Raw genomic sequence first — 46,906 nt, 5'->3', positions numbered from 1 at the left:
GGGCCGCGGCTCGTACCGGACGTACGTGCGCGGTCTGACAACGCGGCGAGGTGCCGTGCCGGGCGTCGCGACCCGGTGAACCTTTCCGGCCACAGCACTAGAGTCGGGGCCTCCCGGCCTGCCGCATCGGCGGTCCGCCACGCGACGAGAGAGCGATCCCGATGACCGGCCTGCGACTGACGACGACCCTGTGGCGCCCCACCGGCCCGGAGGAGCTCGCCCTGGTCCGCGAGCTGGGGTGGCGTGCCTGGCCGCCCCGGCTGCCGGAGCAGCCGATCTTCTACCCGGTCCTCAACGAGGACTACGCGGTACGGATCGCCCGGGACTGGAACGTCAAGCACAGTGGCGTCGGCTTCGTCACCCGCTTCGAGGTGGAGTCGGAGTTCCTGAGCCGCTACCCGGTACAGCAGGCGGGCGGGCGGACCATCCTCGAGCTGTGGGTCCCGGCTCAGGAGCTGGCCGAGTTCAACTCCCACATCGTCGGCCGCATCCAGGTGACCCACGAGTTCCGCTGACCTCCTCGGCCGCGCCGGGCGCAGTCCTGGCCGCCGGGGCACCCGCCGCCCCGGCGGCCGACGCCCCGGCGACATGACTCAGCTGACGGCGACGACCGTGGCCGCCGTCATCATCACCATCGCGGCCTGCATGTCGCGGATGGCCGCGCGGACGCCTTCGGCCGCCCACTGGCCTTCGGCTATCTCCGCCATCCGGCGCTTCACCGCGCCTGGGCTGTGCTGCGGGAAGGCCAGGCGGTGCAGCTTCGCCGCGTGGAGCACGGCGATGAGGCCCGCCGTGCGCTCATCGGGCTGCACGCCTCCGAGGACGACCGCGGCCAGTCGCTCACGCAGGGCGCGCTCGACCGTGCCGTCCACCTCGGGGTAGCGCCGCTGGGGGAACACCCCCAGCACCTTGTGCACCTGCTGCGCCACCAGCTTGCGCTCGCCGAGGCGTTCCAGCACGGGACCGGCCACCTTCATGTAGTCCTTCGTCAGCCAGTCCCTCATCCGGCGCCGCCGGCCCCGCAGCCAGGGCTCGATGAGCCGGAGCCGGCCGTCCAGCAGCGGATCCCCGGTGGGCTCGGTGCTCCTGAGCTCCATGTGCTTGCCCGAGACGGACACCCGCTCCGCCAGCACCAGTTCGATCAGGATCGCCCCCGACAGAGCCGGTGCCACCGACTGACGCTGCCGTTGCGTCCCGGACTCGTCGTCCAGGGACAGCAGCATGATCTCCTCGGCCAGCGTGATGGTCAGTCCCGCATTGGTGGCCATGTTGGTCGCCCCCCATGTTCGTATGCTTTCGAACAGAGGGACGTCCGGCGGCCACCGGTAGTTCCGCCCCGGCGGCCTCAACTCCCGGGCCCGGCCTGATCGGCACGACACCCCTAATGCCGCACGACCACCCTCGGTGCGAAGTTCCCGTCGCCCAGGTCCTCGGCCAGCAGCCGCTTCGCGATCGCGTCCGCCGCGACCCGCAGTTCGGCGCTGCGCGGCCGGCCCCGGTCCTTCTCCAGCTGGTCGCCGAGCCACTGGGCCCACGCGGCCGAGATGACGTCGGCCTCCCGCTGCCCGGCCGGCGTGAGGCTGAAGAAGGATCCCTCCCGGCTGAGGAAGCCCTCCTCCACCATCCGGTCGAACACCGGGAGCAGCACCTCCGGCGGGAGCGAACGCCGGCCTGCGACCAGGCCGATGCTGGAGTAGCCGATCGTCCTCGTCATCAGCTCCACCTGCATCACCGTCCACGCGCCCGCGATGTCCAGCCGGGTGTCGGAGGATTCGACGATCGCGCGTGCCGTGTCCGCCCCCATGTTCCGTACGAGTTTGCCGACCGCCAGCTCCAGCAGCTTGGCGGAGTCCCCCGAGGCCGTGGCCGGCGAGCCGAAGCCGTCGCCCATGTCCGTGGAGCCGGCGCGGGCGGTGTCGCGCAGCTTGACCTGCTTGAGGAAGAGCGCCACGACGAAGCCGAACACCGCCACCGGCACGGTCCAGAGGAACACCGTCTGCAGGGCTTCCGCGTACGCCTCGACGACCGGGGTCGCGGCGGCCGGATCGAGCCGGTGCACGCCCTGCGGGGTCGAAACGGCCTCGGCCAGTGCCGCCGGGTCCTCCCCGGTGGCGCGTGCCGCTTCCGCGACCGCCTCCTCCAGCGACGGCCCCAGGTGGTTCGCGTAGATCGTGCCGAAGACGGCGGTCCCGAAGGCGCTGCCGAGCGTACGGAAGAAGGTGACCCCGGAGGTGGCCGTGCCGAGGTCGGCGTAGTCGACGGTGTTCTGCACGGCGATCGTCAGCACCTGCATGGACAGGCCGATGCCGACGCCGAGCACGAACATGTACAGCGATTCCAGCAGCGTGCTGGTTCCCGGCTGCATCTGCGCCAGCAGGTACAGGCCGACGCCCATGACCGCGTTGCCGACGATCGGGAAGATCCGGTACTGGCCGGTCCTGCTGACGACGTTGCCGCTGAAGACGGAGGCGAGCAGCAGGCCGAAGACCATGGGCAGGGTGCGGACGCCCGAGATCGTGGCCGAGTCGCCGTCGACGTACTGGAGGTAGGTCGGCAGGAACGTCAGCGCGCCGAGCATGGCGAAGCCGACGACGAAGCTCAGCACGGAGCACACGGCGAAGACCGGGTTCCGGAAGAGCCGCATAGGGATCATCGGTTCCGCGGCGCGCGTCTCGGCCAGGCAGAACAGGGCGAGGGCGACCGCACCGCCCGCGAACAGGCCGATGATCACGGGCGAGGTCCACGCGTACTCGTTGCCGCCCCAGCTCGTGGCCAGGATCAGGGCGCTGGAGCCGATCGCCACCAGGGTGATGCCGAGGTAGTCGATCACCGGCTTGCCCGAGGCGCGTACCGACGGGATCGTCTTCGCCGCGGCGACGACCACCAGGATGGCGATCGGGACGTTGACGTAGAAGCACCACCGCCAGGTCAGCTGGTCGGTGAAGAAGCCGCCGAGCAGTGGTCCGATCACGGTGGCGACGCCGAAGACGGCGCCGATCATGCCCTGGTACTTGCCGCGTTCGCGCAGCGGCACGACGTCGGCGATCAGTGCCATCGCGGTGACCATCAGGCCGCCGGCGCCGACGCCCTGGACCCCGCGCCACACGATCAGCAGTGTCATGTTGCCGGCCAGGCCGCAGAAGAAGGAACCGCTGATGAAGACGACGGCGGAGATCTGGAAGATCAGTTTCCGGCCGAAGAGGTCACCGAACTTGCCGACCAGGACCGTCGCCACGGTCTCGGCGAGCAGGTAGGAGGTCACCACCCAGGACATGTGGTCCCCGCCGCCCAGGTCCCCGACGATCGTCGGGAGGGCGGTCCCGACGATCGTCTGGTCGAGGGCCGCCAGGAGCACGCCCAGCATGATCGTGCCGAAGACGACGTTGCGCCGCCGCCGGTCGAGCACGGGGGGCGCGGCGGCCGCGGCGGGGGCAGTGGTCACATCTCGCACTCTCACAGCCCGGTCGTGGCCCCGCATGCGGCGCTGGGCCGTCGGGGGGACCCGCGGGGCGGCTCAGCGCAGGTACGCCAGGCCCGGATGGGCCGCGGTGTAGCCGTCCAGCAGCCGCCGGGCCACGGTCACGGAGTCGACCAGCGGGTGGAGCGCGAAGGCCTTCACGGCGTCGGCCCGGGAACCGCTCGCGGCCGCCGCCAGGACCTCGCGCTCCACCGCCTTGACGGCCGTCACCAGCCCGACCGCGTGCAGCGGAAGCTGCTCGACGCCCATCGGGTGGGCGCCGTTCGCGTCCACCAGGCAGGGCACCTCGATGACGGCCCCGGCGTCCAGGACGGAGAGCGTCGAGCCGTTGCGGACGTTGAGGATCAGCGTGGCCCGCTCGTCCCGGGCGATGGCCCGCATCAGAGCGAGGGCGACCTTCTCGTAGCCCCCGGACTCCAGATCGCTCTCGTCGCGCTCGCCCGCCCCGGCCGCCTCGCGGTTCTCGGCCATGTACGTGGCCTCGCGCTCGGCCCGCGTCCTCTCCCAGGCGGCCAGGGCCGCGCCGGCCGGCAGCCCGGCCCGGCCGGCCTCGGCGTAGAAGCCGCGCTGCTGGTCGCGCAGGAAGGCCCCGCGGGTCTGTCCGGCCTGTCCGGCCGCCTGGTACGCCCGTACGGTGTCACGGTTGAAGTAGTAGTAGTGCAGGTATTCGTTGGGGATCGCGCCGAGCGAGCGCAGCCACTCGGCGCCGAAGAGCCTGCCCTCCTCGAAGGACTCCAGCGCCTCGGCATCGGCCAGCAGCCGCGGCAGTTCGTCGCGGCCGCCGATGCGCAGCCCGCGTACCCAGCCCAGGTGGTTGAGACCCACGTAGTCGATCCACGCCTCCTCCGGCCGGGCCCCCAGCAGCCGGGCGATGCGCCGTCCGAGGCCCACGGGCGAGTCGCAGATGCCGATCACCCGGTCGCCGAGTTCCTCGGCCATCGCCTCGGTGACCAGGCCGGCCGGGTTGGTGAAGTTGATGACCCAGGCCCCGGGGGCCGTACGGGCGATCCTGCGGGCGATCTCCCGGGCGACGGGAACGGTCCGCAGTCCGTACGCGACCCCGCCCGCGCCGACCGTCTCCTGGCCCAGTACCCCCTCGGCCAGGGCGACGCGCTCGTCCGCGGCGCGCCCTTCGAGGCCGCCGACGCGGATGGCGGAGAAGACGAAGTCGGCCCCGCGCAGGGCCTCGTCGAGGTCCCGGGTGGCCGTGACGGGCGGAGCGTCGGACACTGCGGCGGCCGCGGCCCGGTCCGCGAGGACGCGGCTCATGGCGGCGAGCCGCGCGGGGTCCTCGTCGTAGAGCGTCACATGGGAGACCCGCCCCTCGGCGTGGTCGCCGAGGAGGGCGCCGTAGACGAGCGGTACCCGGAAGCCGCCTCCGCCGAGGATCGTCAGCCGCACGCCCCTACCGCCCTTCGCCCGCGCAGATACCGGTACGGATGACGGACACGGATGCCGATGTCGCCGGTGCCACGATCGAGGACACGATCGGTGGCACGGGACGTCCGGCAGCCGTCCGTCCCGACCAGTCTGCCCCGGCCGGTCCGCTCCGGTCGGTCACTCCCCCAGCGACGGCACGGCGCGCAGCCGGGCGCCCTGCTGCTGGGGAATGGCCGAGAGGCCCCGGGGCGGCCCCGTCGGCACGCCCTGCGGCCCGGACAGGATCAGGGTGATCCGGGTGAGTCCCATCTCGTCGAGCATGCGGCTGGTCTCGGCCACCATCCGGCAGCGCACCAAGCCCCACCGCGGGTCGGGGTGGCGCACGGTGCGCACCGCTCCGTCCGGTTCGGCGGCCTCGGGCCCGCGCCGGCTCAGCCAGTGGGGGACGCCGTAGCGGTAGGCGGCCTCCATGAACGGGTCACGGGCCACCTCCTGGCGGATGCTGCACAGCCCCTCGTCCTCCGGGGCCTCGGCCAGCGCGGCCGCGAACCGGGCGAGCAGGGGTACGCACCAGCCCGGTTCGTGGTCCTCCAGCACGGCCGCCGCGTCCGGGTGGAACAGCACGAAGCGCAGGAAGTTGTCGTCCGGCAGGGCCGTCGGGTGCGGCCGTACGGTCTGGAAGAGCTGGTCGAAGGCCGAATTGGTGAGGGCGACGTCCCACCGGTGGTCCACGAGGAAGCTCGGGTAGGGCACGGCCTCCATGAGGGCCGCGTAGTCGCACAGGTAGTCGCGCTGCGCCGGGTCCTCGGGGAGCCGGTTCTCGTCGGAGGCGCGCCACGTGGGCGGCGGATCGCGGTCGACCATGACGCGGAAGAGCCAGAAGCACTGCCGCTCGCTCATCTCCAGGGCTTCGGCCAGGGCGAGGAGTTTGCGGTCCGTCCATTCCTTGACGAGCCCGCGCTCCCAGTTGCCGTACGCGCGCACGCTGATGCGCAGCCGGGCGGCGAGGTCCTCCTGACTCAGCCCCAGCTCCTCGCGGCGCTGGCGCAAAATCTCCTTGCGTCGCTCCGAGCGGACGGCGCCACGCGCGGACTCCTCGCCCGCCAGGCGTTCCTCACCGGCTCGGGCGAGGCCATCGGACGGGCCCACCGCTGCAAGATGTGGCACTGAGAGCTCCCCCTCCTCCGGTCTGGATCTTCATTTCCGTGTGGCGATCCTGCTACCGACTTCATTCGAGTGTCAACTATTGTGGCAATTCCAGCCTCTTGACAGCTCATTCCCGCCACAGCTGTGGCACGTTCTAGCCCTTCCGGGCGAGAACGGCTAGATTCCAGAAGCCGACCATGTGCCGTACCGACTTCGCGCGATCTAGGAGAACCACTGGTGACAGACGGCTTCCCGGCTCCCGTCGCGGTGGCCGACGCACCCCTGGCAGCGACCATCACCCGCGTCGCCGAACTCGCGGGCAAGATGGGCCGCGAGCTGAACCAGGTCTTCGACCTGCGACGCCTCTCGGAGGCCTCGGGCGTGCCCACGGATGTGGTCAAGACCCTGCTCGACGGCAGGCCGGCCGGCGAACCCGACCTCCAGGCCCGCTTCCTGCAGCGGCTCGACCTGCTCCGGCGCACCCGCGTCAAGCCGAACGGACGCCGCTACACGCAGCAGGAGATCGCGGACGGCGCCGGCATGTCGAGGCAGCAGGCGGGGGCCCTCATCAACGGCGACCGCCGCCCCACCATGGAGCATTGCGACGCGATCCAGCGCTTCTTCGGGGTGCACGCGGGCTTCCTCACGGCCCACGACGCCGACGCCCTGACCGACGCGCTCCAGCGGACCGAGCAGCAGCTGCTCCAGGACTACGCGGGGCGCGCGCGGGAAACCGTACCGGCCGCGGCCGCATCGGCGGGCGATCCGCTGGCAAGACTCCTGCAGAACCACGGTGTACGGGGCATCGCCTGGCGCGCCGCCCAACTGCCCAGCGACAAGCACCGGGACAAGGTGACCGAATGGCTGGACATGCTCCTCGAAAGCGTCAAACCGAATGAATCCTGACCCAGTCGAAAGTCTGGGTCTGATCCTTGAGTCCTGATCCGGATCCGCGCCGACGGGGAGAACGGTGAGCATAGGCAGAGAGCAGCGGCGGTTGTGCGGGGAGCTGGTGGCCGGCATCCGGCTGACCGCACCCGTGGAGCCCGTGGACCTCTACGCTGCCCTCTGTGAGGGCATGAGCAGACACCGCGGCCGCCGGGTCGACTTCCGGATGGCTTCGTTCCCGCCCCGGACGGCCAGCGGTCTGTGGCTCGACATGGCGGACCGCGATCTCGTGGTCATCGAGGAACGCACCGCACCCGACCACCAACTGGTCATCCTGGGGCACGAGCTGTGGCACATGAAGGCCGGCCACTGCAGCCACCACGTCGACGGCGCCGCCGTCGCCGCGCGGCTGCTGTCCGACGAGGCCGACATCGGTGAGACGGTCCGCCGCGTCGCCGCGCGCACGCGCGCCGACGTCCAGGAGGAGACCGAGGCCGAGACCTTCGGCTTACTGCTGAGCAGCCGCTGCCGGAACTGGCTGGCCGGGTCGGCGAGCCATCGGCCTCCGGTCCAGCGCGACGACCTGGCCGGCCGGATCGAGGCCTCGCTGGGCTACCGGGGACTGAGGAACGACCGTTGACCGGTGAGGACTACTACATACCGGCAGCAGCGATGGCGATCTCCCTCGCCTTCAAGCTGCCGGCCCTGCGGCACAACTGGCGCGACCCGCTCCTGCGCTCGGTCGTCGCGCTGCTGACCCTGGCGGGGGCGGTGTTCGCCTTCGCCGCCCCGCCGACCATCGCGGCGGTCAACCGCTGGACCGGGATCGCCAACTTCTCGGCCCCGCTGGTGTACTGCCTGATCACCGCCTTCAGCGCCTCCTGCCTGGTCCTGATGGTCAACTGGCGGGGCGGCCCGCCGGAGCAGACCCGGCGCGTGTCGCGGCGCTGGATCCTCGGCTACAGCATCGTGATCGTGGCCCTGATCGTGCTCTTCGCCCTCGGCGAGACCCCCGAGGAACGCCTGCGGGACTTCGACACCTTCTACGCCAACACGCCCTACGTCGGCCAGATGATCGCCCTCTACCTGCTGGCGCACCACGTGGCGGCGGTGGTGATGGTGGTCCTGTGCTGGCGCTGGTCGCTGCAGGTGCGCGGCTGGCTGCGGGTCGGCCTGATGATCATCGTGGCCGGCTACATCTTCAACCTCGGGTACGACGCCACGAAGATGTCCGCCGTCGTCGCCCGCTGGCTCGGCCACGACCTCGACGGCCTGAGCACCTACGTGGCTCCCCCGCTGGCCTCGCTGGGCGCGCTGATCAGCGCGATGGGCTTCGTGGTCCCGCTCGTCTGCCAGCGGCTGTCGGACCACTGGCAGACCTGGGCGACGTACCGCCGGCTCGGCGCGCTGTGGCAGGAGGTGCAGATCTCCGCCCCCGTCGGCACGCCCTCCGTACAGATGGCGTGGTGGACGGCGGCGGAACTGCGCGTGATCCAGCGGGAGTCCGACATCCACGACGGGTTCCTGCACCTCGGCCCCTACTTCGACAAGGGCCTGCGCGACGACGCCTACGACTGCGCCGTCGCCGACGGGGCCGACGAGGAGACCGCCCGCGCGGTCGCCGACGCGGCCATGGTCGCGGCCGCCGTACGGGCCCGCTCCGCGGACCCCGAAGGCAGGATCAACGGCGAGGACGAGGAGACCCTGCCGGCCGCCTCCGACGGCCCCCGCGACCTCCTGCGCATCTCCGACGCCCTGCGCCGCTCACCGGTGGTGCAGGCGGTCCGCCGACAGGTGGCCGTCTAGGTTCACACCGACGGTGGCGGTGTCGCCGGTCAGCGGGCGGCGGTCACCGCCGTTTTCGGGAAGAGGTCCTGGAACGGGCCGGCCGAGTCAATGCCGTCCCGGCCGTACGGCGCGTCGAAGCTCCACACCATGAACAGCAGGAAGACGATCAGCGCGCTGAAGAGCCCCGCGAGGAGCAGCTCCCGGCCCGAGCGCCGGATCTGCAGCGTGAAGATCAGCCCGACGGTGACCACCCCGCCGACCAGCAGCCCGAACCACACCACGCCCGGCAGCGTCGACTCGGAGTTCTGGGTCCGCGAGTGGCGGGCCTCGTCGGCGGCCGCGATGTGGTCCAGGAGCGGCTGGTAGGCCTGGGCCTGGAGCTCGGTGGCCGGGCTCTGGTGGGTGACGGACGTACGGAGCCTGCCGAGCAGTTCGCCGCCCTCGGCCGACGCGCTCTCGCCGGAGGTCAGCAGCGGCCAGTCCACGGCGACGGTGTGGGAGACGTACGCGTCCACCTCGCCGCGGATCCGGTCGCGGACCGCGGCCGGGTAGACGTCGGAGCGCTGGGTGACCTCGTACAGGGCCTGGGCCTCCCGGCGCACGCTGTCCTCGGCGGCGCCGCGCGCCTCCCATACGCCCGCGATGGCCAGGCCCAGCACGATCGCGTAGACCACGCCCACCATCATCGTCATGTACTCGATGACGTCGGGGGTTTCGCTGGTGTCCTCGTCGGCGGCGGCCCGGCGGTGCCGGATCGCCGTGATGGCGAGGACGAGGGCGCAGACGAGCACCATGGCAATGGCCAGGACCAGCCATTCGGACACGTGGATTCTCCCGGTGTGGATCGGTGGGCGGACGGAGGTACGGCGGACGGGCGGCGGCGGACGGAGGTGCGGCGGTCAGCCGCGGCTCCTGGAGCGGGGCCGCAGGGCGGCTGCGGCGAGTACGGCCGGGGTGGTGACGACGACCATCAGCATCACGGTGGACATCCCGCCCGGGCCGCGCCGCTCGACGGCGACCGCACGGTACGGACGCACGTGGAAGGCGCTCACGGGCGCGGCGGCGGCCACGGCCCGGGGCGGGGCGGGCGCCTCGGCCGGCACCGGCCCGGCAGCCGCCCCGGGACCCGGCGCGGGCGGCGGCGGCTCGGCGGGCACAGCCGATGCCGCCGCCTCCGCCCCGGCGGAAGTCTCCGCCGGACCGGCCGCGCCCGACGGCTCCGACGGCCCGGGCAGCACCACCGCGGGCCGTCCGGGCCGGGGGGCCCACCCGGGGTGGCGCACCGTCAGCCCGGCGTCGGCGCCGGGTACGGCCACCCGCACCGAGGGCCGGCCGGAGGGCGGTACGCCGGGCCGCTTCGGCTGGCCTGCGGGCACGCACAGGTCGACGCGCGCGCCGCGGCCGGGGCCGTCGCCCGCAACGGCCACGTGGCCGTGCAGCGGACAGAGCGCCGCCACCAGACCCGCCCCGGCGAAGTACTGCCAAGCGGTCACCGCGCGTCCTCCGATTCCGCAGCAGACATGAGGGCTACGTCTGAAGAAACGATCAAGGCCCGGCTTCGACACGCGGCGGACCGGTGGAGATCCACCGCCGCGCCCGAGGCGCACGAGCCCTCCGGCGATGCGGCATGATGTCGCCATGCTGACCGAGGGGGAGAACGCCCGACTGATCGCCGGGCGTTATCGACTGGACGCCAGGCTCGGGCGCGGCGGCATGGGTGTCGTGTGGCGCGCCACGGACCAGTTGCTCGGCCGCAGCGTCGCCGTCAAGGAGATGGCGCTCGACCCGGCGCTGTCCCCGGACGAGGCCCGGCTCCAGCGGGAACGCACCCTGCGCGAGGCCCGCGCCGCCGCGCAGGTCAAGCACCCCCACATCATCGTGGTGCACGACGTCGTCGCGGACGGCGAACGGCCGTGCATCGTCATGGAACTGGTCGAGGGCGGCTCCCTCGCCGACCGGCTCGCCCGGACCGGGCCGGTGGACATCGCCGAGGCCGCCGCCATCGGCATCGCGCTGCTCGGCGCCCTGCGGACCGCGCACGCGGCCGGGGTGCTGCACCGCGACATCAAACCGGCCAACGTCCTGCTGGAGGCACCGGGCGGCCGGGCCGTCCTCACGGACTTCGGGATCGCGCAGGTCTCGGGGGCAACGACCCTGACCGCGACCGGGGCGTTCGTCGGGTCTCCCGAGTACACCGCGCCCGAACGGATGTCGGCGCAGTCGCCGGCCGGGCCCGAGTCCGACCTGTGGTCGCTGGGGGCCCTGCTGTGCGCGGCCGTCAGCGGGGTGTCCCCCTTCCGGCGGGACTCGCTCGGCGGAGTGCTGCACGCGGTGGTCTATGACGAGATCCGGCCTCCCGCCGCGTGCGGGCCGCTGCTGCCGGTGGTGCGGGGGCTGCTGGAACGCGACCCCGCCGCGCGGCTCGGCGCGGACGAGGCGGAGGAGATGCTGCGGGCCCTGGCCACGTCGGCGGGCGGCCACGCGCCGACGCGGCGCAGCGTCCCCGAGGTGCCCGACGCCCGGACGACACCGTCCCGGACGGCGCCGTCCCCTACGACACCATCCCGTACGACACCGTTCCGGACGCCGCCGCAGACCCGGACCGAACCGACCGGGGCGCCCCCGGCCAGGACGGAACCGTCCGGAACAGGACTGTCCAGAACAGAACCGTCCGGAACAGAACCCGCCCCGACCGAACCGGCCCCGACGGCGCGACCCGTGGCGCAGACGGCACCCGTGACCGCGCAGCCGGCCGGCGCCGGCGCCTCCGCACGGCGACGGCCGGGTGCCGCACTGATCGCCGGCCTGCTCGTGGCCGCGGTCGTGGGCGCGGGTGCGTCGGCTGCGGCGCTGCTGATGAACCAGGACGACCCGGCCGACCGCGCCGACCGGCCCGCGGCCACGAGCAGCCCCACGGGCGGCGCACCGGCCGCACCGTCGGCCGCTCCACCGGGCGCGCAGGTCTCCGCGCCCGCACCGGTGCCGTCGGCGCCGGGCGAGCGGACCGGTCCGTCGTCCGACGGCAAGGCCGCCCCCGCCGGCTTCCGCGTCGTCCAGGATCCGGCGGGTTTCGCCCTCGCCGTCCCCCACGGCTTCACCCGCAGGGCCGACGGCCCGCGGATCTTCTACATGTCGCCGGACGAGACCTTCCGTATCGGCATCAAGGTGTCCGCAGCCGAGCCGGGAGGGCCGCTCGCCGTGCACCAGCGCTCCCACGCCAAGGGGCCGGCGAACAACCCCGGTTACCGTGACGCCGAGGTCTCGTCAAGCACGCACAACGGCCGCGACGCCGCCCTGTGGCTGTTCACCTGGAACGGCTTCTCCGCGGCCGAAGGCCCCCGGCACACCCGTGACCTCTGCTGGGAGGAGGACGGCCGGCTCTACGACGTCTGGGTCTCCGCCCCGGTCGGCCGCACCGCCGAGTCCCGCGAACACTTCGACACCGCCGTCCGTACCTTCACCCGCGCCGCGGGCTGAGCGGCTGAGCCCGGCCGCCGCCGTACGTCCGGGCACGCCGGAAGGGGCGCGACCCCGCGGTCGCGCCCCTTCCGGTCGGTGGAACGGCGGTCCGCCGCCACGTGTCAGCTCGCCTCGGTGCCGCCGAAGCGCTCGCGGTAGGACTCCAGGTCCTCCTCGGTGACCCGGGCGAAGAGCACCGGCGGCACGGTGAACGGGGTCCCGGCCGGGACCGCGTCCAGGGCCTTGGCCTGCTCCGGGGTCACCCACACGGCGGTGTCGTCGGCGAGCGCGAACGCGGAGCGCATGGCGCGCGCCGAGGCCGGGATGAAGGGCTCGGAGACCACCGAGTAGAGGTGGATGAGGTTCATCGCGGTGCGCAGGGTGAGCGCCGCGGCCTCCAGGTCGGTCTTGACCTCCAGCCAGGGGGCCTTCTCGTCCAGGTAGGCGTTGCCCGCGGACCACAGGGCGCGCAGCGCGGCCGCCGCCTTGCGGTACTGCAGGGTGTCCATGTGGCCCTCGTACTCGGCCAGGAGTTCGGCGATCTGCTCACCGAGCTTCGCCTCGGCCTCGCCCGCGGGGCTGCCGGCCGGGACCTCGTCACCGAACTTCTTGCGGGAGAAGGTCAGGACGCGGTTGACGAAGTTGCCGAGGGTGCCGCCGAGGTCCTTGTTGACGGTGGCCGCGAAGTGCTCCCACGTGAAGGACGAGTCGTCGGACTCGGGGGCGTTGGCGATGAGGAAGTAGCGCCAGAAGTCGGCCGGGAGGATCTCCAGCGCCTGGTCGGTGAAGACGCCGCGCTTCTGCGAGGTGGAGAACTTGCCGCCGTAGTAGGTCAGCCAGTTGAAGGCCTTGACGTAGTCGACCTTCTTCCACGGCTCGCGGGTGCCCAGCTCGGTGGCGGGGAACATGACCGTGTGGAACGGGACGTTGTCCTTGGCCATGAACTGGGTGTAGCGGACGTCCTCGGCCTCGTACCACCACGCCTTGTAGTCGCGGTTCGCCGGGTCGGCGTCCGCCCACTCCTTGGTCGAGGCGATGTACTCGATCGGGGCGTCGAACCACACGTAGAAGACCTTGCCCTCGGCCGCCAGATCGGGCCAGGTGTCGGCCGGGACGGGGACGCCCCAGTCGAGGTCACGGGTGATGGCGCGGTCGTGCAGGCCCTCGGTCAGCCACTTGCGGGCGATCGAGGAGGCCAGCTGCGGCCACTCCTCCTCGTGCTCGGCGACCCAGGCCTCCACCTCGTGCTGCAGCTTGGACTGCAGGAGGAAGAGGTGCTTGGTCTCGCGGACCTCCAGATCGGTGGATCCGGAGATGGCCGAGCGCGGCTCGATCAGGTCCGTGGGGTCCAGGACGCGGGTGCAGTTCTCGCACTGGTCGCCGCGGGCCTTGTCGTAGCCGCAGTGCGGGCAGGTGCCCTCGACGTAGCGGTCCGGGAGGAAGCGGCCGTCGGCGGGCGAGTAGACCTGCCGGATCGCCCGCTCCTCGATGAAGCCGTTCTCCTGGAGGCGGCGTGCGAAGTGCTGGGTGATCTCGGCGTTCTGCGGCGAGGAGCTGCGGCCGAAGTAGTCGAAGGACAGCTCGAAGCCGTCGTAGACCGCCTTCTGGGCGTCGTGGGCCTGCGCGCAGAACTCGGCGACCGAGATACCGGCCTCCTTGGCGGCGAGCTCGGCGGGCGTGCCGTGCTCGTCGGTGGCGCAGATGTACAGGACGTCGTGGCCGCGCTGGCGGAGGTACCGGGAGTACACATCCGCCGGAAGCATCGACCCGACCATGTTGCCCAGGTGCTTGATCCCGTTGATGTACGGAAGCGCGCTGGTGATCAGGTGTCGAGCCATCCTCGGATGCTCCATTTCCTATGTGCGGTGCAACGTGACGTCACGGATTGTGAGTGCGGTCATCGTATCGAACCGCCGAAAGGCCACGCGCCGCATTTGTTCTCGGGTGGACGTAAAGCAAAAGCGAGGACAGTGACCTCTGCGTCACGGCCCTCGCGATCGGGCCCATGGTACAGCGGGGCGGCCCAGCGCCCGACCGGAGGCCCGGCCGGTGAGACGACAGCAGAGCGGGCCGGTGATACAGCCGGCGACACGCGGCACCGGCAGGCGGCATATGCATACGTGCTGGCTGGCGCCTCGCCCGATCGGGAACGATCACGGTTCGATCATCCGCGACGCATTGCTTCCCAGGTTTCTTCTCTGCGCCCCCGTAGTGCGCCCACGCTGCTTTCCTGTTCTGCGCACCAGGGGATGAGGTGGAGCCGTGAGCGATGTCGGACCGGAGGAGTCCGGTGGGGCCGTGGGACTGCCGAGCCGGCGTAGGCGGCCGACGCCGATGAGCCAGTGGGACCCGACGGCACGGCTGTCGTACTGGGCCTTCCATGCCAACCGGCGCCCCGCGTACATGCGCTTCGCGTATCTGCAGCTGGGCTCGGACGCGGCGGCCGAGGCGGCGGTCGACGCCACCTTCGACTCGATCATGGGCGACTGGCTGCGGATGCTCCACATGGACCGTCTGGACGCCTACGCGTGGACCGTCCTCAAGCACTGCCTGGTCGACCGGCAGCACCGGCTCCACCCGTGGCAGCAGGAGCCCGAGCCGACGGACATCAGCGCCTTCGAGGCGGCCCTCAAGGAGGCGCACGCCGACCAGTACGAGGTGCTGACCGACACCATCCGCTTCTACTCCGCCGTCTCCCGGCTCGCCGAGCGCCAGCGCGACGCCGTGCTCCTGCGGTACGGACTGCAGTGCACCCCGGGTGAGGCGGCCTCCGTGATGGGCGTCGACGAGGCCACGGTCCGCTCCCAGCTCGGCCAGGCCCACCGGCGCCTCGCCCGGCTGCTCGACACCTCCGCCGATCCGGCGGAACCGGCCGAACCAGCCGGGTCATGAGGCGCCGCGACCGGCTGGAGCGGCCGGACGGCGACCCGGCTCCCCGCTCCCTGGCCGAGTTCCTCGCCCGGGCCGGCGTCCGCGACCGCTACCGCCACTACGACCTCGGCGCGGCCGAGGCCCGGCTGCTGCGCGCCACACCGCACCCGGCCGTCCCGCACCGGGCCCGGCGCCGGGCGGCCCACGGCTGGAGCGACCCGGTCCGGGACCGGCCGCTCGACGCCGAACGGGCCCGGCGCGACCTCAAGGCGATCTGCCTGGCCTCCGTGTGCGCGCCGGACGCCGCCACGCACCTCGACGCCTTCACCCACCTGCGCACCGACCTGAGCGGCGCCGTCGTCTTCGGCTGCCTGCTGCACCTCGCCGGGATGCGCGAAGGCGCCCGGTTCTGGTGGCAGTTCGCCGCCGCGTCCGGCAGCGCACGGGCCGCCGCGGCCGCCTACTGCCTCTTCCTCGACCACTCTCGGCGCGGCGAGCACCACGACGCCCGGCACTGGGCGCGCGAGCTGGGCCACCGCGGCTTCCGGCCGAGCGGCCGGCGCGACCTGCGCGAGATCCGGCTGTGCACGCAGGCCGCCGTCCTGCGCTACGTCGAGCAGTGGGACGATCCCGACCTCGGGCCCGTGCCCTTGCCGAGGGCCGGGCTGTCGGGGGCGCTGGGCGCGTTCCTGCCGCCGCCGCCCGCCACGGTCGTGGCGCCGGTGGCGGCGGTCCGGCCGGCCGCCGGGCCGCTGCGCCACCCCGCGCTGACGGCCGCGGCCCGCGGAACCGTCGTACAGGGCGGTACCGGCGAGGCGCTGGCGGAGGCACGCCGCGCCCTGGCCGTCGTACGCGTGCTGGAGCGGCACCCGCTGGGGGTCCGGGCCGCCCAGCTCGCCCGGGAGTCGGGCCTCGCGGAGGCGGAGCTGCCGCCGCTCCTGGCGATGCTGTGCGAGGAGGAGTACGCGTACCGGCCGGGGGCGGGGGTGTACGGGCGCGGCCCGGCCCTGGACCGGCTCGCCGCCCCCGGCGGGCAGGGCCTGGCCGGGCAGCTCCAGCGCACCCTCGCCCTGGCCCGGGACAGTGCGGGCGCCGCGGTGTACCTCAGCCGGTACGCCGGGGGAGAGGTGCACATCACGCAGATGGCGGCCGGGCCGGCGACCCCACCGGTACGGGAGTGGGTCGACTTCCGGGACGCCGCGCACGCCAGCGCGGTCGGCAAGTGCCTGCTGACCCAGCTCGACCACGACCGCCGGGCCGACCACGTGGCCCGGCACCGGCCCGCCCGGCTCACCCCGCAGACCATCACCGACAGCCGGGCCCTGTTCACGGCGCTGGACGCGGTGGCCCCGGGCTCCCCCGTCTTCGACCTGCTCGAATACGCCCCCGGGGTGGTCTGTTCGGCCGTTCCCATCGCCACGGGCGGCGCCGCGGGGAGCCTCGCGCTGTCCCTGCCGGCGACCCATGCGCACCGGCTGCGCTCGGCCACAGGGACGCTGCGCCGCAAGGCCGTTCCGGTCCTCCTCGCGCTGCTCCTGACCGGTGCGATCCCCCCGGACCCGCCGGAGCCGGCGGCCGCCGCCGCCGAGCCCGGCTCGGCACCCGCCGGGCCGCCCGAGCCGCGGCCGGTGCGGGCCCCGGTCACCCCGGAGACCCTGCGCCACCTGCGGCGGCTCTTCCGCACCCCGCTCGCCGAGGCCGCTGCGGCGCCCCGGGGCCCGCACCTGGTCAGCGACACCACGTCCGGGGCGGCCTACCTCTTCGACGCCGCCCCGGACGGCGCCACTCCCCGCCTCTCCCTCCCCCACACCTTCACCGCGGTCACCCCGGGCAGCCTGACCCGCCCCACCGGCCTGGTGGTCCTGGGCACGTAAGAACGTCAGAAGTGGAGCCGGGCCGACACGAAGAAGAGCCCCACAGGATGTGTGGGGCTCTTGCTGGTGTCCGAGGGGGGACTTGAACCCCCACGCCCGATAAAGGGCACTAGCACCTCAAGCTAGCGCGTCTGCCATTCCGCCACCCNCGAGGGGGGACTTGAACCCCCACGCCCGATAAAGGGCACTAGCACCTCAAGCTAGCGCGTCTGCCATTCCGCCACCCGGACCGGTGGTCGGCCCCGGTTTCCCGCGGCGACATGGACAACAATAGCAAAGGATCGGCGCGGCTCCGACCACTTATCCGGGCGGCCGTGGTCCGCCACGCCGGGCTGACCTGCGGGCATGTCCGATCCGAGGGTGACGGGACGGCGCGTCTCGCCGCGGGCCGGGCTACGGATGTGGGGATCCGGGTGGACAGCGGTGGGCCAGGGGCGGTCGGATGGCCGGGCACACATCCGGGGGGAGCCGCGCATGGAAACCGAGCACCGCGTCAGCACGCTGGAGCTGTTCTTCGACCTCGTCTTCGTCTTCACCATCACGCAGTTGACGGTGCTGCTGGCGGACGACCTGACCCCGAGGGGCGCCGGGCAGGTCCTGCTCATCTTCACCGTGCTGTTCTGGATGTACGGGGGCTACGCGCACCTGACCAACCAGGTGCCGCCCGACCGCACCGTCCGCCGCGTGCTCCTGATGCTCGCCATGGGCGCCTTCATGGTGTGCGCGCTGGCCGTGCCCACCGCCTTCGGCGCGGGCGGTGTCGCCTTCGGCCTGGGCTACCTGCTGGTCGTCCTGGTGCACGGCGCGCTGTTCACGCAGGCGCACGGCCGCGGCGTGCTGTGGTTCGCGCTGCCCAACGTGCTGTGCGCACTGGCGGTGACGGCCGCCGGGTTCTTCGACGGGCTGCCGGCCTGGGGGCTGTGGCTGCTGGCGCTGCTGCTCCAGTTCGTGACGCCGATGGTCGTGCAGCGGGTCGCGGCCAGCGGGGCCGCGGCGGAGCCGGAGGTGCCCGAGCAGACGGTCGGCGACCAGCTCGGCGGGATGAACGCCGCGCACCTCGTGGAGCGGCACGGCCTGCTGCTGATCATCGTCTTCGGCGAGTCCGTGATCGCGATCGGCATCGGGGTGGGGTCGCTGCCGCTGTCCGCCGGTATCGCGGGCGGCACGTTCCTGGCGCTCACGATCGCGTCGGCGATGTGGTGGATGTACTTCGTGCGCGACGAGGGCCGGGCGGAGGAGGTCTTCGCGCAGCTGCCGCCGGACCGGCGCTTCAAGCTGGCGATGGCGGCGTACTACTACGCCTTCCTGCCGGTGCTGCTGGGCATCGCCGTCTTCGCGGCCGGCGTGAAGAAGACGATCGGGCACCTCGGCGAGCACCTGCACACCGGTCCGGCGGTCGCGCTGGCCGGCGGGGTGGCCCTGTACCTGGCCGGGAACCTGGTCTTCCGTGCGGCGCTGGGCATCGGCCCGGCCCGCTACCGCGCCACAGCCCTGGTCCTCGCGCTCGCCACGGTGCCCGTGGGGACGCGGTGGACGGGAGCCGGCCAGCTGGTGGCCCTGGCGGTCGTCATGGTCGGCGCGGTGATCGCCGAGGGTGCCCGCTCCCCCGCCGCGCGGGCGGCGCGGGGAGCGGTCGCGGAAGGCGTCACGGGCAGCTGATGACCTGGCCCGCGTAGGAGAGGTTGCCACCGAAGCCGAAGAGCAGGACCGGGGCGCCGGAGGGGATCTCACCGCGCTGGACCAGCTTCGACAGGGCCATCGGGATGCTCGCCGCCGAGGTGTTGCCGGAGTCCACGACGTCGCGGGCGACGACGGCGTTGACCGCGCCGATCCGGGCGGCGAGCGGCTCGATGATGCGCAGGTTCGCCTGGTGGAGGACGACCGCGGCCAGGTCCTCGGGCACGATGCCGGCCTTCTCGCACACCTTGCGGGCGAGCGGCGGGAGCTGGCTGGTGGTCCAGCGGTAGACGGACTGCCCCTCCTGGGCGAAGACCGGCGGCGAGCCCTCGATCCGGACCGCGTTGCCCATCTCCGGGACCGAACCCCACAGCACCGGACCGATACCGGGCTCGTCGCAGGCCTCGACGACGGCCGCGCCCGCGCCGTCACCGGTGAGGACGCAGGTGGTGCGGTCGGCCCAGTCGGTGATCTCGGTCATCTTGTCGGCGCCGATGACCAGCGCGCGGGTGGCGGAACCGGCCCGGATGGCGTGGTCGGCGGTGGCCAGGGCGTGGGTGAAGCCCGAGCAGACGACGTTGATGTCCATGACAGCGGGGCTGCCGCCCATGCCCAGCTTGGCGGCGACGCGCGCGGCCATGTTGGGCGACCGGTCGATCGCGGTGGAGGTGGCGACCAGGACGAGGTCGATGTCGTCCGGGGTCAGGCCGGCGCCGGCCAGCGCCTTTCCGGCCGCGTGGAAGGCCAGCTCGTCGACGGGCTCGTCCGGGCCGGCCATGTGGCGGGTGCGGATGCCGACGCGGGAGCGGATCCACTCGTCGGTGGTGTCGACCATGGCCGCGAGGTCCTCGTTGGTGAGCACTTTCGCGGGCTGGTAGTGCCCTAGCGCCACCACTCGTGAACCGGTCATGGGCGGGGTCCCCCCTCGTAGGCAAGTCAGGATCACCCAGCTTCGCCTGCTACCGATGGGTACATATGCACGTGACCCAACAGGATTCCGGCCCCGGATTTTGGAGCTTCCCGAGGAGCTCCCTGCCCGGGACCAGGTCGGATGCGGAACCGGGAGAATGAGTACGTCGGGCATCGGCGAGAAACAGAAGGGGTGGGCTGATCACCATGGGACGGGTCACCGAGCGCCGTCGCGTCGTCCGGATCCGGAACGGCGGGGCGGGTGTCCGCCCGGACACCCTGGTGGCCGAGGAGCCGCTGGAGATACGTCTGAACGGCAGGCCGCTGGCCATCACCATGCGGACACCGGGCGACGACTTCGCCCTGGCGGTGGGCTTCCTGGTGAGCGAGGGGGTGCTCGCTGAAGCGTCGGACCTGCAGGCGGTCACGTACTGCGAGGGGGCGACGGCGGACGGCTCCAACACCTACAACGTGGTGAACGTCCAGCTGGCCGCCGGGGTCCCGGTGCCGGACATCACGCTGGAGCGCAACGTCTACACCACCTCGTCCTGCGGCCTGTGCGGGAAGGCCAGCCTCGACGCGGTCCGGACGGCGACCCGCTTCCCGGGGACCGCCACCGATCCGGTACGGGTGCCCGCGGAGGTCCTGACCGGGCTCCCGGACCGGCTGCGAGCGGCCCAGAAGGTCTTCGACCGTACGGGCGGCCTGCACGCGGCGGGGCTGTTCACGGCCGAGGGCGAACTGCTCGACCTGCGGGAGGACGTGGGCCGGCACAACGCCGTGGACAAGATCGTCGGCCGGGCCCTGCAGGCGGGACGGCTCCCGCTGACGGGCACGGTGCTGCTGGTGTCGGGCCGGGCTTCCTTCGAGCTCGCTCAGAAGGCCGTGATGGCGGGGATTCCGGTGCTGGCGGCGGTCTCCGCGCCGTCCTCGCTGGCGGTGGACCTGGCGGTGGAGTCGGGCATGACCCTGGTCGGGTTCCTGCGGGGCCCGGACATGAACATCTACGCGGGTGAGGAGCGGATCACCCTGTAGGGGCGCGCCGGAACCGCTCCGCGGCGCTGCCGTCGCGACTGAGGAAGGTGGCCCACACCTCGCCGCCGGCTGCCCCCTCCCTGCCGGTGCCGTGGAGCAGGAACCAGTCGTTGCACTCCTGCACCGCGGGCATCCCGTCGGGGCTGAACTCGACCCGGATGCCCGGGTCCTCGTCCGGGAGGTGTCCGAGGGTCCATCGGCCATCGCCGGTGAACACTCCAAGCTTCTCTCCCCGTGCGCACTTCCAGCCCGAAGCGTCCGAGAGGCGGGCCCGGCCGTCGGGCGTCACCTCAAGCCGGGCTCCGCGGTCGCCTTGCCAGGTGCCGATGACGTCCGCCTCCGTCAGCGCCGGGGAGGACCTGCCGCCCAACAGGCCGAAGGCGAGGGCCGACAGCAACAGCACACCGAACAGCACGCCGAGCACTATGGTCACCGTCCGGGCGAGGTTGTGGTCGCGCACGTCAGCGCCCCCGGCGGGAGCGGCGGCCGGCGTCGGCCGGGGGCTTCGGGGCCGGGGGGTCGATGCGGTGAAGGTCCAGGGTGGCCGGGAGCGGGGTGGCGCCCGGGCCGCCGGATTCGGCCCAGGCGATGATCTCGTCGGTGGCGGTGTCGTCGAGGGCCCAGCCGAACCAGACCGCGCGGGCGCCGCGGCGGCGGGCCTCGGTGGTGGGCTGGACCACGATGACGTTGGCCTGGGCGCAGGGGCCGAGGCAGTCGCTCGTACGGACGGCCAGGCGGCCCGCGGAGGCGGCCGCGGCCTCGCGCAGCCGGGCGAGCTGGCCGGCGTGGTCGGAGCCGGGGTTCTTGCGGGGGTCGCCGCAGCAGCAGCCGCGGCAGACCACCAGGGTGCAGGGGCGTTGGGCGTGGGCACCGAGCGGGCGTATCCAGGTCACCACAGCACGTTACCGGGCCCGGGGATCTTGGCGATCAGGCCGCACGGGAGACCTCCGCCACACGGTCGGCGGGGAGTTCGGGCCGCGGGTCCTGGGCGCGGCGCCGGGCGAGGACCGCGCAGACCATCAGCTGCATCTGGTGGAAGAGCATCAGCGGGAGCACGGCGAGGGCGGCCTGGGCCCCGAAGAGCACGCTGGCCATGGGGAGTCCGGCGGCCAGACTCTTCTTGGACCCGGCGAACTGGATGGCGATGCGGTCCTCGCGGCCGAAGCCGAGGCGTGCCGCGCCGTACCAGGTGACGAGGAGCATGACGGTGAGGAGTACGGCTTCCAGGAGCATCAGGGCGCCGAGGCGCAGGGGGCTCACCTGCTGCCAGATGCCGGCGGCCATGCCCGCGCTGAAGGCCGTGTAGACGACGAGGAGGATCGAGCCGCGGTCGACGTACCCGAGGGTCTTCTTGTGGCGGGTGAGGAAGCCGCCGGTCCAGCGGCGCAGGGCCTGGCCCAGGAGGAAGGGCAGCAGGAGCTGGAGGGTGATCTTGAGGATGGCGTCGGCGGAGAAGCCGCCCGTGCGGCCGCCGAGCAGGACCGCCGCGAGCAGGGGGGTGAGCACGATGCCGGCCAGGCTGGAGAAGGAACCGGCGCAGATCGCGGCGGGGACGTTGCCGCGGGCGATCGAGGTGAAGGCGATCGAGGACTGGACGGTCGAGGGGACCAGGCAGAGGAAGAGCAGGCCGCTCTGGAGCGGGGGCGGCAGGAGGCCGGGGGCGAGGGCGCGCAGGGCCAGGCCGAGGACCGGGAAGAGCAGGAAGGTGCAGGTGAGCACGGTGAGGTGGAGCCGCCAGTGGCGGAGCCCGTCGAGCGCCTCGCGGGTGGAGAGCCGGGCGCCGTAGAGGAAGAAGAGCAGGGCCACGGCGGCGGTGGAGGCGGCGCCGGCGACGGTGGCGGCCGCGCCGCGGGCGGGGAGCAGGGCGGCGAGGCCGACGGTGCCGAGCAGGGCGAGGACGTACGGGTCCAGGGGGAGCCGGGCGGGGAGGTGCGGGCGGCGCATGCGCAGGCTCACTTGCTGTCGGGGCGGGGGGGGGGGGGGGGGGGGGGGGGGGGGGGGGGGNCGGGTGGGGGTGGCGGTGGGGGCAGGCGGGGTGGGACCGGATGTTCGGTGTCCCTTCATGGTCGGCTCCCGGCAGTGATCGGGAAACCCGTACACCGCTCTCACTGTCATCACGGATCGAGATGAGCCGTCCTACGATGGGGGCATGTACGACCCGGTCCAGTTGCGGACGTTCCTCACGGTGGCCCAGACGCTGAGCTTCACGCAGGCGGCGGGGCGTCTGGGCGTACGGCAGTCCACCGTGAGCCAGCACGTGCGGCGGCTGGAGGAGGCGACGGGGCGGCCGCTGTTCCTGCGGGACACGCACAGCGTGGAGCTGACGGAGGACGGCGAGGCGATGCTCGGCTTCGCGCGGACGATCCTGGAGGCGCACGAGCGGGCGGTGGCCTTCTTCACGGGGACGCGGCTGCGGGGGCGACTGCGGTTCGGTGCCTCGGAGGACTTCGTGCTGTCGCGGCTGCCGGAGATCCTGGAGGGGTTCCGGCACGAGCACCCCGAGGTGGACCTGGAGCTGTCGGTGGAGCTGTCGGGCACGCTGCACGAGCGGCTGGACGCGGGCCGTCTGGACCTGGTGCTGGCGAAGCGGCGGGGTCCGGGGGACGAGCGGGGCCGGCTGGTCTGGCGGGACAGGATGGTGTGGATCGGCGCGGAGGGGCTGCGGGTGGATCCCGAGCGCCCGGTTCCGCTGATCGTCTTCCCGCCGCCCGGTATCACCCGGGCGCGGGCCCTGGAGGTGCTCGAACGGGACGGCCGGGCGTGGCGGATCGCCTGCACGAGCGGCAGCCTGAGCGGTCTGGTCGCGGCGGCCCGGGCCGGGCTGGGCGTGATGGCGCACACGCGGGGGCTGATCCCGCCGGGTCTGGTGCGGGTGGGCGGGCTGCCGGAGCTGGGGCCGGTGGAGTTCGCGCTGCTGCGCGGGCCGCGTGCGTCGCCCGCGGCCGAGGCACTGGCGGCGGCGGTCCTCTCCGGAGCGGACCGGCTCACCCGTACCCGCTGACCACCGTGCCGCCCGCGGGGCCCCGGCCTGGCGGCCCGGCGGGGCGGACCGGCAGGCGCGCACCGGCGGACGGGCGCACGGGCGGACCGGCGCCTGGCGCACCGGCGGGCTGGCGGGCGGACCGGCGGCCGGCCAGAGCGGCCTGTCGGCCCGCCCCGGCAGCCGCTCGCCGCGCCACCCAGCAAGCCGCCCGCGGGGCCACCTGGCCCGCAGGCCCGCCCGCGCCCTCTGCGCCGCACGTCAGCGGCGTGAACGGCGTGATCACTGGGGAGGTCTTGTGGAGGTGTCCGAATGCCCATCAACCCCCCTTGACACTGAGGTACGTTCACCGCGGCGCGCGGAGAGGAGCGGGGCCTTGCGTGAGATCACCGTCCCACCGGTCGTCACGGGCGCGCCCGTCGGCGGGCTGGCCGACGTCGTCTTCCAGCACGCCCGGGAGGAACCGGACCGGGTGGTCCTCGGCCGGAAGACCGACGGGGTGTGGCGGGACGTGACGTCGGGCGAGCTGGCGGCCGAGGTGCTGGCGCTCGCCAAGGGACTGCTGGCCCAGGGGGTGCGCTTCGGCGACCGGGTGGCCGTCATGTCCCGCACCCGCTACGAGTTCACCCTCTTCGACTTCGCCCTCTGGGCGATCGGCGCGCAGCCCGTCCCCGTCTACCCGACGTCGTCCACCGAGCAGGTGCACTGGATCCTCCACGACACCGCCTGCACGGCCTGCGTCGTGGAGAACGAGGACCAGGCCATGACGGTGGGCTCGGTCATCGACCGGCTCCCCCACCTGGGACGGCTGTGGCAGCTGGACGCCGGGGCGGTGGACGACCTCGTCGCGGCCGGCCTTTCGGTCGCCGAGGACGTCGTGCACCGCCACCGCGGCGCGGTGACGCCCGACGCCACGGCCACCGTCATCTACACCTCGGGGACCACCGGCCCGCCCAAGGGGTGCGTGCTCACGCACGCCAATTTCATGTACGAGACGGACACCCTGGTGGCCCGCTGGGAGTCCGTTTTCCAGGGCCGGCAGGGCGACCGGCCGTCGACCCTGCTGTTCCTTCCGCTGGCGCACGTCTTCGGGCGGATGGTGGAGGTGGCCGCGGTCCGGGCGCGGGTCAAGCTCGGGCACCAGCCGGTGCTGGCGGCGGCCGAGCTGATGCCGGACCTCGCGGCGTTCCGGCCGACCTTCGTCCTCGGTGTCCCGTACGTCTTCGAGAAGGTCTTCGCGGCCGCCCGCCGCAAGGCGGAGGCGGAGGGGCGCACGGGACCCTTCGACCGGGCCGTGGAGACCGCCGTGCGGTATGCGGAGGCGCGCGAGCGGAAGGCCTTCGGCAGCGGTCCGGGCCCCTCGGCGACGCTGCGGATGGAGCACCAGCTCTTCGAGAAGCTCGTCTACGGCAAGGTCCGCGAGGCGATGGGCGGGCGGGTGCGGTACGCCATGTCGGGCGGGTCGGCGATGTCCCGCCGCCTCGGGCTGTTCTTCGACGGCGCCGGGATCACGGTGTTCGAGGGGTACGGGCTGACCGAGTCCTGCGCGGCGGCCACCGCGAACCCCCCGGAGGCGACGAAGTACGGCACGGTGGGCCGGCCGATCCCGGGCAGCACGGTGTACATCGCGGACGACGGGGAGGTCTGGCTGCACGGCGGGCACATCTTCTCCGGATACCTGGGCGACCCGCGCGCCACGGAGGCGGTGCTGCGCGGCGGCTGGCTGGCGACCGGTGACCTGGGGCGGCTGGACGAGGACGGCTACCTGGTCATCACCGGACGCAAGAAGGACATCCTGGTGACGTCCAACGGCAAGAGCGTCGCCCCGACGGCGCTGGAGGAGCGGGTCCGTTCGCATCCGCTGGTGGCGCAGTGCGTGCTGGTGGGCAACGACCGGCCGTACATCGCGGCGCTGCTCACCCTGGACACGGAGGGGATAGCGCACTGGCTGTCGATGCGCGGCAGACCGCAGATGCCGGCCGCGGACCTCGTGAGCGATCCGGAGCTGACGGCGGAGGTCCGGCGGGCGGTGGTGGCCGCCAACACCCTGGTCTCGCAGGCGGAGTCGATCCGCACCTTCCGGGTGCTGGCCGAGCAGTTCACCGAGGAGCGGGGGCTGCTGACCCCTTCGCTGAAGCTCAAGCGCCGGGCGATCGAGAAGGCGTACGCGAAGGAGGTCGCCGAGCTCTACCGGACGTGATCCGGGCATCCGGAGCCGGCGACCAACGTACCTGACGGTTCGTCACTTCAATGCGTCCATCGATATTGACGATCCGTCAGGTCACCCACAGAATGCGGGGATTCCGACCGGAGGGGGATCCCCGACATGTTGCGTCCGATCCGCACCCTGGCCGCCGCGGCAGCGGCCGTCGCGCTCGTCTCCGCCTGCAACTCCGCCTCCACCAACGGCACCTCCCCGGGCGGCACGGGTTCCGCGCCCGCCACCACCCGCGGGGTGACCGCCGACTCCGTCAAGGTCGGCGGCATCGTCTCGATGACCACCGCCGGCGGCTACAGCAAGAAGGACACCGACCTCGGCGCCAAGGCCCGCTACCTGAGAGCCAACGCCGAGGGCGGCGTCCACGGCCGCACGATCGAATACCTCGGTGCGGAGGACGACGGCCAGGACCCCGCGAAGAACATGGCCGCCGCCCGCAAACTCGTGCAGCAGGACAAGGTCTTCGCGGTCTCCCCCATGAGCTCGGTGACCTTCTCCGGCGCCGACTTCCTGGAGCAGGAGAAGGTCCCGACCTTCGGCTGGGGCACCCTGCCGGCCTTCTGCGGGCCCCGGCACATCTACGGCTTCAACGGCTGCCTGGTCCCCACCCCCGGCGGCACCCTGAACCAGACCTGGCCCGAGGGCATCGGCCGGATCCTCGGCGGCGCCCACGGCAAGTCGGTCGCGGTCATCGCCAACGACAGCGACGCCGGGAAGTTCGGCATCCGGACCTTCCAGCAGGGCTTCACCAGCGCCGGCTTCACGGTCTCGTACGCCAAGGCCTCCGTACCGGGCACCGCCGTCCCCAGCGACTGGTCCGCGTACGTGAAGGAGATCCTCTCCAGCAACGACGGCAAGGCCCCGGACGCCGTGGTCTCCGTCATGCAGACCCCCAACAACATCGGGCTCTTCACCGCGCTCAAGCGCAGCGGCTACAAGGGGCTGCTCTCCGACCCCACCGACTACGACCCGGGGCTGCTCGCCCAGGACGCCACCCGGCAGGCACTCGACGGGGTGCACGTGCTGCTGCAGTTCCAGCCGTTCGAGTCGGACACTCCGAACATGGCGCGGTTCAAGGCCGACATCAAGGCGGCCGCGGGCGGCAAAGACGTTCCGTTGAACATGCACATGCTCACCGGGTACATGTCGGCCGACCTGTTCCTGTCCATCGTGCAGAAGGCCGGCAAGGACCTGACCGTCGAGTCCTTCCAGGCCGCCGCGCAGGGCTTCTCCGACACCGGCACGCTGGTCGGCGACCGCGCGCTGCCCAAGGGGCAGAAGGACAGCTTCGGCTGCGGGGCGCTCGTCCAGCTGAAGAACGGCGCGTACGAGGTCTCCGTCCCGTTCAAGTGCTACGAGCCCATCCCCTTCAAGTAGGACCACGGCATGGGGGATCTGCTCGTCTTCGTCCTGAGCGGTCTGGTCTCCGGCGCCCTGTACGCACTGCTCGCCACCGGGCTTGTGCTCTCGTACTCGGCGTCCGGGCTGTTCAACTTCGCGCACGGGGCCACCGCCTACCTGTGCGCGCTCACCTTCTACGAACTGCACTCCGGGCTGGGCTGGCCGGCGGTCCCGGCGGCACTGCTCGTGGTGTTCGTCCTCGCCCCCGGGCTCGGCTGGGGACTGGACCGGCTGATGTTCCGGCGGCTGGCGCACGTCGGTGAGACGGCGCAGATCGTGGCGACCATCGGGCTGCTGGTGGCCCTGCCCGCCGCCGGGCTGTGGGCGGTCGAGCTGCTGGCGGACGCGGGCGCCCCGGTGAAACCGGCCGAGAACCGGTTCGGGCTGCCGGGCGTGGGGCCGAGCCCGGCAACGTCCTGGCAGCTCATGGAAGGGGTCGGAATCGACTCCGACCAGCTGATCACCTGGGTGGTCACCGCGCTGGTGGCGGTGGCCCTGTGGGTGCTGATGAGGCACACCCGGATCGGGCTGCAGCTGCGGGCGGCCGTCGACAACCGCTCGCTGACCGAGCTGCGCGGGATCAGCGCCGACCGGCTGTCGTCGGTGGCGTGGATGATCGCGTCGGCGCTGGCCGGGCTGGCGGGGGTGCTGGCGACCCCGCTGCTGGGGCTGTCGGCGCACGACTTCACGCTGTTCCTGTTCGTGTCGGCCACGGCTGCCGTCATCGGCCGGTTCGCCTCCGTGCCGCTCGCCTTCGCGGGCGGGCTGGGACTGGGGGTCCTGCAGAACCTGGTGGCGGGGTACGCGTCCTTCGCCGAGTCCATCACCGGCTTCCGTACGGCCGTGCCCTTCCTCATCCTGTTCGGCGGGCTGCTCGTGCTGACCCGCAGGGCCCGGACCGCAGGCATCGCGGCCGTGGACGCCCCGCCGGTGGACCACCTGGCCGGGGCCTCCTGGGGGCGGCGTTGGGGGGTGTGGGCGGCGGGCGCGGGGCTGCTGTGCGTCGCGTTCTACACCGTGACGACACCGTTCTGGAGCGGGCTGCTGGCCCAAGGACTCGCCGTGGCCCTGGTGTTCATGTCGTTCACCGTGGTGACCGGGCTCGGCGCGATGGTCTCCCTCGCCCAGGGCACCTTCGTGACCGGGGCCGCACTCGTGGCCGGGCTGCTCATGAGCCGCGGCTGGCCGTTCGTGGCCGCGCTGGCGGTGGGCACCTGCGCGGCGGCCGTCCTGGGGGCGCTGGTCGCGCTGCCGGCGCTGCGGCTGGGCGGCAGGTCGCTGGCGCTGGCCACGCTGGCCCTGGCGTTCCTCGCCGACCAGGTGCTGTTCCAGCTGCGGTGGCTGCGCAACGGCGACACCGGCTGGTCGGTCCCGCGGCCGGTCCTCGGGCCGGTGGACCTTTCCGACGACCGGGCGCTCGGGGTGGCCCTGGTGGTGCTCGTCGCGCTGGTCGCCGCCGGGCTGAGCGCGCTGCGCGGATCCCCCTCGGGGCGCGCGATGCTCGCCGTACGGTCGGCCCCGGCCGCGGCGGCGGCCTCGGGCGTGTCGGTGCTGCGCACGAAGCTGCTGCTCTTCACCCTGTCCGCCGGGCTGGCCGGATTCGGGGGCGTGCTGTACGCCTCGTACAACACCCGGATCACCGCGACGGACTTCACGGCGATGACGGGCCTGGTGTGGCTGGCCGTCGTGGTGGCGGCGGGCGTGCGGCGGCCGCAGTACGCGGTGGTGGCGGGGCTGGTGTACGCGGTGGCCCCGAGGCTGCTGTCCGACTACGTGACGGAGTCCGCGCACCTGCCGGTGATCCTCTTCGGCCTGGCCGGGCTGGCCCTCGCCAACGACCCCGACGGGTACTGCGCAGCCGTACCGGTGCGGCGGGCACGGCGGCGCGCCGCCGCTTCCGGGACCTCCCCTTCCCCGGGCTCCGCATCCCAGGGCGTCCATTCCCGCCGCTCCACCCCGGATCCGTCGGGGGTTCCGCTCCCGAACCCCCGCGCCTGGCACGCCTCGCACTCCGACGGGGCCGATGCCGCCCTGGAGCTGCGCGGCGTCACCGCCGGGTACGACGGCGGGCTCGTGCTGCACGGGGTCGATCTCGTCGTGCGGCGCGGGGAGATCCTGGCCGTGCTCGGGCCGAACGGAGCCGGGAAGAGCACCGCGTGCCGGGTCGCCGCCGGATCGCTGCCCGTTGCCGGCGGGGAGGTACGCATACGCGGGCGGGACGCCACCGGCGACGGGGCCGTCCGCCGGGCGCGGGCCGGGGTGCTGCTCGCCCCCGAGGGCCGGGGGATCTTCCCGTCGCTCACGATCGAGGAGAACCTGGCCCTGTACCTGCCGGAGGCCGCTGCCCGGGCCGCCGTCTACGACCGCTTCCCACGGCTCGCGGAACGCCGCGGGGTGAACGCCGGCGCCCTGTCCGGCGGTGAGCAGCAGATGCTCGCGCTGGCCCCACTGCTGCAGCGGCCGCCCGAGGTGCTGATCGCCGACGAGCCCTCGCTCGGGCTGGCCCCGCGCGTCGCGCAGGAGGTGTACGCGCTGCTCACCGAGCTCCGCGACGCCGGCACCGCGCTGCTCCTGGTGGAGGAGAAGGCCGCCGGGATCCTGGGCGTCGCCGACACCGTGGCCTACCTCTCCCAGGGCCGGGTCGCCTGGTGCGGTCCCCGGGACGAGGTCGAGGCCGACCGGCTCACCGATGCCTATCTGGGGACGGGGACATGAGCGGCTACGTGCTCCACGCGGGGGGTGTCGGCGTGCGGTTCGGCGGTGTGAGGGCGCTCGGCGGGGTGGACCTCGGGGTCGCGGCGGGCGAGGTGTGCGGGCTGATCGGACCCAACGGGGCGGGGAAGACCACCCTGTTCGACGTGCTGTCGGGGATCCGCCGGCCCGACCGGGGGCGGATCCTGCTGGACGGGGCGGACATCACGCGCCGCTCCCCCGTGTGGCGGGCCCGGCACGGGCTGCGCCGGACGTTCCAGCGCCAGCAGTTGTTCGGGCAGCTCAGCGTGGCCGACAACGTGCTGGTGGCGCAGGAGTGGCGGGGCGGTGGGGGCGGTCCGGCCGCCGACCTCCTCGCCCTCCCGGCCCGGCGGGCCCGGGAGCGGGCCCGCCGGGTGCGCGGCGAGCGGGTGCTGGCCGACTGCGGGATCGGCGCGCTGGGGGCCTCGTACGCCGGCGGCCTGCCCGTCGGGCAGGCCCGGATGGTCGAGCTGGCGCGCGCGGTGGCCGACCCGCCGCGGGTGCTGCTGCTGGACGAACCGGCCTCCGGGATGTCGGCGCCCGAGCGTGAGCGGCTCGCGGCGGTGGTGCGTCGGCTGGCGGCCGAGGAGGGCTGCGCGGTGCTGCTGGTCGAGCACGACGTGGCCTTCGTGATGGACCTCTGCACTCGGGTCGTCGTACTGGACCTCGGGACGGTGCTGGCCGAGGGCACCCCGGCCGAGGTACGGGCGGACCCGCTGGTACGCGAGGCGTATCTGGGTACCGCGTGAGCCGGCGGCCCCCGGACCGCGCGCCACCCCGGCCACCCCGGACGGCCCCGCCGGCCGGGGGCGGGAATAGGTCGTACGGGGGGCCGGTTGTCGCCCCTCGTACGACGCAGTACCACCGCGCACCACGCGCCGACGTGAGGGAACGACCCGACGTGAACCAGGTCCCGGCCATCAAGCTCAACAACGGCACGCTCATGCCCCAGCTCGGCTTCGGCGTCTGGCAGGTGCCGGACGCGGAGGCGGAGCGCGCCGTGGGGACCGCCCTGGAGGCCGGATACCGCAGCATCGACACGGCCGCGATCTACGGCAACGAGAAGGGCACCGGCAAGGCCGTCGCGGCCTCCGGGCTGCCGCGCGAGGAACTGTTCGTCACCACCAAGCTGTGGAACGGCCGGAAGCAGACGTGGGGCCGCGACGCGGTGCTGCGCGCCTTCGACGACTCCCTCTCCAAGCTGGGTCTCGACCATGTCGACCTGTACCTGATCCACTGGCCGCGCCCGATGCGCGACGACTTCGTGGGCATCTGGAAGACCTTCGAGGAGATCGCCGCGAGCGGCCGCGCCAAGGCCGTCGGCGTGTCGAACTTCCGCCCGCAGGACCTGGACCGGATCGCCGCCGAGAGCGCCCTGGTGCCGGCCGTGAACCAGGTCGAGCTCCACCCGCTGCACCCGCAGGCCGCGCTGCGCGCCGAGCACGCCGCGCGCGGGATCGTCACCGAGGCCTGGTCGCCGCTCGGCCAGGGCAAGGAACTCCTGACGCTGCCGGCCGTCGCCGAGATCGCCGCCGCGCATGGACGCAGCGCCGCGCAGGTGGTGCTGCGCTGGCACCTGCAGCACGGGACCGTCGTGATCCCGAAGTCCGTGACCCCCGCCCGTATCCGGGAGAACCTGGACGTCTTCGGCTTCGAGCTGGACGCCGCCGAGATGGCTGCCCTGGACGCTCTGGGCGCGGGTGCGGCGGGCCGCCGGATCGGCCCGGACCCGGCCGAATTCGACGTGTGAGGGCGGCCGGGTGAACCTCTCCCAAGGGCTCTACCGGATCCGTAATGTGGACAGCGGGCTGGTGCTCCAGCTGGAGGGCGCCTCCCGGGTGCGGGTCGGCCCGGATGGTCCGCCGGCTCCGGCGGCCGCCCGCCGCTGGCTGATCTCGCCGGTGCACAGCGGCGGCGGGATCTTCCACGTGGTGAGCGAGGACAACGAGCGTCGCCTCGACGTGGCGAACGCGTCGACGGACAGCGGCGCCCGGGTGCAGGTGTGGCGGGCCAACGCCTTCGGCGCGCAGGAGTGGATCGTCGAGGAGCACCTCGACGATCCCGGAGTGGTGTCCCTGATCGCCTGCATCAGCGGCCTGCTCCTGGAGGCCGACGAGGAGGGCCGGGTCCGGCAGGCCGAGGACACCGACTCCCCGGCCCAGTGGTGGCGGCTGGAGCCCGCATAGCCTCCCGGCCCGGACCCGGCCCGGCCCCGCGCGTCACACGCGTACGAAGCTCCGCAGGCGGTACGTGGGCTCCGCGCGCGGGGTGTCCTGGTCGGGCAGCAGCTCCAGCCGGGCCGCCAGCTCGCGGGCGGTGATACCGCGCGGGACGATGCGCGAGGCGTACCGTCCCGCGAGCAGCGCCTCGGCGGAGCCGCGCGGGGTGCGGCCCTGGCCGTGCCCGGTGAAGCGGGCCTCGCCGCCGGGGCGCAGGCCCGCCCGGGCCGCGTGCGCCTCGACCTCCCCGGAGGCGTCCGAGGGGGTCGGGGTCAGGTGCGCGGCGAACACGGCGTCGATGTCGCTGCCGACGTCGTGCGCGGAGTCCTTGTCCACGGAGGCGACGAGGACCCCGCCGGGCCGCAGCACCCTGGCCGCCTCGGCGAGCACCGCGGGCACCAGTCCCGGTTCCCGCAGCAGATGCAGCAGCCACACCGCGCTCACCGCGTCCAGGGAGCCCGAGCGCACGGGCAGCCGGGCGGCGTCGGCCAGGGCCACGGGGACGCCGCGGCGCAGTGCCGCGGCAGCCATGCCGTGGGAGGCGTCGGCGCCCAGGACGCGCAGTCCGGGGCGGGTGAGGCGGGCGGTGACGATGCCCGTGCCGCAGCCGAGGTCGAGGAGGGTGCCCACCTCGGCCGGGAGGAGGCTGAGGACGGCCGCGGCGGCGGCCTCGGCGCGGGGGGTGCCGCCGCGGGTGGCGTCGTAGAACGCGGCCTCCGCGTCGTAGTCGAGCAGCGGTTCCGCGGTCGCTGTCGGGGTGGTCATCAGCTCGCACCGTGGGCGGGTGCGAGGGACTCGACGCGCTCGGCGAGGGCGAAGTCGGTCTCGGTGACCACACCTCCGGCGTCGTGGCTGTTCACGGAGAGCCGCACCGTGTTGTAGCCGAGCGTCAGATCGGAGTGGTGGTTCAACTCCTCCTGGACGGAGGCGATATGGGCGACCAGGGCGCTCGCCGCGAAATGCGTGCCCAGTCGGTAGGTACGGATGATCCGGTCGTCCTCGAAGGCCCAGCCGGGGAGTTCCCGCAACCGGTCCTCGATCTCCTTCTGCGACAGCGGTTCACTCGGCATGCACCGGCTCCCTTTCCCGTGACGTGTAGTCAAGGTTCCCACAGTGCACGCCGGATCGAACCTTTCGCGCCATAGTGCGCTCGGGTACTTCTGCACCTTCCGCCTCCGGCGCCCGCCCCCTAGGCTCCTGCGCCGACGTGACTGTTACCAGCGGTAACGAGGGGGCATTCGCCATGGCCGGCTCCGGGAGTTCCAGGCGTACGTTCATCGCGGGCACGGGCGCGGCAGCCCTGTCGGCCCAGGCCGCGGCGGCCCTGGGGGCCCCGGCCGCGGCCTCCGCGACCGGCTCGGCACCGGCCGCACCGCCCGCACCGCCCCCGTCGAACGGCCGGCGCGTCGCCGTCCTCGGCGGCGGGGTGGCGGGCCTGACCGCGGCCCACGAACTCGCCGAGCGCGGCTACGCCGTCACCGTCCACGAGCGCCGCGCGCTCGGCGGCAAGGCCCGCAGCATGGACGTACCGGGCAGCGCCCGCGGCGGCCGCAGAGCACTCCCGGCGGAGCACGGCTTCCGCTTCATCCCCGGCATCTACCACAACCTGCCCGACACGATGCGGCGCATCCCCTTCGCGGGCAACACCAACGGCGTGTGGGACAACCTGGTGGCCCCGCCCGAGATGATGTTCGCCCGCGCCGGGGGCCGCGAGGACCTGCGCGGCCCCATCCCCTGGCCCGGTCACTCCCCCGCCGCCCTGACCCCCGACGAGGTGCGGCGCGCCCTGTCCGGCCTCCTGCAGACCTTCTTCCGGCTGCCGCCGCACGAGACGGCGTACTTCGTCAACCGCGTCCTCGTCTTCCTGACCAGCTGCGACGAGCGGCGGACCGAGGTCTGGGAGCACACGCCGTGGTGGGAGTTCACCCGGGCGGCACAGATGTCGAACGAGTACCAGCGCATCCTGGCCGTCGGCGTCACCCGCAACATCGTGGCGACCAAGGCGGAGGAGGCCTCCACCCGCACGGTCGGCACCCTCGGCGAGGCCTTCGTCTTCAACCTGCTCGGCCGCGGGGCCGACGGCCCGCCGGACCGGATCCTCAACCTGCCGACCAACGAGGCGTGGATCGACCCGTGGGAGGCCCATCTGCGCTCCCTCGGCGTGGAGTTCAGGATCGGCTGGACGGTACGGGAGGTGCAGTACGGCGGCGGCCGGGTCAGCGGGGTGGCGGTCGAGGGCCCGGACGGTGCCCGGCACACCGTGACCGCCGACCACTACGTCAGCGCCCTGCCCGTCGAGCACGCCCGCCGCACCTGGAGCGCGGGGCTGCGGGCCGCCGATCCGATGCTGGGGCGCTGCGACAGGCTCCGGACGGACTGGATGACCGGCATCCAGTTCTATCTCACCGAACGGGCCCCGCTGGTCCACGGCCACCTCAACTGCATCGACTCGCCCTGGTCGCTGACCGCGATCCAGCAGGCCGAGCACTGGCCGGCGCGGGACTTCCCCGCCGACTACGGCGACGGGGCGGCGGTCGACTGCCTGTCGGTGGACATCTCCGAGTGGGACAGGCCCGGGATCCTGTACGGGAAGACGGCCAAGCAGTGCACCCGCGACGAGGTGGCGCGCGAGGTGTGGGCGCAGCTGAAGGCCTCACTCAACGACGCCGGGAGGACCCCGCTGTCGGACTCGAAGCTGCACTCGTGGTTCCTGGACCCCGGCGTGGACGGGCTCGGCACCCCGCACCCCACCAACCAGGACGAGCTGCTGATCCACCCGGTCGGCACCCTCGGCAACCGGCCGAGCGCCGGCACGCGCGTCCCGAACTTCTTCCTCAGCGGGGACTACGTCGCCGTCGACATCGACCTGGCGACGATGGAGGGGGCCAATGCCTCGGCCCGCGCGGCCGTCAACAGCCTGCTGGACCGGGACGGTTCGGCGGCGCCGCGGTGCACCGTCCGGCCGCTGTACCGGGCGCCGGAGATGGCGTCCGCCAAGCGGCACGACCTGTGGCGGTACCGCCTCGGCCTGCGCAACGTCTTCGATGTCGGCTGATCGCGGCGGGCGGTCCGGCCCGGCGGGCTCGGCTACCGTCGGGGCCATGACCACCTCCACGCCCACGGTCGGCGCCCTGCTCCGCACATGGCGGGAGCGGCGCGGCATCAGCCAGCTGGAGCTGGCGGGCCGCGCCGACTCCTCCTCCCGGCACATCAGCTTCATCGAGACCGGACGGTCCCGGCCGAGCGAGGAGATGGTGCTGCGGCTCGCAGACCGTCTCGACGTCCCCGTCCGGGAGCGCAACTCCCTTCTTCTGGCGGCGGGTTATGCCCCGCGCTACGCGCAGACCGCGCTGGACGACCCGTCGATGGAGACCCTGCGCGAGGGCATCGAACGGCTGCTGACCGGCTACGAGCCCTATCCGGCGCTGGTGGTGGACGCCACGTACGACGTCGTCGCAGCCAACCGGGGCATCGTGATGCTGCTCGACGGTCTGCCGGAGCACCTGCTGGCGCCGCCGCTGAACGCGATGCGGATCACCCTGCACCCCGAGGGTCTCGCCCCGAGGATCCGCAACCTCGCCCAGTGGCGGGGGCACCTGCTCGCCCAGATGGAACGCCAGATCGCGCTGGCCCGGTCCGAGCCGCTCCGCGCACTGTACGAGGAGGTCTCCTCCTACCCGGTGGCCCCGCGCGCCGGGGACGGCGAGCGGCGCGAACCGGTCCCGTACATCGCGCTCCCGCTGGTCATCGAGCACGACGGCCACCTGCTGTCCTTCGTCTCGTCCATCGCGACCTTCAACACGCCGATGGACGTGACCGTCGCCGAGCTGGCCATCGAGACGATGCTCCCGGCCGACCCGGCGACGGTGAAGTACCTGCGCTCACTCGGCGACTGAGCGCAGGGCGAGCTGCTGGAGCACGGCGAAGCCGGCGACGGTGAGGGCCTGCACCGGGATCCACACGGTCCCGGCGACGGTCGGCGAGAACCAGACGACGAGGGCCACCAGGCTGAGCGCGGCCCAGGCGTAGTTGGTCTCGACCACGGCCTTCACGGCGAGCGCCGGGGGCCGGCGGCGCGAGGCCAGCGCACCGACGGCGGCGCCGTAGAGCACGAGCAGGACGCCGAGGGCCAGGAGCAGTTCCTGCCCGACCCCGAGCAGCCGCCCCAGGGGGGCGGAGAAGGCGACGTAGGCGAGGCCGTTGCCGGTGGTGACGACGGAGTCGAGGGCGAGGAAGCGGCGCAGCGCGAGCTGCGGGACGGCGGTACGGGCGAAACCGGCGAGCAGGGTCGCGGACATGGGGACTCAGCCTCCGTCGAGGTCGAACGGCCAGGTGGGAGCCGGGCCCCGGAACCGAGTGCGCGGCCCCGGAACCCGGTGCCCCCACTGTGCCGCGCCCCCTCACGCAGGGTCGATTACCTGCGAGGTCATGCCAACGGTTTTTGAGGCGGGCGGCAGGAAACATTGGGGTTCGCGTGGTTCGGCCGGGAGTGGGGGGCTAGGCTTCACGCAGCCCGATCCACTCGAACGCCTTGTCGACATATGGAGATTCCGCCGGTGCGAGCCGCCGCCCGACCCGACCTCCCCGCGATCTGGCGGCGTGTCGCGGCCCTCGCGGAGCGGTGCGGCCGGGACCCGGCCGAGGTGCTGGCGGTGGGGCGGCTGAGCCATCTGTCCGGGGTCGAACCCCACCGCATCCCGCGGGTGGTGGCGGGTACGTCCGCCGAGGTGCCGCTGGAACGGCGCGTGCACCAGCGGTTCCGGCTGCTGCGCGCGACCCGCCGCGACAAACACGGCCGGGAATGGCCGCTCGCCGCCATCGCCCACGACTTCGGCGCCCCCGGGGCCTCCCTGGGCCCGCTCAACGCGGGCACCGGGCTGCCGCGGATGGGGCACGCGGCCGGCGTGCAGCGGTTCTTCGGCGTCTACGCGGGCTTCCTGCTGGCCGACAGCAAGAGCGCGGTGGAGCGGGCGCTCGCCCTGTCCGTCACCACGGTCTCGGACGGCCGCGACGACCTGGAGCACCTCTCGTACCTGACCGGAATCAGTCCTCAGGCCGTCCGGCAGACCCTCGACGGCCGGCCGCCCCGGCTCCCCCTGAAGGAGCAGGTGCACCAGCGGTTCGAGCACCTGCGGCGCACCCGGCCGCGCCAGGACGGCCAGGCCCACTCGCTGACGGCCATAGCCAGGTCCTTCGACGCGTCGGGGCAGTCGCTGACCCGCCTCGCCCAGGGTGAGGGCATGCCGAACCTGGCCGCGGCCGCCGGGATCCAGCGCTTCTACGGTGTCGACGGCGGTTTCCTGCTCGCCGACGACACCGAGGCGCTGGCCACGGCTCTCGCCCTGATCGAGGGCGAACTGGAGTGCGTGGCACGGGAGCGGGAGAACCCGATGCTGGCCGTGCTGCGTGCGCACGACGTACGGAGCATCGTCACGCGGGCCGGCCGGCTGTCGCCCCAGGGCTGGAAGTCGCTGGCCGACCACTTGGACGACCTCCTCGCGCGCGAGGGGCAGCTCGGAGTTCCGGGCACGAAGGGCGGGGCGCAGGACGAGGGCGCCGCCGCCGGGGGAGAAGCACCATGAGGACCACACGGGCCATGCGCCGGCTGGGCTCCGACCTGCTGGAGGGCGCACGCCTGACGCCGCCGGCCGATGCCGCGGAGATCATCGGGGCGCTGTGCGCCGCCTACGCCGAACGGCGCGACGGAGAGTGGAGGGTGGACTTCCACTTCGCCTCCTTCCCGCCCGACACCGCGAGCGGGCTGTGGCTGGAACTGGACGACGCCGACCTGATCGTCGTCGAGGAGCACACCCGGCCGGAACACCAGCGCGTCATCGCGTGCCACGAGCTGTGGCACCTGGACGAGGGGACCTGCGACAGCGTCGGTCCGGGCATGCCGGCGGCCGCCCGGCCGGCGGGACAGGCCCGCCCCGGCCGCCTCGCCGGACTGCTCGCCTCCGGCACCGGGCTGGAGGCGGTCGTACGGCAGGCCGCCGCACGCGCCGACCAGGGGGACCCGGCGGAGATCCGCGCCGAAACCTTCGGCCTGCACCTCGGCACCATCCTGCGCACCTGCCTGCCGTCGCCCCGGGAGCAGTACCCCGAGGCGATCGAGCGCATCACGTCCTCACTCGGCTGGGGAAGCCCCGTGCCACGCCGTGACCAGCACCAGCCAGTCGCCGCATCCCTCACGCCGATGCCCTCAGCACGGCCCTGACAGAGAGCCCGCCACGATGAACCAGTCCTCCCCGCGCCGCCACGCCGTCGTCATAGGCGGCAGCCTGGCCGGCCTCCTCGCGGCCGCTGTCCTCGCCGAGCACGCCACGGTCACCGTCATCGACGCCGACCCGCTGCCCGAGGGGCCGGCCCCGCGCCGCGGACTCCCCCAGGCCCGGCACACCCATCTGCTGTGGTCGGGTGGCGCCCGGGCCATCGAGAAGATCCTGCCCGGCATCACCGACGACTGGACGAAGGCCGGCGCCATCCGCCGCAGCCTGCCCACCGACCTGGTCACCAAGACCGCCCAGGGCTGGATCCCGCGCTGCGGCGAGAAGCAGTTCAACATCTCCTGCAGCCGCGACCTCCTCGACTCCGTGGTCCGCTCCCGCGTCACCTGCCTGCCCGGGGTGACCACCCTCCAGCGGAGCCGGGTCCGCGGCCTGGAGGGCACGGCGGCCCGGGTCACCGGCGTCCGCGTCGACACCCCCGAGGAGCAGGAGCGGCTGGTGACGGCGGACCTCGTGGTCGACGCCAGCGGCCGCGGCTCACGGGCCCGGACCTGGCTCCAGGCGCTCGGCGTGAGCGGCATCCGGCAGGCCGAGGTCGACTCCGGTCTCGTCTACGCGACCCGGATCTTCGAGGCACCCCCCGGCGCGCACGAGATGGGCTTCCCCATCGTCAACGTGCAGTCCGACCCCCGGGTGCCCGTGCCCGGGCAGACCGCCACGATCGTGCCCATCGAGAACGGCCGGTGGCAGGCCACCCTGTCCGGCACCCGCGGCGGCCAGCCCACCGGCGACCCCGACGCGTTCATCCCCTTCGCCAAGTCCGTCCGCGACCCGATCGTCGGCGAGCTCCTGGAGCACCGCAAGCCGCTCACGGACGTCGCCGTCACCCAGGGCACCGCCAACCGCCGGGTCTACTTCGAGAAGGCCGAGCTGCCCGACGGCTTCTTCGCCGTCGGCGACTCCGTGGCCACCTTCAACCCGCTGTACGGGCAGGGGATGACCGTCGCCGCCCAGGGCCTGCTCGCCGTACGCACCCTGCTGCGGGACAAGGGCCTGGCCCATCCCGGGATCGGCCGGGAGGCGCAGCGCGTCATCGCGCCCCAGGTCGCCACCGCCTGGGAACTCGCCACCTCGCAGGACATCCTCTACCCGGGCGCCACCGGCATGAAGCCGCGCGCCGGCACCAACGTGCTCAACGGCTACGTCAACCGCCTGATGACGGGAGCCACCACGGACGAGGCGCTCACCGCCGCCCTGTTCAACGTCCTCACCATGAGCGTCGAGCCCACCCACTGGCTGCGCCCGTCGGTGGTCTGGCATGTGATGCGAGCCTCCGACCGGGGCGCGCTGAAGGCGCCGCCGCTCACCGCCGCGGAGCGGGCCGTCGCGGGGCTCGACCCGGCACCCGGCACGCGCAGCGGCAGCGGCTCCGGCTCCGGGGGCAGCGGCAGTGGATCCGGCTCCGGGGGCGGCACCGGCAGCGCCGCCCCCACCGGCCCGGCGACCGATCCGGTCGGCCCGGCCGACCCCGTCGGACAGGCCCGATGAGCGGCGGAACGCCGCCGCGCGGGGGCCGGGCCGGCTCCTGCCGCGCCGGCCGGGCCGTACCGGCTGGGGCGGCGCCCGCTGACCGACCTGGCCCATACCCGGAGCGGGGCCCGGCCCCGGTGGTGGCCTGAGAGTGGTGGCCCGAGAAACGCGCGGCGCCCCGGACCGGGGTCCGGGGCGCCGGGTGTTCCGGGCGGGGCGGCTCAGAGGTCCGCGAGGTCCAGCCCGGCCTGCGCGGCCGCGGCCCGCACCGTCTGCTCCAGCAGGACGGCGATGGTCATCGGGCCGACACCGCCCGGCACGGGCGTGATCAGCGAGGCACGGGCCGCCGCCGACTCGAAGTGGACGTCGCCGACGTTGCCCTCGTTGTAGCCGGCGTCCAGGACCACCGCGCCGGGCTTGATGTCCTCGCCCCGGATGAACTCGGCCTTGCCGACGGCGGCGACCAGTACGTCCGCCTGGCGCACGATCGAGGGGAGGTCCTGCGTGCGGGAGTGGCAGTAGGTGACGGTGGCGTTCTGCTCCAGCAGCAGCATGCCGGCCGGCTTGCCGAGGATGGCGCTGCGGCCGACGACCACGGCGTGCTTGCCGGTCAGGTCCACGTCGTACTCGGCGAGCAGCCGCATGATGCCGCCCGGGGTGCAGGAGACGAAGCCCGGCAGGCCGAAGCCCATGGCCGCGAAGGAGTGCATGGTGACGCCGTCGACGTCCTTGCCGGGGGCGATGGCCTCGAAGGCGGCGCGCTCGTCGATGTGGTGCGGGACGGGGTGCTGGAGCAGGATGCCGCTGATCTCCGGGTCCTCGGAGAGGGCCGTGATCGCCGCGACCAGCTCCTCCGTGGTGGTCGAGGCCGGCAGCTCAACGTGGCGGGAGGTGATCCCGGCCTTCGCGCAGCGGTTCTGCTTCATGCGGACGTAGGTGACGGAGGCGGGGTCCTCGCCGACCAGCACGGTCGCGAGGCAGGGCGCGGAGCCGGTGCGCTCGGTGATCTTCGCCGCGAGGGCGGCGGTCTGCTCCGAGATGCGGCGGGCGAGGGCGGTGCCGTCCATCAGCCGGGCGGTGCCGGCGGCGGGGGCGGTCTGGGCAGTCGTCACGGGATCTCCTGAACGTCGCTGCGGATCGCGGTCGCGGTTCGCGGTTCGCCCAGGCGCGCGGCAGTCGACGCCACCGGAGGTCCTCGGGTGCGCCGGGCCGCTCCCCGGTGGTGATCCACCCGAACGCCAGTCACGGCCCGCCGACCACTGTAGTCGACCAAATCGGTGGTCGCCCGGCATCCGACCTGCGACGATCGATACATGACGCGTACTTTCGACCATCTTGTCGCCGAGGCCGAGTCCGTCTCCGTGGACGGCTGGGACTTCTCCTGGCTCGACGGCCGGGCCACCGAGCAGCGTCCCTCATGGGGCTACCAGCGCCTGATGGCCGAGCGCCTGGCCCGGGTCCGGTCCGCCCTGGACGTCCAGACCGGCGGCGGCGAGGTCCTCGCCGGGTCCGGGCCCCTGCCGCCCCTGATGGCGGCCACGGAGTCCTGGCCGCCCAACATCGAGCGGGCGACCCGGCTGCTCCACCCGCTGGGCGCGGTGGTGGTCGCGGACTCCGACGAGCCGCCGCTGCCCTTCGGCGACGAGGCCTTCGAGCTGGTGACCAGCCGGCACCCGGTGACCATCTGGTGGGACGAGATCGCCCGGGTGCTGACACCCGGCGGCACGTACCTCTCGCAGCAGGTCGGCCCGTCGAGCGTCTTCGAACTCGTCGAATATTTTCTCGGGCCCCAGCCCGAGGAGGTCCGGCGCGCCCGGCATCCCGACGACGCCGCCGCCGACGCCGCGAAGGCGGGTCTGGAGGTCCTCGACCTGCGCTCGGAACGGCTGCGCACCGAGTTCCACGACATCGGAGCCGTGATCTACTTCCTGCGGAAGGTGATCTGGATGGTGCCCGGCTTCACGGTCGGGCAGTACCGGGACCGCCTGCGCGAGCTCCACGAACGGATCGAGCGCGACGGCCCCTTCGTCGCACATACCGCCCGTTTTCTGATCGAAGCCCGCAAAACGGGCTGACGTGAGGGCCGACGGATCCACGCCCGATCCGGTTGCCCGGTCGGGGCGTGGCGCAGGTCACTCAATTCAGCGCGTAACGAATCGACTCGGGCATGCGATGAACCGACAGGTGTCCTCGCGCGGCCCGGAATACAGACCCCCCTCGGGTCTGTTTCCCGAGTTCGCGCGATGATGTCCCGCCCACCCCTTTGTCTGTTCGCAACGAGAGGCTCCTTGTGTCGCTCAGCCCGTCCCGTACGTTCCCTCCGGAGATCGCCGAATCCGAGGCCCTGGTCGCGCTCGTAGAGCGCGGCCGCGAGCAGGGTCACATCAACGGTGACGACGTGCGCCAGGCCTTCGAGGCCGGCCGCATCCCGGTGGACCAGTGGAAGCGGGTCCTGCGCAGCCTGAACCAGGTCCTCGACGAGGAGGGTGTCGCCCTTCACGTGAGCGCGGCCCCCGCCACCAAGGCTGCCGCGAAGAAGCCCCGCAAGGCTGCCGCCGCCCCCGCCCGTACCGTGGCCAAGAAGGCCGCCGCCGCGCCGCGCCCCATCGGTGCGCGCAAGACCGCGGCCACCGCCGCGGCCACCACCGTCACGTCCACGGCCTCGGCGATATCCGCTCCGTCGGCCGCCGCGGCTGCGGAGGCGGCGGCGCCGGCCGAGGCCGCCGCCGAGCCGAAGAAGCGCACGGTCAAGAAGACCGCCGCCAAGAAGACCGCCGTGAAGAAGACCGCGGCGGCCAAGAAGACCAGCGCCAAGGACGCCGACGAGGGCGAGAACCCGGTCGTCGAGGGCGAGGACTGGGCCGCCGAGGACCTCGTCGACGAGGCCGAGGAGGAGACCCCCAAGGCCGGCGCCCAGGGCTTCGTGCTGTCCGACGAGGACGAGGACGACGCCCCGGCGCAGACGGTCATGGTGGCCGGTGCCACCGCCGACCCGGTCAAGGACTACCTCAAGCTGATCGGCAAGGTGCCGCTCCTCAACGCCGAGCAGGAGGTGGAGCTCGCCAAGCGCATCGAGGCCGGTCTCTTCTCCGAGTACAAGCTCGAAGAGGAGGAGGACCACAAGCCCGCCTTCAAGCGCGAGCTGGAGATCCTCGTCGAGGACGGCCGCCGGGCGAAGAACCACCTGCTGGAGGCCAACCTCCGTCTCGTGGTCTCCCTCGCCAAGCGCTACACCGGCCGTGGCATGCTCTTCCTGGACCTGATCCAGGAGGGCAACGTCGGCCTGATCCGCGCCGTGGAGAAGTTCGACTACACCAAGGGCTTCAAGTTCTCCACGTATGCGACCTGGTGGATCCGGCAGGCGATCACGCGTGCCATGGCCGACCAGTCGCGCACCATCCGCATCCCCGTCCACATGGTCGAGATCATCAACAAGCTCGCCCGCGTGCAGCGCCAGATGCTCCAGGACCTCGGCCGGGAGCCCACTCCGGAGGAGCTGGGCAAGGAGCTCGACATGACCCCCGAGAAGGTCATCGAGGTCCAGAAGTACGGCCGCGAGCCGATCTCCCTGCACACCCCGCTGGGTGAGGAGGGCGACAGCGAGTTCGGTGACCTCATCGAGGACTCCGAGGCGGTCGTGCCGGCGGACGCGGTCTCGTTCACCTTCCTCCAGGAGCAGCTGCAGTCGATCCTGGGCACGCTCTCGGAGCGCGAGGCGGGCGTGGTCTCCATGCGCTACGGCCTCAACGACGGCCAGCCGAAGACCCTCGACGAGATCGGCCGCGTGTACGGGGTCACCCGTGAGCGCATCCGCCAGATCGAGTCGAAGACCATGTCGAAGCTCCGCCACCCGTCGCGCTCGCAGGTCCTGCGCGACTACCTCGACTGATCCAGCCCCCGTACGAAGCCCCCGCACCGCCGCCCGGCGGTGCGGGGGCTTCGTCGTGACGGGCCGCGCTCCCGTCCCGGAGTGCCCGGGCGGCGCGTCGGCGCGACCATGGGCTGACGGGCCGCCTCCGGGGCGGCCTGCCCCCTCCCGACCAGGAGGTCCGCCGATGACCAACCGCCCTGTGCCACCCGCCCCGCAATGGGGGCCACGGCCCGAGGGCCCCTCGGGCGCCTCCGGTCCCACCGCTGCCACCGGCCCCCGCCGGCCGCACCGAGTCTTCTTCTGGGTCTTCCTCGCCGTCCAGGTGTTCTTCCTGATCTGGGTCATCGGGGCGCTGGGCAGCGCCGATGCGGACCCCGAGGCCTGCGCGGAGCTGACGGGGGACGCGCTCCAGATCTGCCGGGATGCCGGCGACGTAGGCACCGCGATCGGCGTCGGGCTACTGATCGCCCTCTGGGCGGCGGTGGACGTCATCCTCGCCACCACCACCTACGGCATCTACCGGCTCGGCCGGAGGCAGCGGTCGTGACGGGCGGGTGTCAGGTCAGGCGGAAGACCGGGCCTTTCGGGGTGAAGGGGAGGGAGGCGCCCTGGGGGATCAGGTAGGCGTGTTCGCGGCGGATGCGCAGGGTGTCGCACCAGCCGTCGGTGATCACCAGGAGCGGCGCCGTCGGCGGGAAGTCCTCGGCCCGCTGGAGCAGGTCGATGCCCGGCTGGAGCTCGGTGCCGCCCCGCCCGCGGACCCGGACCCGGCCGGCGATCTCGGCCGGCGGCACGTAGCCCGCGTCGTACGGCGCCGCGTCGCAGAACACGACACGCGCCGCCGGCACGTCGCGGGCCTCGGCGTACGAGGCGATCGCGCCCAGCGCCTTGCCGAGCAGGGCGGGGTTCATCGACCCCGAGGTGTCCAGGACCACGCCGAAGGTGCAGCGGGCGGTCTCCTCGGGCGGGAAGTAGCGGCCCGCGCGCGGGATGTCCGGGGTCGAGGCCTGGCGGCGCGCCGGGCGGGCGTAGGAGCGTACGGCTTCCGGCCTCGGCACGTACTCGTCGAACCAGCGGGCGAGCCGGGCGTCCCAGGGCACGGGCGGGTGGGCGAGGGCCCGGATCTCCTGGACGAGCCCGGCGGGCAGCAGGCCGCGCCCGCCGCGGACGTGGAGGTCGAAGCCCTGGACGAGGCCGCGCCGGTAGAAGTCGTCGAGGTCCGCGTACGGACGCCCCGCGCCGTGCGCGAGGGGCTCGCCCAGGATGTCCCCGACGCCCTTGCCGCGCAGGGTGGCCAGGCGTCGCATCCGGCGCAGGTCGGTGGTGATCCGGTCGTAGACCTCCTCGACGGAGAGCCCGCGCAGCGCCGGGTCGTGCAGCAGCCCCTCCGGCATGCTGCCGATCCGCATCTCCACCAGCCAGTCGTTGACCACGTAGTCCGCGGCGACGTTGTGCAGGTACGGATCACGGGCACCGCGGCGCTCGCCGTGGCGCAGGGCCGCGTGCAGCATCTCGTGGGCCAGGATGAACCGCCACTCCTCGTCCTCGAAGCTGCGCAGCGGGTTGATGTAGATCTCCCCGGCGGTGGCGCTGACGGCGGCAACGGCGATGTCCTGGGCGCGGGCCAGCTCGGCGTCGGCGACCACGGTCAGGCCGGCGGCGAGCCCGCCGAGCAGCGGGTAGGAGGACACGAACCAGTTCAGGGCCCGGTCCCAGGGACGCTGCTCCACGCGCTCGCCGGTGGTCCGGTCACGGCGGCCGCCGGCCACGTCCATGGCGGCGGAGACGCTGCGGGTCAGGGCGGCGGCGAAGGAGGTCTGCCAGTCGGGGACGGCGGTGCCGCGCCAGGCCCGCCACGTCGTCAGGAGCTGGTCGGGGCCGCGTCCGGCGGTGCCGCAGTGCTCGTACGCGGCGGGGATGCCGTCGCGGCGCCAGCGGGCGGCGAGTTCGTCCTCGTCGCCGCCGGGGTAGGCGGCCGGCAGATGGTCGGGGGCGCGGCCGACCGGGAAGGTCAGCAGGAAGCGGTTGACGACCGCGCAGCGGGCGGCGAGGTCGTAGGGATCCGGCTGGGTGCGGTTCTCGTCCTGGGCGGCGGGGACGTGGCCGAAGCCGAGGTGGAGGAGGGCGTGGGCGATCGTCCACGCCCATGCGCGGGGCTCGGCCCGTCGGGTGGGGTGGGCGTGTACGACGCCGTTGGAGGTGACGGTGGCCAGGCCCTGGGCCGGGGACTGCGGGCAGCCGGCCTCGCGGCAGATCGTGGCGTCGAGGGCGCTGAGGGCCGGGTTCTGCTTGACCAGGGCGAGGCCTTCGGCGAAGGCCTGGGTGGCCGGGTCGGGCTTGGCGGGGGCCTTCGCCCGGGCCTTTCCGCTCCGGCTCACCGGCGGGCCTCGACCAGCCGGGGCATGTCGCGGGCGGCCTCGATCAGGAACCAGCCGGGCAGCACGGGCAGGCCGTCGGCGTCGTCGGCGATGACGGTCTGGGCGACCTCGACGGAGATCTCGGCGAGCTGGACCAGGAGCGACTTGAAGCGGTGGGTGTGCTGGCGCAGGGCGGGCGAGACGTGTTCCTTCTGCGCCGGGAGTTCCTTGAGCAGGCGGCCCCGGAACGCCTCCGCGAGGTAGTAGAGCAGGTCGCGGTCCTGGAGCCGGGCGGGCCAGGAGGCGTCGCCCTTCAGGATGGCCTCGATACCGAAGGTGTGGCGGACGATCTTGGCGTAGCCGCAGAAGGAGACGGCGTGCGCGGGGGTGAGCGTGCCGTGCGCGACGACCTTGAGGGTCTGCTCGTCCAGTTCCGCGCCGAAGGAGTGCAGGGCGTCGGAGAGCATGTGCCAGGAGCGCGGGGTGGAGAAGGGCTCCTCGGTCTTCGGCGGCTGCGACCAGAGGTGGTCGGGGCGGTCGGTGAGGTAGTCGGTGACCCACGGGTGGATGCCGTGCTCGCCGGCCCACACCAGCCAGTCCTGCGCGGACGCCTGGAGGTGGACGTGGGTGAGGCGGTTGACCAGGGCGGAGGCGATGGGCCGGGCCAGCGCGTTGTCCGTGGCGCGGTTGCCGGCGCCGATGACGATGGACCCGGCGGGCAGCTCGTAGGAGCCGATCCGGCGGTCGAGGATCAGCGAGTAGAAGGCCTTCTGCACGTCCGGGCTCGCCGCGTTGAGCTCGTCGAGGAAGAGGCAGTACGGCTCGTCGCGGGCGATGGCCTCGGGCGGGCAGAAGACGGAGCGGC

Annotated in this window: 40 protein-coding genes, 1 pseudogene and 1 riboswitch (1 of these 42 only partly in view); of the genes and pseudogenes, 24 read left to right on the top strand and 17 right to left on the bottom strand. The window is 73.2% G+C overall.

The genetic code is table 11. The features are described 5' to 3' along the window. Positions 1-161 precede the first annotated feature (161 nt). Positions 162-515, top strand: coding sequence for a hypothetical protein (locus AAT21_RS29200; RefSeq protein ID WP_046779933.1), 354 nt, complete (start codon positions 162-164; stop codon positions 513-515). 78 nt (positions 516-593) lie between these two features. On the opposite strand, the gene AAT21_RS29195 is transcribed toward AAT21_RS29200, so the two are convergent. From AAT21_RS29195 to AAT21_RS29180, 4 genes are all read right to left on the bottom strand, one after another. Beyond that, a complete protein-coding gene (locus AAT21_RS29195; protein WP_052758031.1) occupies positions 594-1,268 on the bottom strand; it encodes a GOLPH3/VPS74 family protein in 675 nt (224 codons plus the stop codon). Positions 1,269-1,381: 113 nt separating this feature from the next. After that, on the bottom strand, positions 1,382-3,478 hold the full coding sequence (locus AAT21_RS29190; RefSeq protein WP_046779932.1) for an MDR family MFS transporter: 2,097 nt from the start codon (positions 3,476-3,478) through the stop codon (positions 1,382-1,384). Between the two features lie 36 nt (positions 3,479-3,514). Then, positions 3,515-4,879, bottom strand: a complete 1,365-nt coding sequence (locus tag AAT21_RS29185) for a 6-phospho-beta-glucosidase (protein ID WP_046779931.1) — start codon at positions 4,877-4,879, stop codon at positions 3,515-3,517. A gap of 156 nt (positions 4,880-5,035) precedes the next feature. Further along, the gene (locus AAT21_RS29180) at positions 5,036-6,007 is read right to left on the bottom strand and encodes a helix-turn-helix domain-containing protein (protein ID WP_235439258.1); all 972 of its coding nucleotides are present in this window, start codon (positions 6,005-6,007) and stop codon (positions 5,036-5,038) included. Positions 6,008-6,241: 234 nt separating this feature from the next. Here AAT21_RS29180 and AAT21_RS29175 point away from each other — a divergent pair, with 234 nt between their 5' ends. The 3 genes from AAT21_RS29175 (at position 6,242) to AAT21_RS29165 (ending at position 8,698) form a co-directional block, all read left to right on the top strand. Next, complete coding sequence (locus tag AAT21_RS29175; RefSeq protein WP_046779930.1) at positions 6,242-6,910, top strand: helix-turn-helix domain-containing protein; 669 nt, start codon at positions 6,242-6,244, stop codon at positions 6,908-6,910. Between the two features lie 64 nt (positions 6,911-6,974). Continuing rightward, the gene (locus AAT21_RS29170) at positions 6,975-7,532 is read left to right on the top strand and encodes a hypothetical protein (RefSeq protein WP_030962910.1); all 558 of its coding nucleotides are present in this window, start codon (positions 6,975-6,977) and stop codon (positions 7,530-7,532) included. Then, positions 7,529-8,698 carry an MAB_1171c family putative transporter gene (locus tag AAT21_RS29165; RefSeq protein ID WP_046779929.1) on the top strand — a complete coding sequence of 390 codons (1,170 nt, stop codon included), beginning with the start codon at positions 7,529-7,531 and terminating at the stop codon, positions 8,696-8,698. The genes AAT21_RS29170 and AAT21_RS29165 overlap by 4 nt, the downstream gene beginning before the upstream one ends. A gap of 29 nt (positions 8,699-8,727) precedes the next feature. On the opposite strand, the gene AAT21_RS29160 is transcribed toward AAT21_RS29165, so the two are convergent. Further along, positions 8,728-9,504 (bottom strand): bestrophin-like domain, encoded by a 777-nt coding sequence (locus tag AAT21_RS29160; RefSeq protein ID WP_046779928.1) that lies wholly within the window; start codon positions 9,502-9,504, stop codon positions 8,728-8,730. Positions 9,505-9,579: 75 nt separating this feature from the next. Continuing rightward, the gene (locus tag AAT21_RS29155) at positions 9,580-10,173 is read right to left on the bottom strand and encodes a hypothetical protein (protein ID WP_046779927.1); all 594 of its coding nucleotides are present in this window, start codon (positions 10,171-10,173) and stop codon (positions 9,580-9,582) included. A 145-nt stretch (positions 10,174-10,318) separates the two neighbouring features. On the opposite strand from AAT21_RS29155, the gene AAT21_RS29150 reads away from it, so the two are divergent. Continuing rightward, positions 10,319-12,157, top strand: a complete 1,839-nt coding sequence (locus AAT21_RS29150; RefSeq protein WP_046779926.1) for a serine/threonine-protein kinase — start codon at positions 10,319-10,321, stop codon at positions 12,155-12,157. A gap of 104 nt (positions 12,158-12,261) precedes the next feature. On the opposite strand, the gene metG is transcribed toward AAT21_RS29150, so the two are convergent. Continuing rightward, the gene (gene metG / locus AAT21_RS29145; RefSeq protein WP_046779925.1) at positions 12,262-13,977 is read right to left on the bottom strand and encodes a methionine--tRNA ligase; all 1,716 of its coding nucleotides are present in this window, start codon (positions 13,975-13,977) and stop codon (positions 12,262-12,264) included. A 424-nt stretch (positions 13,978-14,401) separates the two neighbouring features. Here metG and AAT21_RS29140 point away from each other — a divergent pair, with 424 nt between their 5' ends. The 3 genes and pseudogenes from AAT21_RS29140 to AAT21_RS29120 all read left to right on the top strand — a co-directional run bounded on the left by AAT21_RS29140 (position 14,402) and on the right by AAT21_RS29120 (position 18,543). Further along, a complete protein-coding gene (locus AAT21_RS29140) occupies positions 14,402-15,031 on the top strand; it encodes a sigma-70 family RNA polymerase sigma factor (RefSeq protein WP_235439257.1) in 630 nt (209 codons plus the stop codon). Positions 15,032-15,828: 797 nt separating this feature from the next. Beyond that, positions 15,829-16,548: pseudogene (locus AAT21_RS35010) on the top strand (IclR family transcriptional regulator domain-containing protein); the annotation flags it as partial. A gap of 810 nt (positions 16,549-17,358) precedes the next feature. Further along, positions 17,359-18,543 carry a low temperature requirement protein A gene (locus tag AAT21_RS29120; RefSeq protein ID WP_046779923.1) on the top strand — a complete coding sequence of 395 codons (1,185 nt, stop codon included), beginning with the start codon at positions 17,359-17,361 and terminating at the stop codon, positions 18,541-18,543. On the opposite strand, the gene AAT21_RS29115 is transcribed toward AAT21_RS29120, so the two are convergent. Then, entirely contained in the window at positions 18,530-19,471 is a 942-nt protein-coding gene (locus AAT21_RS29115) for a beta-ketoacyl-ACP synthase III (protein WP_046779922.1), read from the bottom strand. The two genes, AAT21_RS29120 and AAT21_RS29115, sit on opposite strands and share 14 nt — an antisense overlap. A 206-nt stretch (positions 19,472-19,677) precedes the next feature. Here AAT21_RS29115 and fdhD point away from each other — a divergent pair, with 206 nt between their 5' ends. Further along, positions 19,678-20,505 (top strand): formate dehydrogenase accessory sulfurtransferase FdhD, encoded by an 828-nt coding sequence (gene fdhD / locus AAT21_RS29110; RefSeq protein WP_046779921.1) that lies wholly within the window; start codon positions 19,678-19,680, stop codon positions 20,503-20,505. Here fdhD and AAT21_RS29105 read toward each other — a convergent pair. From AAT21_RS29105 to AAT21_RS29095, 3 genes are read right to left on the bottom strand one after another with little or no spacing between them, the layout of a single operon-like run. Further along, a complete protein-coding gene (locus tag AAT21_RS29105) occupies positions 20,495-20,965 on the bottom strand; it encodes a hypothetical protein (protein ID WP_046779920.1) in 471 nt (156 codons plus the stop codon). The two genes, fdhD and AAT21_RS29105, sit on opposite strands and share 11 nt — an antisense overlap. Position 20,966: 1 nt before the next feature. Then, the gene (locus AAT21_RS29100; protein ID WP_107081421.1) at positions 20,967-21,398 is read right to left on the bottom strand and encodes a hypothetical protein; all 432 of its coding nucleotides are present in this window, start codon (positions 21,396-21,398) and stop codon (positions 20,967-20,969) included. A gap of 34 nt (positions 21,399-21,432) precedes the next feature. Next, a complete protein-coding gene (locus tag AAT21_RS29095) occupies positions 21,433-22,449 on the bottom strand; it encodes a bile acid:sodium symporter family protein (protein ID WP_046779919.1) in 1,017 nt (338 codons plus the stop codon). Between the two features lie 205 nt (positions 22,450-22,654). On the opposite strand from AAT21_RS29095, the gene AAT21_RS29090 reads away from it, so the two are divergent. From AAT21_RS29090 to AAT21_RS29060, 7 genes are all read left to right on the top strand, one after another. Next, positions 22,655-23,506 (top strand): LysR substrate-binding domain-containing protein, encoded by an 852-nt coding sequence (locus AAT21_RS29090; protein ID WP_046779918.1) that lies wholly within the window; start codon positions 22,655-22,657, stop codon positions 23,504-23,506. 355 nt (positions 23,507-23,861) lie between these two features. Further along, positions 23,862-25,685, top strand: coding sequence for an AMP-dependent synthetase/ligase (locus tag AAT21_RS29085; RefSeq protein ID WP_046779917.1), 1,824 nt, complete (start codon positions 23,862-23,864; stop codon positions 25,683-25,685). Between the two features lie 126 nt (positions 25,686-25,811). Beyond that, positions 25,812-27,080 carry an ABC transporter substrate-binding protein gene (locus AAT21_RS29080; RefSeq protein ID WP_046779916.1) on the top strand — a complete coding sequence of 423 codons (1,269 nt, stop codon included), beginning with the start codon at positions 25,812-25,814 and terminating at the stop codon, positions 27,078-27,080. Between the two features lie 9 nt (positions 27,081-27,089). Further along, positions 27,090-29,819 carry an ABC transporter permease subunit gene (locus tag AAT21_RS29075; RefSeq protein ID WP_046779915.1) on the top strand — a complete coding sequence of 910 codons (2,730 nt, stop codon included), beginning with the start codon at positions 27,090-27,092 and terminating at the stop codon, positions 29,817-29,819. Further along, positions 29,816-30,586, top strand: a complete 771-nt coding sequence (locus AAT21_RS29070; protein ID WP_046779914.1) for an ABC transporter ATP-binding protein — start codon at positions 29,816-29,818, stop codon at positions 30,584-30,586. The genes AAT21_RS29075 and AAT21_RS29070 overlap by 4 nt, the downstream gene beginning before the upstream one ends. A gap of 152 nt (positions 30,587-30,738) precedes the next feature. Beyond that, positions 30,739-31,587, top strand: coding sequence for an aldo/keto reductase (locus AAT21_RS29065; RefSeq protein WP_046779913.1), 849 nt, complete (start codon positions 30,739-30,741; stop codon positions 31,585-31,587). Positions 31,588-31,597: 10 nt separating this feature from the next. Continuing rightward, complete coding sequence (locus tag AAT21_RS29060) at positions 31,598-32,023, top strand: RICIN domain-containing protein (RefSeq protein WP_046779912.1); 426 nt, start codon at positions 31,598-31,600, stop codon at positions 32,021-32,023. 33 nt (positions 32,024-32,056) lie between these two features. Here AAT21_RS29060 and AAT21_RS29055 read toward each other — a convergent pair whose 3' ends face one another. Together AAT21_RS29055 and AAT21_RS29050 are read right to left on the bottom strand one after the other, a co-directional pair. Beyond that, on the bottom strand, positions 32,057-32,821 hold the full coding sequence (locus tag AAT21_RS29055; protein ID WP_235439256.1) for a class I SAM-dependent methyltransferase: 765 nt from the start codon (positions 32,819-32,821) through the stop codon (positions 32,057-32,059). Next, positions 32,821-33,126 carry a 4a-hydroxytetrahydrobiopterin dehydratase gene (locus AAT21_RS29050; protein ID WP_030649609.1) on the bottom strand — a complete coding sequence of 102 codons (306 nt, stop codon included), beginning with the start codon at positions 33,124-33,126 and terminating at the stop codon, positions 32,821-32,823. The genes AAT21_RS29055 and AAT21_RS29050 overlap by 1 nt, the downstream gene beginning before the upstream one ends. A gap of 173 nt (positions 33,127-33,299) precedes the next feature. Here AAT21_RS29050 and AAT21_RS29045 point away from each other — a divergent pair, with 173 nt between their 5' ends. Then, positions 33,300-35,111, top strand: a complete 1,812-nt coding sequence (locus tag AAT21_RS29045) for a hydroxysqualene dehydroxylase (protein ID WP_046779911.1) — start codon at positions 33,300-33,302, stop codon at positions 35,109-35,111. A 46-nt stretch (positions 35,112-35,157) separates the two neighbouring features. Beyond that, entirely contained in the window at positions 35,158-35,952 is a 795-nt protein-coding gene (locus AAT21_RS29040; protein WP_046779910.1) for a helix-turn-helix domain-containing protein, read from the top strand. On the opposite strand, the gene AAT21_RS29035 is transcribed toward AAT21_RS29040, so the two are convergent. Further along, entirely contained in the window at positions 35,938-36,354 is a 417-nt protein-coding gene (locus AAT21_RS29035; RefSeq protein ID WP_046779909.1) for a hypothetical protein, read from the bottom strand. The genes AAT21_RS29040 and AAT21_RS29035 overlap by 15 nt on opposite strands. 258 nt (positions 36,355-36,612) lie before the next feature. Here AAT21_RS29035 and AAT21_RS34750 point away from each other — a divergent pair, with 258 nt between their 5' ends. Genes AAT21_RS34750 through AAT21_RS29020 form a run of 3 tightly spaced genes read left to right on the top strand, consistent with a single transcriptional unit; the run spans position 36,613 to position 39,831 of the window. Next, complete coding sequence (locus AAT21_RS34750; protein WP_157879810.1) at positions 36,613-37,638, top strand: hypothetical protein; 1,026 nt, start codon at positions 36,613-36,615, stop codon at positions 37,636-37,638. After that, positions 37,635-38,273: a toxin-antitoxin system, toxin component gene (locus tag AAT21_RS34745; RefSeq protein WP_157879809.1), complete on the top strand. Its 639-nt coding sequence runs from the start codon at positions 37,635-37,637 to the stop codon at positions 38,271-38,273. The genes AAT21_RS34750 and AAT21_RS34745 overlap by 4 nt, the downstream gene beginning before the upstream one ends. A gap of 16 nt (positions 38,274-38,289) precedes the next feature. Next, entirely contained in the window at positions 38,290-39,831 is a 1,542-nt protein-coding gene (locus AAT21_RS29020) for an NAD(P)/FAD-dependent oxidoreductase (protein WP_157879808.1), read from the top strand. Positions 39,832-40,034: 203 nt separating this feature from the next. Here AAT21_RS29020 and AAT21_RS29015 read toward each other — a convergent pair whose 3' ends face one another. Continuing rightward, positions 40,035-40,880 (bottom strand): bifunctional 5,10-methylenetetrahydrofolate dehydrogenase/5,10-methenyltetrahydrofolate cyclohydrolase, encoded by an 846-nt coding sequence (locus AAT21_RS29015; protein WP_046779977.1) that lies wholly within the window; start codon positions 40,878-40,880, stop codon positions 40,035-40,037. A gap of 85 nt (positions 40,881-40,965) precedes the next feature. Then, positions 40,966-41,069, bottom strand: a riboswitch (ZMP/ZTP riboswitch). A 57-nt stretch (positions 41,070-41,126) separates the two neighbouring features. Here AAT21_RS29015 and AAT21_RS29010 point away from each other — a divergent pair. The 3 genes from AAT21_RS29010 to AAT21_RS29000 all read left to right on the top strand — a co-directional run bounded on the left by AAT21_RS29010 (position 41,127) and on the right by AAT21_RS29000 (position 44,231). Next, on the top strand, positions 41,127-41,888 hold the full coding sequence (locus AAT21_RS29010; protein WP_046779908.1) for a methyltransferase domain-containing protein: 762 nt from the start codon (positions 41,127-41,129) through the stop codon (positions 41,886-41,888). Positions 41,889-42,103: 215 nt separating this feature from the next. Beyond that, positions 42,104-43,702, top strand: coding sequence for an RNA polymerase sigma factor (locus AAT21_RS29005; RefSeq protein WP_046779907.1), 1,599 nt, complete (start codon positions 42,104-42,106; stop codon positions 43,700-43,702). Between the two features lie 166 nt (positions 43,703-43,868). After that, on the top strand, positions 43,869-44,231 hold the full coding sequence (locus AAT21_RS29000) for a hypothetical protein (RefSeq protein ID WP_046779906.1): 363 nt from the start codon (positions 43,869-43,871) through the stop codon (positions 44,229-44,231). A gap of 10 nt (positions 44,232-44,241) precedes the next feature. Here the strand turns inward: AAT21_RS29000 and AAT21_RS28995 are convergent, their stop codons facing one another. Further along, complete coding sequence (locus AAT21_RS28995) at positions 44,242-46,062, bottom strand: vWA domain-containing protein (RefSeq protein WP_046779905.1); 1,821 nt, start codon at positions 46,060-46,062, stop codon at positions 44,242-44,244. Beyond that, positions 46,059-46,906, bottom strand: the 3' portion of a protein-coding gene (locus AAT21_RS28990; RefSeq protein WP_046779904.1) for an ATP-binding protein. Its footprint extends 214 nt past the window's final position; 848 of the gene's 1,062 nt are visible here — the last part of the coding sequence; its start codon lies beyond the right edge, outside the window; its stop codon occupies positions 46,059-46,061. The genes AAT21_RS28995 and AAT21_RS28990 overlap by 4 nt, the downstream gene beginning before the upstream one ends.

This window comes from Streptomyces yangpuensis (assembly GCF_001005295.1).
Lineage (GTDB): Bacteria > Actinomycetota > Actinomycetes > Streptomycetales > Streptomycetaceae > Streptomyces > Streptomyces yangpuensis.
The sequence above is the reverse complement of the archived record's forward strand: the minus strand, read 5'-3'. Positions and strand labels throughout refer to the sequence as shown.

Excerpts from the sequence above, each read along its gene's own strand:
- AAT21_RS29200 (WP_046779933.1), top strand. The coding sequence starts at position 162 with ATGACCGGCCTGCGACTGACGACGACCCTGTGGCGCCCCACCGGCCCG.
- AAT21_RS29195 (WP_052758031.1), bottom strand. The coding sequence starts at position 1,268 with ATGGCCACCAATGCGGGACTGACCATCACGCTGGCCGAGGAGATCATG.
- AAT21_RS29190 (WP_046779932.1), bottom strand. The coding sequence starts at position 3,478 with ATGCGGGGCCACGACCGGGCTGTGAGAGTGCGAGATGTGACCACTGCC.
- AAT21_RS29150 (WP_046779926.1), top strand. The coding sequence starts at position 10,319 with ATGCTGACCGAGGGGGAGAACGCCCGACTGATCGCCGGGCGTTATCGA.
- metG (WP_046779925.1), bottom strand. The coding sequence starts at position 13,977 with ATGGCTCGACACCTGATCACCAGCGCGCTTCCGTACATCAACGGGATC.
- AAT21_RS29120 (WP_046779923.1), top strand. The coding sequence starts at position 17,359 with ATGGAAACCGAGCACCGCGTCAGCACGCTGGAGCTGTTCTTCGACCTC.
- AAT21_RS29115 (WP_046779922.1), bottom strand. The coding sequence starts at position 19,471 with ATGACCGGTTCACGAGTGGTGGCGCTAGGGCACTACCAGCCCGCGAAA.
- fdhD (WP_046779921.1), top strand. The coding sequence starts at position 19,678 with ATGGGACGGGTCACCGAGCGCCGTCGCGTCGTCCGGATCCGGAACGGC.
- AAT21_RS29095 (WP_046779919.1), bottom strand. The coding sequence starts at position 22,449 with ATGCGCCGCCCGCACCTCCCCGCCCGGCTCCCCCTGGACCCGTACGTC.
- AAT21_RS29090 (WP_046779918.1), top strand. The coding sequence starts at position 22,655 with ATGTACGACCCGGTCCAGTTGCGGACGTTCCTCACGGTGGCCCAGACG.
- AAT21_RS29080 (WP_046779916.1), top strand. The coding sequence starts at position 25,812 with ATGTTGCGTCCGATCCGCACCCTGGCCGCCGCGGCAGCGGCCGTCGCG.
- AAT21_RS29075 (WP_046779915.1), top strand. The coding sequence starts at position 27,090 with ATGGGGGATCTGCTCGTCTTCGTCCTGAGCGGTCTGGTCTCCGGCGCC.
- AAT21_RS29070 (WP_046779914.1), top strand. The coding sequence starts at position 29,816 with ATGAGCGGCTACGTGCTCCACGCGGGGGGTGTCGGCGTGCGGTTCGGC.
- AAT21_RS29055 (WP_235439256.1), bottom strand. The coding sequence starts at position 32,821 with ATGACCACCCCGACAGCGACCGCGGAACCGCTGCTCGACTACGACGCG.
- AAT21_RS29050 (WP_030649609.1), bottom strand. The coding sequence starts at position 33,126 with ATGCCGAGTGAACCGCTGTCGCAGAAGGAGATCGAGGACCGGTTGCGG.
- AAT21_RS29045 (WP_046779911.1), top strand. The coding sequence starts at position 33,300 with ATGGCCGGCTCCGGGAGTTCCAGGCGTACGTTCATCGCGGGCACGGGC.
- AAT21_RS29040 (WP_046779910.1), top strand. The coding sequence starts at position 35,158 with ATGACCACCTCCACGCCCACGGTCGGCGCCCTGCTCCGCACATGGCGG.
- AAT21_RS29035 (WP_046779909.1), bottom strand. The coding sequence starts at position 36,354 with ATGTCCGCGACCCTGCTCGCCGGTTTCGCCCGTACCGCCGTCCCGCAG.
- AAT21_RS34745 (WP_157879809.1), top strand. The coding sequence starts at position 37,635 with ATGAGGACCACACGGGCCATGCGCCGGCTGGGCTCCGACCTGCTGGAG.
- AAT21_RS29020 (WP_157879808.1), top strand. The coding sequence starts at position 38,290 with ATGAACCAGTCCTCCCCGCGCCGCCACGCCGTCGTCATAGGCGGCAGC.
- AAT21_RS29015 (WP_046779977.1), bottom strand. The coding sequence starts at position 40,880 with ATGGACGGCACCGCCCTCGCCCGCCGCATCTCGGAGCAGACCGCCGCC.
- AAT21_RS29010 (WP_046779908.1), top strand. The coding sequence starts at position 41,127 with ATGACGCGTACTTTCGACCATCTTGTCGCCGAGGCCGAGTCCGTCTCC.
- AAT21_RS29000 (WP_046779906.1), top strand. The coding sequence starts at position 43,869 with ATGACCAACCGCCCTGTGCCACCCGCCCCGCAATGGGGGCCACGGCCC.